Consider the following 56847-nt stretch of genomic DNA (forward strand, 5'->3'; position numbering starts at 1 on the left):
TTACCGCTGGCGGTCTCTAGTTGCCCGATGGCATCCCACGGCGATTGGGTAGGATCGGCGACGGGCACCCGATCATCATGGTTAAAAAAAAGCGTTTTGACGTCGCTGGCATCCGTGGCGTCTGTTTCAGCCCCCCTGGCTTTCGCCATAACCGGTAAAAAACACACTATGCCCAGTAATACAGCAATGGTTTTATGCATATCACACTCTGGTGGGTAATTATGATTATTAACAACAAACCCTCAGTACTACTATAGACGTGACGGTAAGAAAGTGGGAGTAAAATCAGATAACTACACTCAGGAAAGATAGAAATGCGTGGCAATAACGGCGCATAAAATAAGCACGATAAGAATGAGCTCAAAGCGGTAGCGAGACACTTTTTTGCCCTCCCGGAAGGCGGCGCTAAACCAGAACAATTTAGCGCCGTAAAAACGGGCGCGGGGGCGCGCCGCAGCATGTTACGACTTACGCAGCCGGTTGAGTAGTTGGTTTTGACGTGGTTTTGGCTGGCGCTTTACCACCTTTTTTCTGGTGCTTTTTAGCCGCCTGCGCTTTTTGCTCAACGGTTTTCTTATGCTGTTTTTTGTGGTGCTGGGTGGTCTGGGTTGTTTTGGCAGGCGCTGCGGTTTTCGCAGGCGTTGCAGTCTCAGCCGCGAATGCTGCGGAAGAGAGACCCATTGCAGCGGCAACAACCAGAGCTAATACTTTTTTCATTTTGATACCCTCGATTTGGTTTTCATTCAACCCCACTGCGGGGCCGGTGAAATGACTATATCGCTGTTATCAAAAGGCTTCCGTGAGTGATTGGTTTCGGCATGTAACGCTATGTACAATCCCCCGGTAACGCGATGTCAGCCCCCACCATAATAGGTAGCTTTACGTTACCGGCCGTTATTTTTGGCCGCAGAGTCGGTAATATCCGCCCTCCAGAATAACAGGCACACCGTATATGAATCCGATAATCTGGGTGGTATTTACGCTTCTGGCGCTGGATGCAATCAGAGAAGTTATGGGCGTATCAAGCCTGACAGGTCTATGGTGAACAGTGAGTCGTGGCGTGAAACCAGCCCGGCGATAGCGCACGTTGCTATCGCCGGAATATTTCTTTTCAGGCATGAAGACGGTGATGTAACCGCGTCCCGACCAGGATGGCCAGCACCAGCATTAGCGCGATAAAACCACCTACGCCGTTCCAGCCGTAACTATGCCAGAATACGCCGCCTAGCGTCCCGGCGATACTGGACCCCAGATAATAGCTGAAAAGATAAAGTGACGAGGCCTGTCCCTTCGCCCGGCGCGCACGCGGGCCAATCCAACTACTGGCCACGGAGTGCGCGGCGAAAAAGCCGGCGGAAAAAAGCAGCATCCCGGCAAAAATCAGCCAAAGCGAGGTAAAAAGCGTCAGTAAAAGCCCACCCAGCATTACTGCGGTAGAGAACAGCATCACCGGCCCCCGGCCATAGCGTGAGGTCATTGCGCCAGCTTTCGGCGAGCTCCATGTGCCGGTGAGATAGGCTACAGATAACAGTCCGACCACGGCCTGGCTTAATTCCCAGGGGGAGAGCATCAGGCGATAGCCAATGTAGTTAAACAGGGTGACGAACGCGCCCATCAGTAAAAAGCCTTCCGCAAACAGCAGAGGTAACCCTCGATCGCGCCAGTGGAGACGAAAATTAATAAATAGCGTTTTAGGCCGTAGCGACGTGGGACGGAAATGTTGCGAGGCGGGTAAAATCTTCCAGAACATCAGCGCGGACGCCAGCGCAAAGCATCCGATGGCCGCCAGCGCGATGCGCCAGTTAAAAAAGTCGGTCATGACGCCGCTTAATAAACGCCCGCTCATCCCGCCGATGGAATTACCGCTAATATAAAGCCCCATAGAGAAAGCGACAAAGCTGGGATGGATTTCTTCGCTCAGGTAGGTCATTCCCACCGCGGCGACGCCGCTTAACGACAGACCGATCAGCGCGCGCATAATCAGAATACCATGCCAGCTGGTCATCATGGTTGATAACAATGTGCAGCAGGAGGCTAATAACAAGGCGGTGACCATCACCGGTTTACGGCCTATCGCATCAGAAAGCGGGCCGGTAAAAAGTAAGCCGATAGCCAGCATGGCGGTAGAAATAGAAAGTGAAACGCTGCTGCTGGCGGGGGAGACGCCAAACTCCTGGGAAAGTACCGGTAGTATAGGCTGAACGCAATAAAGGAGCGCGAAAGTCGCCAGGCCCGCGGAAAAAAGGGCCAGCGTGACGCGCATGAAAGGCGCTGTACCGCGTTTAATAAATTGAACCGGCTGAGAATGGCGTTGTTCATCGATATCGCTCGCCGTGGCGTCATCGAGAATAGTTGTACGACTCACGTTAAATCCTTGCTTTACATCTCCGTCAACAGGAGACGGGTATAACCGACATGTAAAGCATAGAAAAAGCAAAATATTCTGTCTAATATATTAATTGTCTCAAATAAGACGTTAAAAATATGAATATCGAATTACGTCATTTACGTTACTTTGTGGCGGTAGCAGAAGAGCTGCATTTTGGTCGCGCCGCCGCGCGCCTCAATATCTCGCAGCCGCCGCTGAGTCAGCAGATACAAATTCTGGAGCAGCAGGTCGGCGCGCGATTACTGGCGCGGACCAACCGCAGCGTAGCGTTAACCGCCGCCGGGCGACAGTTTCTGGTGGATAGCCGACACATCCTGAGTCTGGTAAACGACGCCGCCGCTCGCGCCGAGCGGTTGCATCAGGGCGAAGCGGGTGAAATCCGTATTGGCTTTACGTCTTCAGCGCCTTTTATTCGGGCGGTATCGCATACCTTTTCGCTGTTCCGCCAGTCCTATCCGGGAGTGCATATGCAAACGCGTGAAATGAATACGCGTGAGCAAATCGCGCCGCTCAACGAAGGCGTACTGGATATTGGCTTGCTGCGGAATACGCCGCTGCCCGACACACTTAATCGCGAGGTGATTTTGCATGAGCCGCTTATGGCCATGATCCCGCGCGAACATCGGCTGGCGCAAAAGCCGGTCGTCAGTCTGACAGAACTGGCGGAAGAACCTTTCGTCTTTTTCGATCCGCATGTCGGGACGGGCCTCTACGACGATATTCTCGGCCTGATGCGGCGCTATAACCTGTCGCCGACCATCACGCAGGAGGTTGGCGAGGCAATGACTATTATCGGTCTGGTGGCGGCGGGACTGGGCGTCTCGATTCTGCCGGCATCCTTTAAGCGTGTACAGATGAGCGAGATGCGCTGGGTTCCCCTGGCAGAAGAGGACGCCGTATCTGAAATGTGGCTGGTATGGCCAAAGCATCATGAACAGAGTCATGCCGTACAGCGGTTTTGCCAACTGCTATTACTGGCTGCCCGACGGGATTAATTACGCTTAAAAAGGGTGAAAATGTGCAGTTAATCACACGGCTAAGCAAAAAGTTGACGGCGAGTATTGAAGTGTTTCACCATAGCACACAGATTATTTCGGAGCGCGAAAATAAAGGGAGTGAGCGGTGGTTGCTGATAGTCAGCCTGGGCATATCGATCAAATTAAGCAGACCAATGCTGGCGCAGTGTATCGCCTGATTGATCAGCTCGGACCGGTATCGCGAATTGACCTGTCTCGTCTGGCGCAGTTGGCGCCTGCCAGTATTACGAAAATTGTTCGCGAAATGCTGGAAGCGCATTTGGTTCAGGAACTTGAAATTAAAGAGGCGGGCAGTCGTGGACGTCCCGCCGTCGGGCTGATGGTGGAAACGGAGGCCTGGCACTATTTATCTATTCGTATTAGCCGTGGCGAAATTTTCCTTGCGCTGCGCGATCTTAGCAGCAAACTGGTGGTAGAAGAGTGTCTGGCGCTGCCGTTAAACGAAGCTACGCCGTTGCTTGAGCGAATTATTACGCACGTTGATCGGTTTTTTACCCGCCATCAGCAGAAACTGGAGCGTCTGACCTCCATTGCCATTACGTTACCGGGCATTATCGATACCGAAAACGGCGTTGTGCACCGGATGCCGTATTACGAAGATGTCAAAGAGATGCCTTTGGGAGATGCGCTGGAGCGGCACACCGGCGTACCGGTTTACATTCAGCATGATATTAGCGCCTGGACGATGGCAGAGGCGCTTTTTGGCGCCTCACGCGGCGCGCGCGACGTTATCCAGGTGGTGATTGATCATAATGTGGGGGCGGGCGTTATCACCGACGGTCATTTGCTTCATGCGGGTAGTAGCAGTCTGGTAGAGATTGGGCATACCCAGGTCGATCCTTATGGTAAGCGCTGTTATTGCGGTAATCATGGCTGTCTGGAGACCATCGCCAGCGTCGATAGCGTGCTGGAACTTACGCAGCTTCGGCTTAATCAGTCGATGAGTTCAATGTTGCACGGCCAGCCGTTAACGGTAGATTCACTGTGTCAGGCGGCGATGCAGGGAGATCTATTAGCAAAAGATATTATTAGCGGCGTTGGCGCGCATGTCGGACGCATTCTGGCTATCATGGTGAATTTATTTAATCCGCAAAAAATTCTTATTGGTTCGCCGCTAAGTAAAGCGGCTGATATCCTTTTTCCAGCCATTGCTGACAGTATCCGTCAACAGGCGCTGCCCGCCTACAGCAGGAATACGGTTGTGGAAAGCACGCAGTTTACCAACCAGGGTACGATGGCCGGGGCGGCGTTGGTAAAAGACGCGATGTATAACGGCTCTTTGTTGATTCGTCTATTACAGGGTTAACATTTTTTAACTGTTGTACAAAAATTTGCGCTAACTCAAGCTGATTGCCCTTGCCATATCTTAGACTTTCTCCACTGTATTATTTTCCTGGCTTATATTTTCGAAGCATAACGGTGGAGTTAGTGATGCTGAAGCGTTTCTTTATTACAGGTACAGACACTTCTGTTGGGAAGACGGTGGTTTCCCGCGCATTACTACAAGCGTTAGCGTCGAGTGGTAAGAGCGTTGCAGGGTATAAACCTGTCGCTAAAGGGAGCAAAGAGACTGCAGAAGGGATGCGCAACAAAGATGCGCTGGTATTGCAAAGCGTCTCTTCGCTGGAGTTGCCGTATGAGGCGATTAATCCGATCGCGTTAAGCGAAGAAGAAAGCAGCGTCGCGCATAGCTGTCCTATAAATTACACCTTGCTGTCCAACGGTCTGGCGAGCCTGAGCGATAAAGTGGACCACGTTGTTGTGGAGGGCACTGGTGGCTGGCGTAGTTTGATGAATGATTTACGTCCATTGTCTGAATGGGTGGTACAGGAACAGTTACCGGTATTGATGGTGGTAGGGATTCAGGAGGGGTGCATTAATCATGCGCTACTGACTGCGCAAGCTGTCGCTAATGATGGACTGCCCTTAATTGGCTGGGTGGCGAATCGTATCAATCCTGGCCTGGCGCATTATGCTGAAATTATTGATGTGCTTGGGAAAAAACTGCCAGCGCCGCTGATTGGCGAGCTACCGTACCTGCCGCGCGCCGAGCAGCGTGAGCTGGGGCAGTATATTCGTTTGTCAATGCTCGGCAGCGTGCTGGCGGTAGATAGAATCATGGCGTAACGTTCGCGAGAGCACTGACGCGACTACACAGGCAATCAGCAGACCGGGGAGTAACTGATACTCGCCGGTCATTTCACAAATCATCAGGGTGGACATTATCGGCGCATGGGTTGTCGCCGCCAGTAGCGTCGCCATACCCGCCAGCCCCAATAAAATCGCTATTTCATCCGAGCCTGGCAGCCAGAATCCCCATATCCGACCCAGAAACATTCCAATTGATAATCCGACAAATAATGTTGGCGTAAAGACGCCGCCCGGCGCGCCAGACCCGCTGCTGGCGAGCACAGCCAGGATTTTGCACGCAAAAATTCCGCCAATCAGCAAGAATAGCGGCGGGGAGAGCAGAAATGATTGTACGACGCTATAGCCGTTTCCCCATACCGTGGGCGTGAGTAACGACAGTAATCCGACAATAAGCCCGCCCAGCGCCAGTTGCCAGGGCGGGGACAGTTTTAAGCGTAAGAAACTATTATGGCTGGCCGTCATCAGCCACATCAGCAATGGGCCGCACAGACCGGCGACCAGGCCGGTACTGACTATCATGACGTACTCCCGCGCGTGGAGATCAACGGTCAGATGTACGGTATAGAGTAGTGAATCGCTACCGTTTAATAGATGGGTGGTTAGCAGGGCGACGACGGCGGAAACGACAACCGGGCCGAGGGAAGCCAGCATTAAGGTACCGAACAGGATTTCCGCGATAAACAGGCTGCCCGCCAGCGGCGCATGGTAAGCGCCCGCCATGCCCGCAGCGGCGCCGCTGGCGATCCATAATTTCCATTCCTCACGCGGCGTGAAGCGTCGGGCAAAGCTGGATGCCGCCAGCGCGGCGAGGAGGATCATTGCGCCTTCGCGACCAATTGCGCTGCCGCTGACCACGACCAGCAGCGAGGCCAGCGATTTCACCAGACTGGCGCCAACGTCAAATTGCCCGTCGGTTTGCAATGCTTCCATATAGTCAGTGGGCGCATGGGGGCGCTGTTGGTTCATTTTTTGCCACCCCCACAGCAACAGACCAGCGGCCAGGCCGCCAAGCGCCGGCGTAATCAGCCGTCGCCAGGGCGAAAGCCCCTCAGCCGCATTCACCAGACTGCCGGTGTCATTACTCAGGAAAATCCACTCCAGCAATTGCATCGCATGACGGAAGGCGGCGACAGCCAGCGCCGCGAGAATACCGATGAGCGTAGCGATCAGCAGGCGACGAAACATCGCGCGCAGATCCGGGTAAGCGTGTAAACGATGCATGAGCGGGTAAACAGGGAGTTTCAGGATAGCCTATTCTGCGGGGAAATGGCGTCAGACGCAAAAGCACTATGTGCGATATAATATTGCGTACAATAATGATATTGCCGGATAGCGAGAGGCCATCCGGCGGCAGCGTTAGCTGTTTTCGTGAATATTTAGCGCCCGACGCGTGCGGCCTGAGCTGAGATAATCGGCGATGTAATCCTGAGAGATTTCACCGTTATAGCGTCCGTCTTCATCAACGATCGGCATCCAGCTGGTATTACTTTCGTACAATCTGGACAGCACAATACGCAGATTATCTTCCGCTTTGCCCGTAATACGGAAAGGATGGGTGATATCGGCGCAGATTCCGCTGGCGTTCCGAGCCTCCCGGCGCTTCACAAATCCCAGTGGCTTACCGTCGTTGTCAATGACGGTAATGGCGCGAATATCGTGATCATCCATAATGCCGAACGCCTCGCTTAACGGCATGGAAGGCCGCGCGGTAATGGTTGGCTGTTGGTCGGTCACATCGCCCGCGGAGACCAGTAGCAAACGCTTTAACGTTCTGTCCTGACCGACAAACGACCCGACAAACTCGTTAGCCGGTTTGGCCAGCAGTTCATCAGGACTGGCGCACTGTACAATTCGCCCCTGACGGAACACGGCGATACGGTCGCCGAGTTTTAGCGCTTCGTCGATATCATGGCTGACCAGCATCACGGTCTTTTTTAGCTTACGCTGCATATCCAGAAACTGGTTCTGGATCACTTCGCGGTTAATGGGGTCCACCGCGCCGAAGGGCTCATCCATCAGCAGTACCGGCGGATCGGCGGCCAGAGCGCGGATCACGCCAATGCGCTGCTGCTGTCCCCCGGACATCTCCTTTGGATAGCGATGCAGAAATTTTCTGGCATCCAGCGCCACCATGTCCATCAACTCTTCGGCGCGTTGCTTGCAGCGCGCTTTGTCCCAACCCAACATGCGCGGCACAACGGTAATATTTTCTTCAATCGTCATATTAGGAAACAGGCCGATTTGTTGGATAACATACCCAATATTGCGGCGTAGCGTTACCGTATCCATATCGTTGGTATTCTCGCCGTTGATAAGAATATTACCGCTGCTGGGCGCGATCAGCCGGTTGATCATCTTTAACGTGGTGGTTTTGCCGCAGCCGGAGGGACCGAGTAAGACGCACATTTCGCCTTCCGGCACGTTCAGGTTGACGTTGTCGACGGCTTTTAGCGGCTGACCCTTTTTCTGTACAAATTGTTTGGTGAGATTTTCCAGTTTTATCATTATCGTATCCCCTTAGGTGTCAGTACGACTTGCAGACGATGCAACAGCCAGTCAAGTACAATTGCCAGTAGACAGATCATCAGCGCGCCGGCAATTAACATGCGAATATCGCTGCCGCTAATGCCGTTTAACAGTAGCAGCCCCAGACCACCAGCGCCGATAACCGCGGCAATCGCCATCACGCCGATATTCATCACTACCGCGGTGCGGATACCCCCGAAAATAACCGGTAGGGCCATTGGGATTTCGACCCAGCGCAGCCGTTGCCAGAAAGTCATACCGATGCCGCGTCCCGCTTCACGCAGACCGGGCGGCAAACTATCAAGCGCAGTATGGGTATTCCGGACAATCGGCAGTAAAGAGTAGAGAAAAACGGCCGTCACAGCGGGCAGAACGCCAATACCATGCCCGATCAGCGAAAAGAGCGGGATCATTAATCCAAACAGCGCGATAGACGGAATGGTAAGAAGTAGCGTGGCGGCGCCCAATACCGGCGTTGCCAGCCATTTGTGGCGTACAATCAAAACGCCTAACGGTACGCCGATGATAATCGCCAGACCGACGGCCAGCGCGACCAGCCAGAGATGCTGAAAGGTAAGGCTGGCGAGATAGCCTGCGTTATCCAGCATATAATGTATCGTATCCATAGGCGCTCCTTACAGCAGACCTTTGTCCTGCAAAAATTGATGGGCTACCTGTTGCGGCGTGCGATGCTCGATATCGACCTGGGCGTTTAGGGTCGATATCACATCGTTATTGAGCAGGCCGGAAAGGGTGTTTAAGGCGTCATCAAGGCCAGGATTGGCCTCCAGCACCTCTTTACGCACCACGGGCGTGACAGCGTAACTTGGAAAGAAGCCTTTATCATCTTCCAGCACTTTCAGATCAAACCCTTTCACCCGTCCGTCGGTGGTATAGACCAGCCCGGCGTCAACCAGTCCATCCCGAACGGCGTTATAGACCAGCCCTGGGTCCATCTGTCGTATTTGCGGGCGATCAAGCTGCATTTGGTAGGCTTGCTGAAGGGGCTTCATCCCATCGCTGCGCCCGGCAAATTCCAGATCGAGACCGAGCATCCAGTTGTGGTCAGGATCGTTCTGCCGGACCTGTTCGATTTTTGCCACCATTTGCGAGATGGTGGTGATATTTTCCGACTCGGCGCGTTTGCGCTGCATCGCGAACGCGTAAGTATTGTTCATGTCAGCCGGTTTGAGCCATACCAGGCCCAGCTTCGCATCCAGGCGTTTTACCGTGTCGTAGGTTTCCTGTGGACTCATGCGCTTATCGATACGGTTGAAAATAATCAGCGATGTACCGGTGTATTCCCAGGTAATATCAATTTGTTTATTCACCATCGCATTACGTGAAATCACCGCGGCGATATTGGTTTGCGGCTGAACCTGAAAGCCTTTCTTCTGCAAATACTGAACGGTCATAGCGGAAAGAATATGCTGCTCGGTAAAGCTTTTGGTGGCGAGAACCAGCGGCGCGGCCTGCGTCTGGCTACTGAACAACAGCGTTGCGGCAAGCCATCCCAACAGGTGTTTTTTGAATCTCATTTAACGCTCCTTATTGTTATTTATGCGTTCAGACGGTATGAGGGCTAAGGCGTCGCCCAAACCAGGCAAGCAGAGTGTCAAGAATCAGCGCGAATAACGCCGTGGCCGTTGCGCCGAGGATCAACGTCGGAAAATCGTTGAGATAAATTCCCGGGAAAATCAGCTCGCCGTAGCTGCTGGCGCCAATCAGAAAGGCCAGCGGCGCGGTGCCGACATTGATGGCGGTCGCGATGCGAATACCGGACAGCATCACTGGCCACGCATTAGGTAGCTCTACCTGGCGAAGCCGCTGCCATTTTGTCATCCCAATCCCGTTCGCCGCTTCAATCAGTGAGGCGGGAACGGAACAGAGGCCCGCATAGGTATTGCGGACGATAGGCAGAAGAGAAGCCAGAAATAGCGCGACAATGGCGGGCGTATCGCCGATCCCGATAATCACCATCGCTAAGGCCAGAACGGCCAGCGGCGGCAAGGTATTACCAACATTAAAGATTTGCATGACATATTCAGCAAATCCTTTTGCCGCAGGTCGGCTGAGTAAAATCCCGCTCGGGATACCGACCAGTAAAGCAAAAAACATGGACGTAAAGACCAGCATCAAATGCCGTTGCCCGAGATACAGCAGATCGACCTGACGCGCTTTCAGCGTCTCCAGACCGATTCCCCAGATAAACAGCGCCAGTAACAGCAAAATGACGATAGTGAACCCAAGTACACGTTTTAGGGTGAGGGTGTGCATTGCGGTGTGTCTCCCTGTTTGCATGTGTTATGGCGACGTTAAGAGTCGCGTGTTGTTATGCCATGTTCCGGCAGGGTACTTTGAGCTATAGCAACAGGTTGGGAAGGATTCCAGCGAAGCGTGATGTTTAACACTATTAAACATCTATTAACAATTATGCTTTGCCCTTATGCGGCTTAGCGTAAACACTCACGATAAAGAATTATCTTAAAAACAGAAACGTAGTGTGACGTTGTCACTTTTTGTAGATAAAAATAGGCCGCAATGGGAGAAAAGGCAGGTAAAATCCTGCCTTTTGTGGGGATTAACGGAATAACGGTTTTACAGCGACGGGAATAATAAGTTGAGCTTGCCATTGCGCCAGAGTCAGACGCGCCAGTTGCCCCAACGCCTGATAAAACGGATGCCCGGCATGATCGATAAATACGTCCAGAAAGCGGGACGACCACGGAAACAGATGCCAGGCCAGGAGTTGTTCGCATTCATGATGACGATCATTCTCGGCAAGCCAGGCCGCCAGCAGCAACAGCGACCCAAAATGATCTTCTGGCTCGTTTTGTTGCATTTCAAACTGAATTCCGTTTTCGCGCATCCACTGACGTAGCGCCAGCGTAGAATCGCCAAATAATACGCTCTCACGATCCAGCCAGACGGAACCCCACGGCGGAGACGGCAGAGCGTAAGGGCCGATAAACAGACGCTGCCAGGCCTGTGGCAACGACTCTTCGCTGTGGGTCTTAAACATAGCCGCCACAGGCGCAAGCGCCTCGGCATCAAGCGGCCACTGCGCCTGCCAGTCGTCGTTTAATAGCGCCTGGACCAGAGGAGCGGTTTCGTGGCTTTCCGGCGAATAATAAAACAACGCGCCAAGAACACGCGCCGTTACTGCAAAATCATCACGTTGTAAAAAAGTGGTCATTCAAACAATCCCGAAAGGTGCGGGTCGCCCCGCACGCATAAATTAACCTGCGACGGCCATACCTACGGTCATATGCAGGCCATAAAAAAGTCCGCGGCCAATAATTTCGCCTGCCAGCACCAGCACGACACCGAGCAGCAAACCAACGGTATGCGGTTCGCGGCGACGGATTAGCGGACATAGCCAGCAGCCTAATCCGGCAGCAAGCAAGACAATGCGCCAGACCTGTAGCATACCGTAATCCGGCGCGAGATGGCTGGCCTGTTGCACGGAACTGTGAATGGTTGAGAGAGACAGTCCTTGTAGTACGATGACCGTCACGCACACCACCAATGCCAGGCCGCTAATACTGGCAAACGTCACGCTGCAAAATGGGACGCGCGCGATGCGTAGCAGTAACGCCGCAAACACCGGGCCGCACAGGAATGCCGTGAGGAAAAAGGCCAGCGTGGTGTAGCCATTATACCAGGTTGGCACGGTATCTATCTGATAAACGAGCGTCATTGCCCAGATGAATGCAACGCCGAGCGCCATACTGACCAGCAGCCACACTTTACCCAGCGCCGGGGGCATTTTACCGAGTACCGCCACCAGCCACCAGATGCCGCCTACGGCAAAGAACACCGATCCTGCGGCGATTTCATTACTCAGTGCGGAAGCGCCTACGCGGTTAAGCGAGTTAAACGCGCGCATCGGCGAGCCGAGATGCATAATCGACGCGAGGAATCCCAGTCCCATCACCAGCCACAGAAAAAACATGCTGCGCACGATGCGCTGACGGGCGATGGTATCGTCTTTTGCCGTCAGCCAGCCCAGTCCGCTAACGATTAACGCGCCGACCACGCACTGACCAAAGACCGTGAAGATCATCAACGGCCATTCATGCCATCCACTTCCCATCTTATACCTCCTTCGGATTGGCCAGATAACCGGTAGTGTCCCCGGTCGGGCGGCTGTTGGCGTTGGGTTTAATCACAATATTCGGCTTCGTGAAATGCGCGCGCGGCAGCGGCGCGACGGCAGCCAGCTCACCGTGTTTTTTACGCAGTTCGTCTATCGGGCCAAAATCCAGCGCCCGCAGCGGGCAGGACTCCACGCAGATAGGCTTTTTGCCGTCAGCGACCCGGTCATAACAGCCGTCGCACTTGGTCATATGACCTTTGGCCGCGTTGTACTGCGGCGCGCCGTACGGGCAGGCCATGTGGCAGTAGCGACAGCCGATACAGACGTCTTCATCCACCACCACAAAACCGTCATTGCGCTTGTGCATCGCGCCGCTCGGGCAGACTTTGGTACAGGCCGGGTCTTCGCAGTGGTTACAGGAGATGGAGAGATAGTAGGCAAAGACGTTCTGGTGCCAGACGCCGTTATCTTCCTGCCAGTCGCCACCTGCGTATTCATATATCCGCCGGAAACTGACGTCGGGAGTGAGATCTTTGTAGTCCTTGCAGGCCAGTTCGCAGGTTTTGCAACCGGTGCAACGACTGGAATCAATAAAAAATCCATACTGGGTTGTCATCGGTTACTCCTTACGCCTTTTCAACCTGAACAAGATTACTGTGTGACGGATTACCTTTCGCCAGTGGGGAAGGCCGGTGCGACGTCAGAATGTTAATGGAGCCGCCGCGATCGATTTTGTCGCCAAACATGTCGGCATTTAACCAGGCGCCCTGGCCGATAGCGGTGACGCCAGGCAATATGCGCGGCGTGACTTTTGCCGGAATGAGCATCTCTCCGTTCTGGTTAAAGACCCGCACGGTGTCGCCGTGCTGAATGCCGCGCGCTTGCGCATCAATCGGGTTGATCCAGATCTCCTGCGGACACGCCTGTTGCAGGACGTCGATATTGCCGTAGCTGGAGTGGGTACGCGCTTTATAGTGGAAGCCGGTTAGCTGTAGCGGGTAGCGCTGACGAAGCGGATCGTCCCAACCGTCAAAGCCTGGCGTATAGGCGGGTAAAGGATGGATAATCTCATCTTTCTTCAGCTCCCACGTGTTGGCGAGGGTTGCCAGACGCTCGGAATAGATTTCGATTTTACCGGACGGCGTTTTCAGTGGGTTGGCGGCAGGGTCTTCGCGGAAGGCGCGGAAAGCGACGTAGTGCTCCTCCGGACATTTTTTCTTGAAAATCCCTGTTTGTTTCATCTCTTCGTAATCCGGCATTTCCGGGTTACGCGCTTTGGTTTTTGCGTGCAGGTATTTGACCCACTCATGCTGCGTGCGGCCTTCTGTGAAGGTCTGGTATACGTCCGGACCAAGCCGTTTAGCCACTTCACTGAGCGTCCAGTAAATGGGCTTTCTTTCAAATTTCGGCGAGGTGGCGGGCTGACCAAGAATGACATAGCCCATATTGCCTGCGGATTCGTGGGAAATCAGATCTTCCTGCTCGGTCGGCATTAAATCAGGCAGCAGAATGTCGCAATATTTTGCCGACGCGGTCATAAAGTGCTCGATGCCGACGATCATTTCACATTTACTGTCGTCCTGAAGCACCTCGTGGGTGTGGGCGATATCGCCATGCTGATTGATCAGCGTATTACTGGCGTAGCACCACAAAAATTTGATCGGCACGTCGAGCTTGTCTTTTCCCCGCACGCCGTCGCGTGTGGCGGTCATTTCCGCGCCATGATCGATAGCGTCGGTCCAGGTAAAGACCGAAATCTGGGTTTTTACCGGGTTCTCCAGCATAGAAAACCATTCGACGCCCAGATCCCAGGTGCCTTCGCGCACGCCGGAATTACCGCCATTTATGCCGACGTTACCGGTGAGTACAGACAGCATGGCGATTGCGCGTGCGGTCTGCTCCCCGTTAGAGTGGCGTTGCGGTCCCCAGCCCTGGCAAATGTAAGCCGGTTTCGCCGAGCCGATTTCCCGCGCCAGTTGAATGATTTTTTCCGCCGGAATACTGGTAATCTGCGCGGCCCATTGCGGCGTTTTAGCAATACCGTCGTCGCCCTGACCCAAAATATAGGCTTTATAGTGCGCGTTACGCGGGGCCGAGGCGGGCAGAGTGGTTTCGTCGTAGCCGATGCAGTATTTATCCAGAAACGGTTTATCAATAAGATCTTCGGTAATCAGCACCCAGCCGATTGCCGCCGCCAGCGCGCCATCGGTACCTGGGCGAATCGGCAGCCACTCGTCTTCGCGGCCGGCGGCAGTGTCGTTATAACGCGGGTCAATCACGATCATCCTGGCGTTGGAGCGCTCGCGCGCCTGTTCGACATAGTATGTCACGCCGCCGCCGCTCATACGTGTTTCCGCGGGGTTATTGCCAAACATCACCACCAGTTTTGTATTGGCGATATCATCCGGACTGTTGCCGTCATTGCCGCCGAACATATAGCTCATGGCCGCGCTGATTTGGGCGGTGCTGTAGCTACCGTAACGGCTGAGATAGCCGCCGCAGGCGTTCATCAGGCGATACGGTACGTTAGAATTGGTAATATTGCCGCCGTCCACGCCGGTACCGTAAAGCACATGTACCGCTTCGTTGCCGTAGTCCTTGAGGATACGTTTCAGGTTATCGCCGATGGTATCCAACGCTTCATCCCAACTGATACGTTCGAATTTGCCTTCTCCTCGTTTACCAACGCGTTTCATCGGATATTTCAGGCGATCGGGATGATTCATCCGGCGACGAATAGAACGACCGCGCAGGCAGGCGCGTACCTGATGGTTGCCATATTCATCGTTGCCCGTGGTATCTGATTCAACCCAATATACGGTGTCATCTTTTACGTGCAGGCGCAGCAGGCAGCGGCTGCCGCAGTTAACGGTACATGAACTCCAGACCGCTTTTTCTGCCACATTGCCGGATGCGAGGTCTGCTGCGGCGTGGGCGATGCGGGAGAACGGAAGGGTGAAAGCGCTACTGGCAAGCGCAAGGCTACCGATAGCGGAGGTTTTCACCAGGCTTCGTCGGCTGATACTGGCCGCCATTAATGCCTCAGGGTTGGTGATTTTCATAACAGCTCACTATGCTCATCCAAAAAAGAGTTTTAAATGTCGTTGTGTTCGCAAAACGGGGAGCTCCGGGCGCGTAAAAACGTCCCGGAGCAGGCGGCTTAGATTTTTTCGATTTCCACCAGATTTGTATGTTGAGGATTCCCTTTTGCCAGGGGGGAAGGACGCAGCGTCGTGAGCGTATTGATGCAGGCGCCGTGGTCAATTTTATCGCCAGCCATATCCGCATTATGCCATGCGCCCTGACCCATCGCGCTGACGCCCGGCAGAATACGCGGCGTGACTTTGGCGGGTAGACGCACCTCTCCACGATCGTTAAAGACGCGAACCTTATCGCCATTCGCGATACCGCGTTTTTGCGCATCGAGCGGATTTATCCACACCTCCTGGCGACAGGCGGCCTGCAGAACATCAATATTGCCGTAGCTTGAATGGGTACGGGATTTATAGTGAAAGCCAAACAGCTGTAGCGGGAAGGTGCTCCGCTTCGGATCGTCCCATCCTTCAAAAGTAGGGGTATAAATCGGCAGTGGGCTTATCACGTCGCCTTCCGCCAGCTCCCAGGTACTGGCGATGTGAGCGAGTTGGCTCGAGTAGATTTCGATTTTACCGGACGGCGTTTTTAACGGATTGGCCTGCGGATCTTCACGAAATTTTTTATAGGCGACAAAGTGGCCGTTGGGATCTTTGCGTTTATAGATGCCCATTTTTTTCAGATCGTCATACGCGGGCAATGCCGGATCTCTTGCCTGCATTTTGGCGTACAGATATTGCAGCCATTGCGCCTGGGTACGGCCTTCGGTAAACCGCTGATACACATCGTCGCCGAGGCGTCTGGCGATTTCGCTGAGTACCCAGTAGATGGGCTTGCGTTCAAACTTAGGCGTCGTCGCCGGTTGGATAAAAATCAGATATCCCATATTGCCGGCGTAATCATTGGGGATGATATCTTCCTGTTCGACGGTCATGAGATCCGGCAGTAAAATATCGGCGTACTTCGCGGAAGAGGTCATAAAATTGTCGATGACCACAATCATTTCGCATTTCGTTTCATCCTGAAGAATTTCATGGGTTTTATTAATATCCGAATGCTGATTAATCAGGGTGTTGCCAGCGTAGTTCCATAGAAATTTGATCGGGACATCCAGCTTATCTTTGCCGCGTACGCCGTCGCGCAGGGCGGTCATTTCCGGGCCGCGCGCAATGGCGTCCGTCCAGCTAAAGCAGGAGATGGCGGTTTTAACGGGATTCTCCAGGACCGGCAGACGTTCAATGGTAATGGTGTAAGTGGATTCGCGTGCGCCGCTATTACCGCCATGAATGCCGACGTTGCCGGTCAGAATCGGTAACATGGCGATAGCGCGAGCGGTTTGTTCGCCGTTCGCCTGACGCTGCGGGCCCCAACCCTGGCAGATGTAGGCCGGCTTGACGCTGCCTATCTCGCGCGCCAGTTTGATAATCCGATCGGCGGGGATGCCGGTAATATGCGATGCCCACTGCGGCGTTTTGGCGATACCGTCTTCGCCCTGGCCCAAAATATAAGCCTTATAATGGCCATTGGGGGGCGCGTCAGCCGGAAGGGTCTTTTCATCGTAGCCGATGCAATAGTTGTCGAGAAAAGGCTGGTCAACGAGATTTTCGTTAATCAATACCCAGGCAATTCCCGCCACCAGCGCGGCGTCGGTGCCGGGGCGAATCGGTATCCACTCGTCTTCACGTCCGGCAGCGGTATCGGTATAGCGCGGATCTATTACGATCATGCGCGCATTTGAGCGTTCACGCGCTTGCTCCAGAAACCAGGTAATGCCGCCGCCGCTCATGCGTATTTCAGCCGGATTATTGCCGAACATGACCACCAGTTTACTGTTTTCGATATCAGATGTGCTGTTGCCGTCGTTGGAGCCATAGGTGTAGGGCATGGCGCAAGAAATTTGCGCGGTACTGTATGAGCCGTATTGATTCAACGAACCGCCGTAGCAGTTCATCAAACGCTTCACCGGCGAGGCGGAAGGCGACGAGCGGGTTATGTTGCCGCCTACGATGCCGGATGAATAGTGGATATAAACGGCTTCATTGCCGTAGGTCTCCACGGTCTTTTTCAGGCTGGCGCTAATGGTGTCCAGTGCTTCCTGCCAGCTAATGCGTTCAAATTTGCCTTCGCCGCGGCGGCCAACGCGTTTCATGGGATAGTTAAGGCGATCCGGATGGTTAATACGCCGACGGATTGAACGGCCCCGCAGGCAGGCGCGAACCTGATGATTGCCGTAGACATCGTCGCCAGTGTTATCAGTTTCAACCCACCAGACTTCATTATCTTTTACATGCAGACGCAGGGCGCAGCGACTGCCGCAGTTGACCGAACAGGCGCCCTAGACGATTTTATCTTCTTCGTTGCGCATAGCCTGCTGCACCGCCGCGGCCGCGGTACGCATCCCAAACGGTAAAGATACGCCTCCGGCAGCCAGCGCCAGTGAGCCAAGCGCCGCTGATTTCACTAACGTCCTGCGGCTAACGCCTGTTTGTTGCTTTTCTCCGGGCATCACTCACTCCATTGTCGTTATTATTTCGCTATATATTGATAACTATAACGAAATTATTAACATGCTAATGATGTAATGAGTTTACCCCTTTAGGAGTAAGGATTATTAATCCATGTCAAAGAGCGTTACCCTCCGGACCCGGAGGGCAGGAGGAGGTTATTGCGGTTCGGCGGATGAACCGTCCTGAGCGGGAGAGGTATTGGCTGGCGCATTGCCGCTGCTGGTGCGGGTATAAAGAATTTTATGCGTGTCGTTCGCGCAATGGCCCACCACCTGTGAGTCCGGCTGATCGGCCTGGTCGTTAGGAACGATAGTGAGCGTAAAATTATCCGCCGGCACGCCGTTATTGATGATACGTTGTTCAATATCGCTTTTTACTCTCTCGCACGATCCCGGTGCCGCCATCACCAGCGAGGGGGCGCTAACTAACGCCAGAGCGGCTATTGCAGTTGCGATTTTCATCATGAACTCCTGTGATTAATGACGATGTTCTAAGCTTAGCATTTTTCGTGTAAATAACTGTATTTGCTAATATGATGATAAATATCTTTTCATCCTGGTGATACGTGTGAAGAAACCCCTTTTACTGACGTTATTGTGCATGATACTGGCAGGTTGTGATAACCCGAAATCCCTTGAGTCTTTTACGCCGGAAATGGCCAGTTTTTCGAACGAATTTGATTTTGATCCATTACGTGGTCCGGTAAAGGATTTCAGCCAGACATTGATGAGTGAGAATGGCGAAGTGGCGAAGCAGGTCACCGGTACGCTTTCACAGGAAGGCTGTTTTGATACGCTTGAGTTACACGATCTGGAGAATAATACGGGGCTGGCGCTCGTGCTGGATGCCAATTATTACCGGGATGCTCAGACGCTGGAAAAAAAGGTGCAGTTACAGGGGAAGTGCCAGCTGGCGGCGTTGCCTTCGGCGGGCGTGACCTGGGAAACGGACGACAACGGTTTTGTGGTATCGGCGACGGGCAAAGAGATGAAGGTCGAGTACCGCTATGATAGCGAAGGCTATCCGTTAGGTAAGACAACCATAAACTCGCAGAATACGCTCTCTGTGACGGCAAAACCCTCCGCGGACCCGCGTAAAAAGCTGGATTATACGGCAGTCAGCCGGGTGGATGATCGACAGGTCGGCAACGTCACACAGAGCTGCGAATATGATGCGTACGCGAACCCTGTTGACTGCCGGCTTGTTATCGTCGATGAGAGCGTTAAGCCGGCAGTGTCCCACCATTACACCATTAAAAATCGTATCGATTACTACTAAACCGGGCGCGGTGCGACTCTCCGTGACTACCGCGCCGCGTTTACTGCGCGGTGGGTTTCAGGAGTGTAGAACCGGACGTTTTATGTTCATCCAGATACTGCTGCTGGAAGATACACATGCGGATGGTGTTACGGTATTCGCCGTTAATGAAGAACTCATGAATCAGCTCGCCTTCTACTCTAAACCCGAGTTTACGGTAGATGTGAATCGCTTTTTCATTCTCTTTATCGACGATCAAATACAATTTATAGAGATTGAGTACGGTAAATCCGTAATCCATCGCCAGTTTGGCCGCGCGTGACGCCAGGCCTTTTCCCTGGTACTCCGGCGAGATAATAATCTGAAATTCCGCCCGCCGATGCACATGGTTAATTTCCACCAGTTCTACCAGCCCGGCGTTTTCACCGTCGCATTCGACGACAAAGCGCCGTTCGCTTTGGTCGTGGATGTGTTTGTCGTAGAGATCCGACAGTTCGACAAAAGCCTCATACGGCTCTTCAAACCAGTAACGCATAACGCTGGCATTATTATCAAGCTGGTGGACAAATCGTAAATCTTCACGCTCAAGCGGGCGCAGTCTGACCTTGTAGTCACTTGTCATACTGTATCCTTACACTTCCTTTTAGTTATCCTGCATCAGGGCGTAATAACGCGACCTGTACGACGATCCAGACACCGCAGCGTATTGGGCTCCCAATAGGCGTTGATGTTGGCGCTTTGCTCGCATTTATCGCGGTTATCAAAGGCGGCATCGGCTTTGTCCCACTCTTTTTCTGCGCGGGTATTCACTTTCTGGCGCAGACTGCGAGTGTCGTTCCATTGTTCCTTTTCCATCGCCGCTTCCTGACGACTTTGTGCGCTATCTCCCGATTCAATCACCAGTTTACTGGTTTCAGCGAATGCGGAAGTAGTATATACAACGGCCGCCAACGTAAGCATTGCCGTCAGGCACAGGCGTTTGCTCAGCGTATTGTTCATCACAACATCCTTTCATTAGAGGGGAAAAAGCGGTAAACCACCTGTAAATTCTACACCAATCCTTATGCCTGGCATATACACAAGAATGGCCGGATAACCGTAACGATATTCTGTTGTATTATCACTTATCATTTCGTAACCAAATGAATCTCATGCTAAAGACGACTCTGCTTTTCTTTGTCACCGCCCTCTGTGAAATCATTGGATGTTTTCTTCCCTGGCTATGGATTAAGCGCAGCGCCAGCGTGTGGTGGCTTCTGCCCGCTGCCGCGTCACTCGCGTTATTCGTCTGGCTTTTGACCTTGCATCCGGCGGCGAGTGGGCGGGTTTATGCGGCTTACGGTGGGGTATATGTCTGTACTGCGCTCCTGTGGTTACGTGTTGTCGATGGCGTCCGGCTCACGGTTTATGACTGGTGCGGCGCGCTGATCGCGCTGTGTGGAATGCTGATTATCGTCGTCGGATGGGGACGTACGTAACATTGCCGCGCGACCAGAACATTTTGTGATCTGGCAGCGCTTTTTACATCAATATACTTGTATGGTAGTAGCTCAGTTGGGTAAATTTCCTGCATCCCATAATGCGATGTAAGGAATAAACATGAAGATTGTAGGGGCTGAAGTTTTTGTTACGTGTCCAGGGCGTAACTTCGTCACCTTAAAGATAACCACGGAAGACGGGATCACCGGTCTGGGGGATGCCACCCTGAACGGACGCGAGCTCCCGGTGGCCTCGTACCTTACCGATCACCTGTGCCCACAGCTCATCGGGCGGGATGCTCGCCGCATCGAAGATATCTGGCAGTTCTTCTACAAAGGCGCGTACTGGCGCCGTGGCCCTGTCACCATGTCCGCCATTTCCGCGGTTGATATGGCGCTATGGGATATTAAAGCCAAAGCCGCCAATATGCCGTTGTATCAGTTACTCGGCGGCGCTTCGCGTGAAGGCGTCATGGTGTATTGCCATACCACAGGCCACACCATCGACGATGTGCTGGAAGACTACGCGCGTCATAAAGAGCAAGGGTTCAAAGCAATCCGCGTGCAGTGCGGCGTTCCGGGGATGAAAACCACCTACGGCATGGCGAAAGGCAAGGGGCTGGCCTATGAGCCCGCGACAAAAGGCCAGTGGCCGGAAGAACAATTGTGGTCAACGGAAAAGTATCTCGATTTTACGCCAAAGCTGTTTGACGCCGTGCGTAATACGTTCGGGTTTAATGAACATCTTCTGCACGATATGCATCACCGACTGACGCCTATTGAGGCTGCCCGCTTTGGCAAAAGTATTGAAGACTATCGTTTGTTCTGGATGGAAGACCCGACGCCGGCTGAAAATCAGGCGTGCTTCCGCCTCATCCGCCAGCATACGGTCACGCCGATTGCCGTAGGCGAAGTCTTTAACAGTATCTGGGATTGCAAACAGCTCATTGAAGAGCAATTGATTGACTATATCCGCACCACGCTTACCCATGCCGGTGGTATTACCGGGATGCGCCGCATTGCTGATTTTGCCTCGCTCTACCAGGTGCGTACCGGTTCGCATGGGCCGTCCGATCTGTCGCCGGTTTGTATGGCCGCTGCATTACATTTCGACCTGTGGGTGCCTAACTTTGGTGTGCAGGAGTTTATGGGCTACTCCGAACAGATGCTGGAGGTTTTCCCGCATAACTGGACGTTCGAGGGCGGCTATATGCATCCGGGCGACAAGCCAGGACTGGGCATTGAGTTCGATGAAAAACTGGCGGCGAAATATCCGTACGATCCAGCCTATTTGCCGGTGGCCCGCCTGGAAGACGGCACACTGTGGAACTGGTAAGGAGCGAAAAATGAAAAGCATCGTAATCGAAAAACCGAATACATTAACTATCGAAACGCGCGCGCTTCCGCAGCCTGCGCCGGGCGAAGTTCGCATTAAAGTGAAACTGGCGGGTATCTGCGGTTCCGATAGCCATATTTATCGGGGACATAATCCCTTTGCAAAATATCCCCGTGTCATAGGCCATGAATTTTTCGGTGTCATCGACGCGGTAGGCGACAACGTCAATCGCGACCGGATAGGAGAACGGGTATCCGTCGATCCGGTGATCAGTTGCGGGCATTGTTACCCTTGTTCAGTCGGTAAACCCAATGTGTGTACCTCGCTGGTGGTGCTGGGCGTGCATCGTGACGGCGGTTTCAGCGAGTATGCGGTGGCGCCGGCCCGTAATGCTCATCGCATACCGGACAGCATCGCAGATCATCATGCCGTCATGGTTGAGCCGTTTACCATTGCGGCAAATGTGACGGGGCAGGTGAATCCGACCGAGCAGGACGTGGCGCTTATCTATGGCGCAGGCCCGATGGGACTGACGACCGTACAGGCGCTGAAGGGGGTTTATCAGGTTAAAACGGTCATAGTCGTTGATCGCATTGAAGAGCGTTTAGCGATGGCGAAGCAGAGCGGCGCTGACTGGACCCTCAATAATGGTCAACATTCACTGGCGGAATTTCTACAGCAGAAGGCGCTAAAACCGACCTTGATTGTCGATGCCGCCTGTCATCCCGCTATCCTGCAAGAGGCGATTACACTTGCATCGTCTGCGGCACGCATTGTCCTGATGGGATTTTCCAGCGACCCGTGTGAGATTGTACAGCAGGGTATTACCGGAAAAGAGCTGGCTATTTATTCATCGCGTCTTAATGCCAATAAATTCCCGGTCGTGATTGACTGGCTGAATAAAGGGCTTATTGATCCGGATAAGCTGATAACGCATACATTTGATTATCAACATGTCACCGACGCGATTGAGCTTTTCGAGAAAGACCAGCGTCAATGCTGCAAAGTCTTACTCACGTTTGCGAAATAATATAAATAATTGCGAGTAAGTGGTACGCATCTTACCTCTTAGAGATTGCCTATATGACACAAATAAAGCATGAACGATCGACTCAGGATTTAGTGCGCGCTGCCGTATCTGGCTGGTTAGGCACCGCGCTTGAATTTATGGATTTTCAGTTATATTCACTAGGCGCGGCTCTGGTCTTCCATGAGATATTTTTCCCGGAACAGTCTGCCGCGATGGCGCTTATTCTGGCAATGGGCACCTATGGTGCAGGTTATATAGCCAGAATTATCGGCGCCTTTGTTTTTGGTAAAATGGGCGACCGCATCGGACGAAAAAAAGTATTGTTTATTACTATCACCATGATGGGGATCTGCACCACGCTGATTGGCGTACTGCCGACGTATGCGCAAATCGGCATTTTTGCGCCAGTATTACTGGTAACATTGCGAATTATACAGGGGCTGGGCGCCGGGGCGGAAATTTCCGGCGCGGGTACCATGCTGGCCGAGTATGCGCCGAAAGGAAAGCGTGGCATCATTTCCTCGCTGGTCGCGATGGGCACCAATTGCGGTACGTTGAGCGCGACGGCGATCTGGGCGGTGATGTTCTTTTGAACGCGAACAACTGATCGCCTGGGGATGGCGTATTCCTTTCCTGGCGAGCGTCGTTGTTATGATATTCGCGATCTGGCTGCGAATGAATCTGAAAGAAAGTCCGGTATTCGAAAAAGTAAGCGAAGGTGAAAAATCGCCAGCGTTAACGCCTGCGTCAGAAAATACATTGGGCGCGATGTTTACCAGCAAATCTTTCTGGCTGGCCACAGGTTTACGTTTTGGACAAGCGGGGAATTCCGGACTTATTCAAACCTTCCTTGCCGGATATTTAGTTCAGACGTTATTATTTAACAAATCTATCCCAACCGATGCGTTAATGATAAGTTCCGTAATTGGTTTTATCACTATCCCACTATTAGGGTGGTTGTCCGATAAATACGGCCGTCGGCTGCCGTATATAATATTGAATATCTCCGCGATTATTCTCGCCTGGCCGATGCTGTCTATTGTGGTAGATAAAACGTATAGCCCTGGCGTTATTATGGCAGCGCTCATTGTTATTCATAACTTTGCCGTGCTGGGATTATTTGCGCTGGAAAACATCACCATGGCGGAAATTTTCGGATCGCGTAATCGCTTCACCCGGATGGCGATTTCAAAAGAGGCTGGGGGGCTGGTGGCGGTTGGCTTTGGCCCCGTCCTCGCAGGGATCTTTTGTAACATGACCGATTCCTGGCTGCCCATCTTAATTATGCTGGTGCTCTACTCGTGTATTGGTCTGATTTCTGCGCTGTTGATGCCGGAGGTCAGAGATCGCGACCTGAGTCTGCCTGAGGATGCGGCGGAAGCGACAGCGGCAGAGAAGTTACGCCACTCCGCAACCCAGACGAGTTAAATCGTGTCGACGGTATGGCCGGAACGCTAATGCGGTTTCGGCCATGCTGTCCGGTCACTTTTGTTTAATCAGTGTAAATCCAAATGCACCAGGGCAGGCGTTACTCTGCGACTGTTCCGCTTTCAGAATATAGAGGTTATAAAATGCAAAACAGGCTTTTATCGGCAAAGGCGACGCTTCCTGATTACGATCGCGCGGCGCTGGCGGCGCGGATGGTCCATCTCGGTTTTGGCGCGTTTCATCGCGCGCATCAGGGGGTTTATACAGATATTCTGGCTGCGGAGCAGCATAGCGACTGGGGCTATTATGAGGTTAATCTTATTGGCGGCGAACAACAGATTGCCGATCTAAAGCAGCAGGATAACCTCTATACCGTGGCGGAGATGTCGGCGGAAGCCTGGACGGCGCGTGTGGTGGGCGTCGTCAAAGCGGCGTTGCATGTCCAGGTTGATGGTCTGGAACGTGTGCTGGCGGCGATGTGCGAACCGCAAATAGCGATTGTGTCTCTGACCATTACCGAGAAAGGGTATTGTCATTCGCCAGCCACGGGCCAACTTCTGCTGGAACATCCCATGATTGCCGCCGACCTGCAAAATCCGCATCAACCGCTAACGGCACCGGGTATTATTGTCGAAGCGTTAGCGCGTCGTAAAGCCGCAGACTTACCGGCATTTACCGTGATGTCCTGCGATAACATGCCGGAAAATGGGCATGTGACGCGTCAGGTTGTGACGGCTTACGCCCGGGAGGTGGATGCGGAACTGGCGATATGGATCGAGCAAAACGTGACATTTCCGTCAACCATGGTTGATCGGATTGTCCCTGCGGTCACGCCGGAGACGCTGGATAAAATCGAACAACTGACCGGCGTGCGCGATCCGGCGGGCGTTGCCTGTGAACCGTTTCGCCAGTGGGTGATAGAAGATATGTTTGTGGCGGGGCGTCCGCAGTGGGAAAACGCGGGCGCGACGTTGGTCGCCGACGTGGTTCCGTTTGAAGAGATGAAACTGCGAATGCTTAACGGCAGTCATTCATTCCTGGCTTATCTGGGGTATCTTGCCGGCTATCAGCATATTAATGACTGTATGGATGACGACAACTATCGTCTGACCGCGCAGGCGTTAATGTTACGCGAGCAGGCGCCAACGCTGAAAGTCCAGGGGGTAGATTTACAGCGTTATGCCGATCAGTTGATTGCGCGTTACCGTAATCCGGCGCTGCGTCATCGTACCTGGCAGATTGCGATGGATGGCAGCCAGAAACTTCCGCAGCGTATGCTGGACTCCGTTCGCTGGCATCTTGCTAATCATAGCGATTTTGATTTGCTGGCGCTGGGCGTGGCGGGGTGGATGCGTTACGTTGGCGGCGTGGATGAGCAGGGTAAGGCGATCGACGTCAGCGATCCGCTATTGCCGGTTATTCAGCGCGCCGTGGCAAACAGTGAAGAAGGCGCCAGTCGTGTTAAGGCGCTGCTGGGAATGGCTGAAATTTTCGGCAACGATTTGCCGCAGGCGGCGCGGTTTACGCAAAAAGTGCAAGAAGCCTATGACAGTTTACTGACATATGGCGCGAAAGCGAGCGTGGCGAAATATGCCGAGCGCTTGAAATAGCGTAACAGAGACCCGGTAGCATTATGCTACCGGGAAGGCCGGAACGGTTCCTGGCGGCCTGTGGTATCAGTTCATGCCAAGACGAATCAGTTCGACCGGCGCGAATTTACCTTCACAACCTTCGACAATCACCGTTTTGCCGCGGCGAATTTGACCTGCATCCAGACCTTCGCTCTCAATGGCTTTGATAATCCCGGTATGACCCGTGCCGCTTATCATGACCCGGCTACCGGTAGTGATTGCGTTACGGTTACGATCGTATGTCATCATGGTGTTTTCTCCTTTCAAACTTACAGCCAAAGCCCGCAGGTTTCCCCGCATGAAGGGCGACATATAAATACGCTTATCGTTGCGAATTTTTTTTGTTTTTGATCAAGCTCACGGCTTTTTAGGCGGGAATGTGCAGGGTGAGAAAGCGGAGAAGGCGTCTCACCCCGACGTTAAAGGGGGTTACTCTTCGCTAAACCAGCCGCTGTTTTCCTGACGGATAAGCTGGACGGATTCGCTAATTTCCTGCAAATGCTGGGTCATTGCGCTCTCAACCGCATTGCCGTCACGATTTTCCAGCGCGGAGAAAATATCATGGTGCTGGCGCAACAACATCTCCGGCGGAGAAACATGATCCAGACTCATATAGCGAACCCGGTCGATTGTCGCTTTGATATTTTCAATGGTATCCCACGCTAACTGGCAATCGGCGATCTGCGCCAGCTTTTGGTGGAAATCGTCATCAAGCTGGAAAAAATCATCAATCTGTTTGCGCTCGATAGCAATATGTTGCAGGTGCAGGTTTTGTGCCAGTTGATAGCACTGGTTGTCGGTGATCATCGCCGCAGCACGGCGGACCACCGCGCATTCGATCGCCTGCCGTACAAAACAGCCATTCTGTACCTGAGAAAGCGAAATCTTATTCACATAACTACCGCGCTGAGGGCGGATCTGAATCAACCCATTTTCCGCCAGCTTTATAAAAGCCTCGCGCACCGGTTGACGCGAAACGTTAAAACGGGTTGAGACCTCTTTTTCTGATAGCGGCGTGCCAGGCGGGATAAGACAATGCACGATATCACGCCGAAGAATACGGTAAATTTGCTGGTTGACAGGCTGTGTAGGGTTAAGCTGCGTTTCGACGGTCATTCATTCTTACTTTTTAGGCGGTTGACCCGGATACTCTACCACTTTTCCGTGGCGGTCTATACCGATCATGTTTCTGGTTGCAGATACGTTTGCCAGGGATTACCCGGCCCGCAGACCGGGTATAACCCCTTAGCTACGGTGGACGCTGAGCCCTGCGAAGGATTGGGTAACAGGCATCATTTCAACGGTATTAATATTCACATGCGCGGGGAGTGTGGCCACCCACCATACCGCTTCGGTAATGTCTTCTGGCGTGAGCGCGGTGGTATTTTCGTAGGTTTTACCCGCTTTCTCATCGTCGCCTTTGAAACGGACGCTGGAAAACTCGGTACCGCCAACCAGACCCGGTTCAATGTCGGTCACGCGAACCGCCGTGCCGTGTAAATCCGTGCGCAAATTCAGGCTAAACTGGCGCACAAAGGCTTTCGTCGCGCCATAGACGTTGCCACCAGCATAAGGCCAACTGCCGGCGGTTGAACCGATGTTAATGATATGACCGCGATTACGTTCGACCATTCCTGGCAGCACGGCGCGGGTCATATAAATTAAGCCTTTATTATTAGTATCGATCATAGTTTCCCAGTCTTCTACGCTGGCTTTATGCGCCGGTTCAAGGCCCAGCGCCAGACCGGCGTTATTGACCAGCACATCAATATCGCGCCACTGCGCAGGCAGAGAGGCCATCATCTCTTCGATGGCCGCGCGGTTGCGCACGTCCAGTTGGGCGGTCAATACGTTCTCGCCAAGCTCATCTTTTAACGCTTGCAGGCGTTCATGACGACGTCCCGTGGCAATGACTTTATGTCCATTCTCAACAAAACGGCGTGCAATGCACTCGCCAAACCCTGCGGTTGCTCCAGTTACTAAAACGATCATCACACAGTTCCTCAACGCTTTTTGTGTTGTATTACCATAGCACGCGGCGTTTATGAAAGGGTAATCCTGGTTAACACGGTTGCGGTCAGCATAGGGGGAAGCTTACTCTTATGATCAACCTATTTTCAGGAGTGAAAAATGTCGACGAATCCTTTGTTAGACCAGAGTATGTTGCCTTATCAGGCACCGCGTTTTGATCGGATCAAAGATTGCCATTATCGTCCTGCTTTTGATGAGGGCGTGCGGCAAAAACGCGTGGAAATCGAGGCCATCGTCAATCATCCGGCGGCCCCTGACTTTACGAATACGCTTCTGGCGCTGGAGCAAAGCGGGGCGCTTCTGTCACGCGTCACCAGCGTTTTTTTCGCGATGACGGCCGCACACACTAACGATGAACTCCAGCGGTTGGATGAGGCCTTTTCTGCCGAGCTGGCGGCGCTCTCCAACGATATTTATCTGAATAGCGCGTTATTCGCTCGCGTGGATGCCGTCTGGCAACAGCGTCACTCACTGGGGCTGGATGATGAGTCGCTACGGTTGGTCGATGTTATCCATCAGCGTTTTGTGTTGGCAGGCGCGCAGCTTGCCGAAGAGGATAAAGCGCGACTGAAAGTATTGAATACCGAATCAGCGACCTTAATGAGTCAGTTTAATCAGCGTCTGCTGGCGGCAAGTAAAGCGGGCGGGCTGGCGGTAGATGACGCGCATTGCCTGGCAGGATTAAGCCCGGAAGAAATGACCGTCGCTGCTGAAGCGGCGCGTGAAAAAGGCCTGGAGGTGCGTTGGTTCATTCCGCTCCTTAATACGACGCAACAGCCTGCGCTTGCTACGCTGCGCGATCGCCAGACCCGCGAAAATTTATTCGCAGCGTCATGGACTCGGGCGGAAAAAGGAGATGCCCACGATACCCGCGCTATCGTTCAGCGTCTGGTAGAGATTCGTCGCTGTCAGGCAAAACTGCTGGGTTTCCCCAATTATGCCGCATGGAAAATGGCCGATCAGATGGCGAAAGCGCCGCAAGCCGCACTGAGCTTTATGCGTGGCATTGTGCCGCCAGCGCGTCAGCGTGTACTCAATGAACAGGCGGAAATTCAGAACGTCATTGATGGTGAGCAGGGCGGCTACACCGTTCAGGCCTGGGACTGGATGTTCTATGCCGAACAGGTACGGCGGGAAAAATATGCGTTAGATGAAGCGCAACTGAAGCCCTATTTTGCCTTAAATACGGTGTTGCAAGAGGGGGTTTTCTGGACCGCCAACCAGCTATTCGGCATCACCTTCGTCGAGCGTTTTGACATTCCGGTGTATCACCCTGATGTTCGGGTGTGGGAGATTTTCGACTCCGATGGTGTCGGCATGGCGTTATTTTATGGCGACTTCTTCGCGCGGGACTCGAAAAGCGGCGGCGCGTGGATGGGGAATTTTGTCGAGCAATCCACACTCAATGAAACCCGGCCCGTTATATACAATGTTTGTAACTATCAGAAACCTGTTGATGGGCAGCCTGCATTACTGCTTTGGGACGACGTTATTACGCTCTTCCATGAGTTTGGTCATACGTTACATGGTTTGTTTGCCGTCCAGCGCTATGCCACGCTTTCAGGTACCAATACGCCCCGCGACTTTGTCGAGTTTCCCTCCCAGATTAATGAGCATTGGGCGAGCCATCCACGCGTGTTCGAACGCTACGCGCGTCATGTCGACAGCGGTGAAAAAATGCCTGCTGATTTACAGGAAAAAATGCGCAAGGCGAGTTTATTTAATAAAGGTTACGATATGACTGAATTGCTCGGCGCCGCATTGCTGGATATGCGCTGGCATATGCTGGAGGAGAGCGTAGCAGAGCAGTCTGTCGCTGAGTTCGAGCAGCAGGCGCTGGCCGCCGAGCATCTTGATTTACCGGCGGTGCCGCCCCGCTATCGCAGCAGTTATTTTGCCCATATCTTCGGCGGCGGCTACGCAGCGGGATACTACGCCTATCTTTGGACGCAAATGTTAGCGGATGACGGTTATCAATGGTTTGTAGAGCAGGGCGGCCTGACGCGTGAAAACGGGCAGCGTTTTCGTGATGCTATCCTTTCCCGGGGGAATAGTACTGATTTAGAAACGCTTTATTCAGACTGGCGTGGACATGAACCGCATATTGACCCCATGTTGCAATATCGTGGGCTCGATCGCTAAGCTGATACGGTTGTTCGGCACTGTCGAACAACCGCCTGAAAATGAATCCTGCACTTCTGATGACAGCCAGTTAAATTTATGGGGTTAAATTGTCTGAATATAACAAGGGTGTGCATTCGGATTTTTCTACTTATTTTCTCGTGGTGGCTTGATTGCCAAAGATTTATTACCGCTTCGCTGTTGATGTTTTCAAAAAATATATTTTCCGCCATGTGGTGGTATTATGTAAATAATGCAGAAATGAATTTGACACTGCGCACAGGGCGACTAGATTTAGAACTGTATCACATGATATGAGAAGACATATCATATTTAAAACGCAACATCATCATGAGGATTATATTATGGCAGAACATCGCGGCGGTTCCGGTAATTTTGCAGAAGATAAAGAGAAAGCCTCAGAAGCAGGTCGTAAAGGCGGCCAGCATAGTGGTGGGAACTTTAAAAACGACCCACAACGTGCATCTGAAGCGGGTAAAAAAGGTGGCCAGAATAGCCACAGTGGCGGACGGAAATCCGGCAATTAATTTTACTCCTGATATTTCGTAAATATATTCTGAAATATTGTACATACGATGCGAGCCATAGGCTCGCATTTTTTTTATTCTGACCGGGAGTTATTCTGGCCGGCCAGATAAAATTATTGTTTATGCTTTCTTCGTTAACAGAAAAAGCAATTCAGCGAGGGCGAAGCGTACGCATTTTTCTAATACTTCCTGACAATCTCCGTTGAAATGTTGTCGGCTTGTAAAAGTTGTATTGTTAATATTCCAGGCAAACCAAACGGTGCCCGCCGGCGTGCCATCTTCGCCGCCTTCCGGACCGCCATAGCCGCTGATCGCTATGCTAATATTGACCTCAGCCTGATCCTTAGCGCCCTGTGCCATTTCAGTAACGACCGCTTCGCTGACGGCGGTATGTTCGGCAAGGCTGTGGCGTTGTACGCGTAAGATTTTTGCTTTGGCTTCATCAGTAAAGGTGACATACCCCACACCGTAAAATGAGGGCGTATCTTCTGCTGCGCACAATGCTGAAGCCAGTTTCCCGCCAGTGCAGGATTCTGCAGTGGTCAGACGGAGTTTCTGGTTAACCAGTAAATCACCAAGTTTTTTTGTCAGGCTATCGACGGATTCGGCTTCATCAAGGGTGACAATATCGTGCTGTTCTAATCTCATCGTTTATTTTTCCGTTACAGAGACAAATGAAATCTGTTCGTTCTTCTCAAGTATGGCATATTTATTTTATGACATTGTCAGTGAATGATTATTTTATCCAGTTACCAACAAACCCGCTGTTGCATAACTTGCTTACTTTCCTGCGGCGATGACAGTCATTGATTATGCGTAAGGCCATTATCCTCAAAAAATAAAGCCGATTAATCTGAATTGCTATCAAAACGTTGATGCATATGACTTCAGCTATGTGGCAAGTTCTCTATTACGCCGTTACGCTTTCGCGCTCACCGGCGCTGATGTCGGTTGCATATTAATCCGGATGGGTTGATTTTATTGCTTAATATTCTGCGGGTAAATTCATGTTTGTAAAAACTAAAAATAGCGGCCAGGCTTAATACGTCAAATAGACGTTATTAAGGAGAGAGCATGAAACTACAGGTGGCTGCATTTTTAAGTTTTCTGATAATGCCTTACGCGCTAGCGGATGATCAAGGGGGATTAAAAAAAGACGTGGCACCGCCGCCGCCTCATGCTATTGAGGATGGTTATCGCGGTACGGATGATGCAGAAAAAATGACCATCGAACAGGCAAAAACCCTGCATGATGGCGCGACCGTTTCGCTGCGCGGCAACCTTATTGATCATAAAGGCGACGATCGCTATGTATTTCGTGATAAATCCGGCGAGATTAACGTGATAATTCCTTCCGCCGTATTTGATGGGCGGGAAGTTCAGCCGGATCAAATGATCAACATTAACGGTAGTCTGGACAAGAAAGCGAAGGAACCGCTTGTTCGCGTGAACCGACTGCAAAAATAACGCGCGCTAACCGGCAATCTCCAGGTCAGCCATACGGGGCATGCGGCTGGCCTGATACCATGGGTCTTGTAAAAGCGCCTGGGGGACAAAAGGTCCCATAATGTCTTATTCAGGTCTGGTTGCGTATCGTTTAAGCTTCATTGATATTGACGGTGCTACAGTCGTTAGCGATCCGTTATCCTCGCAAGAATTTGCCCGGTAGCGTATAAGCAAAACACAAATCTATCCATGCAAGCATTTACCGCTGGTGAACCGGCGGTTTTTTTTGCCTGCCATCCAGACAAAAGCGGCCCCTTGCGCAACGATGCAGCAAGGGGCCGGCTCTGCGAGGGATTATCTCCGTTCATTAATCATCCCATTTGTGACTGAACCAGGCGGCCAGAAATCCGGAAAATAAAATAATTCCTAATACAACGATAAAAAGGTTAATACTGCCTAACATCTCGTTTCTCCTTATTTTAGCGTGCATCCTCTTTTTTAAAAAACCTCGTACAGACTATAGTACTAATTTATACTTAAGCAAAGTCTGAATTGCGTATTTATTTTACTGGAAGGGTAAAGCATTAGAATATTTTCGTCAGCGCCCAGGAATATTCCTGAATTATCGCAGTGACAGCAGATAATTAGCCTGCAATATATAGGGTTAACCCGGTGCGCCAGAAACAGCGCACATCACTGGCTGCAGATAATTAACAGGTGATAGCCTGTTGCGTAGGGGTAATCCGCATTCCTTTTAACATCAGTGCCCAGGCGAACACAATGGCGATTATCAGGACAACGAAAAGCGACCAGGCGGGAAGCGTCGTCAGGATGACGCCGCTGGCCAGCGGGTTTACCGCCGCACCCAGCCAGCCCAGCGATTGCGCTGAAAAATAGCTGGCTTTCATCCCGGCAGGCGCAATGTTGTCAATTAACATATATTCGCCGGGGGCATAAATAATTTCGCCAATCGTGAATACTGCCGCTGAAAGCCCCCAAAAAAACAGATTGTCGCCTGAAAAAATAAATCCGATGAGCCCGGCGATAAAAAAGACGGTGCCGGTCGTCATCATTGGTCGAATATTGACGGCGGTAAGTCGGCGGCCCACGGCGTATTGCAAACTGACCACAATAACCGCATTAACCGGCAGAACGACGGCTACCACTTTTTCCGCGAAGCCGCTATCGGCAACGACCATAACGTACTGTGAAATACAGGACGCAAAGGCGCCCCCCACAAAGGAGGCCAGAAATGCCGAAAGCGTAAACCACAATAATGCTTTGTCGCGCAGCAGAACGGAGGGAGACCAGATAGCGGCATTTTTCCCCTCGCTGGCGGCAACCGAACGTGTCACCCATACCTGAATAAAGACCAGCGGAAATGCGGAACAGATGGCGGCAAGCCAGAAGGGTAAATTGATGCTTTGCATCACCAGCAGCGTGCCGAGCGGCGGGCCAACCGTCCAGCCGATATTGAGTACGGTATAGTTGAGCGAAAAAATCCGTGTTTTTGTTGTCGCGGTGAGATTATCGGCGAACCAGGCCTTCAGGACGGTAGAAAAAACCGAATAGGCGCAGTTAATAAGCGCAAAAAGCAGGACAACCAGTACGACATTGTGCACCATTGGGATGGCGATAAATCCGCAGGCGAAGGCGATAATCGCGAGTAACATGTAGCGCTTTTTATCAAACTTGTCCGCCAGAATCCCAAAGCCAAGACTAAAGACGACGCCGATCGTTAACGCGCTGGTCAGCGCGTAGCCAATCAGATCCACGCCTAAACCGTACTGACGGTTAAGATAGATGGTCATAAAGGGGAGCGTGGCGCCGCGTCCAATTGTCAATAACAGCGATGAGGCGAGTAGAGCCAACGTCGAACGTCTCAATCCTGGATTCATTTTTCCTGCCTGAAATGGAGGTTACGTATCGGGACGTTTTAATCTACCGTGCCCGCAAAAGCATGATGTCTATACGCTATAGCGTAGTCTTAACATACCATAACGCAGGATTTTGCCCATCGTGTGTTGTTCAATGCCATGCTCACGGTAAAAAGAAAAGTCCTGTTATGGCGCACTGATTTCCGATAACTTACCTTTTTACAAAATTTTAATAATGACAGGGGCCGATGATGTCGCGTAAAGACGGTTTTTTGGCGTTACTGGTGGTTGTCGTATGGGGGCTCAATTTTGTTGTCATCAAAGTAGGCCTGCACCATATGCCGCCATTATTGCTGGCAGGATTACGATTTTTACTGGTGGCGTTTCCGGCAATTTTCTTTGTCGCCCGGCCTAAAGTCCCGCTTACGCTGTTGCTGGGCTATGGCCTGACGATAAGCTTTGGGCAGTTCGCCTTTCTCTTTTGCGCGATAAAGTTTGGTATGCCCGCAGGACTGGCGTCGCTGGTATTACAGGCGCAGGCCTTTTTTACCATGGCTTTGGGGGCGTTTGTTTTTAGCGAGCGGTTACAACGTAAGCAGTTGGCGGGGATCGCCCTGGCGATTATAGGTGTACTGGTATTGATTGAAGCCAGTCTCAACGGACAGCATATAGCGATGTCGGGATTTATGCTGACTCTGGCGGCGGCATTTAGCTGGGCCTGCGGCAATATCTTTAATAAAAAAATTATGCAACATAGCCCGCGCCCGGCGGTGATGTCGCTGGTGGTCTGGAGCGCGCTGATCCCGATCCTGCCGTTCCTGCTGTCATCGCTGCTACTGGAGGGGGCGGATCACATTACGCAAAGCCTTATTACCATTGATATGACGACGATATTGTCGCTGCTGTATCTGGCTTTTGTCGCCACTATACTTGGCTACGGCATCTGGGGCGCGTTACTGGGACGTTATGAGACCTGGCGCGTAGCGCCGTTATCATTGCTGGTGCCGGTAGTCGGGCTGGCGAGCGCCGCGGTGTTACTCGGGGAAACGTTGACCGGGATGCAACTTGCGGGCGCAGTACTGATTATGGCTGGACTCTATATCAATGTGTTTGGATTTCGTGTGCGCCGTACTGCGCGTGTCAGGGGATGAGGCATTATGTTACTAAGAAGACAAACGCTAATTTCAGACCATGCCGCGGGGTAATAGCGGCGGACTTGTCATAGCCAGACGGTACTAAAAAAATGCCCCGCAAAACGGGGCAAAGAGGTTAAAGGTGTTGGTCGTTATAATAGGGCACGCCTAATTCATCTGACTTATCGCTGTTCACGCTCACGGGGTGAAGGTCATTTGGCGGATCGCCTACACAGGGCAGCAGCATCACATCGCGGCTATTTTGCGCCACAGGTAACAAAGTTTGTTCTGCAATGCCATATCCGGAGGCGATAAGTAACAGACCCGGCAGGGCGGGAAACAGCATTTTCATAGTGCTCTTCGCGTGGCGCATAAACAAACTAGTAGTTGCCATGGTTCAGCGGCAGCATATACCGTGATTCGCCATGCATATTGGTGATCCGGTATTTGTGTGGCGGCACATCAAAATAGTTTTTGAACGTCCGGGTCAATGTTTGCTGTGACTCAAAGCCATAGCGTTCCGCCAGATAGAGAATGGGCTCGTTGCTCTCTTTTAATTTTTGCGCGATTTCCGTCATCTTACGGCTGCGGATGTATTGGCCTAATGAATGACCGGTCTCTTTTTTAAACATCCGTTGCAGGTGCCATTTGGAATATCCTGAACGCTCAGACACTTTTTCCAGTGAGAGCGGCGACTCCAGGTTATCCTCGATCCAGTCCAAAATGCTATGAATAGTAATAGCGTCAGTGTTGCGTCTGGACATCGTCATACCTCTTTTTTGTCTACGGCAGAATTTTCTTGAGCAAATACTCAAGCGTTGCCACTTCGTCCGCCGTTAAGTTTTTTGTTAATTCCTGATGCAGGTCTTGCCCTGGTCGTTGATGACATTGCTCACAAATTGCCGCGCCGTCCGGCGTTAGCTTCACCAGTACGCCGCGTTTGTCATTAGGATTCGGCAGTCTTTCGATCCAGCCTTTGCACAGCAGGCGGTCGAGCATTCGCGTCAATGCGCCGAGATCGACAGACAGCACTTTTTTAAGTTCAACCGGGGTAATACATCCCGCGCAGCGTATCGAGCAAAGCACTTTAAACTGTGTTGCGGTGATATCCAGCGGGGATAAATAGTTATTTAACAGGCGATCTTTTTTTTGATTTACCATGTAGATCAAGCGACCCAGCGGAATGATTTCATTGAACAGATCACTGGTGCTTTTCAAAATGGTTGCCCCGGCAAGTAATTAATTTCGTCAGATACTATTGCCCAGGCAAGTATAAGTCAACTAAATGAATTGGCCGATGCCACGATTTGCTAAAAGGCGTCCGGGGTATTGTGCTGTGATAACTTGTAACTAATTGATAATTACAGGTTATAGGTTGTAGAGGATATTAACTTGCACACTGGCGAAATGGCGCGCCTGGGCAATTTCACTTTATACTTCCGGTTCATGAAACGCTGATGGGTAAGAGATAGTATTATGATGGATTTGTTTAAAGCGATTGGATTGGGGCTGGTCGTACTGCTCCCGTTAGCCAATCCGCTAACCACCGTGGCGCTGTTTCTTGGCCTTGCGGGCAATATGAATAGTGCGGAACGCAACCGGCAGTCCTATATGGCTTCGGTTTATGTCTTCGCTATTATGATGGTGGCGTACTACGCCGGGCAGTTAGTTATGAACACCTTCGGTATTTCGATTCCAGGGCTACGGATCGCCGGGGGGTTAATCGTGGCGTTTATCGGCTTCAGAATGCTTTTCCCGCAGCAGAAGGCGCATGAGTCGCCGGAAGCGAAAAGCAAATCGGAGGAGCTGGCAGACGAACCGACGGCCAATATTGCGTTTGTTCCACTGGCTATGCCAAGCACCGCAGGACCGGGGACCATCGCAATGATCATCAGTTCCGCTTCCACGGTGCGTCATGGCGGCGAGTTTCCCGACTGGGTCATTATGGTCGCGCCGCCGATTATTTTTCTTGCCGTGGCGGTGATCCTGTGGGGATGCTTACGCAGTTCTGGCGCTATTATGCGGCTGGTGGGTAAAGGGGGGATTGAAGCGATCTCCCGCTTAATGGGATTCCTGCTGGTGTGTATGGGCGTGCAATTTATTATCAACGGCGTGTTGGAAATTATTAAAACGTACCACTAAGGCGCATTTTCGTCTGCCGGAAACCTGTTCCCGGCAGACGAATGTCTTAATGCGGTTGTTCTTCCAGCGTCACTGGCCATTTGCGGAATATGAGCACAGCCCATACCAGCGCGGCACAGGCGGGTATGGCGCCAATATAGCCGATGGCCGACATTGACCAGTGCAAACTCACCTGATTGCCTACCAGCGCGCCAGCGCCAATACCAATATTAAAGATGCCTGAAAATAGCGCCATTGCGACATCGGTCGCGTCCGGGGCCAGCGCCAGTACTTTCACCTGCATACCGAGCCCTATCACCATAATCGCGATGCCCCAGAAAATGCTCAGTATGGCCAGATGCGCTTCGCTATCCGCCGCAGGCAGCAGCAGAAGCAGACAGACAACCAGCAGGGCAATAGCGATACTGACGAGCGACGAGGCATGGCGATTACCCAGTTTACCAAACACGAGGCTGCCGATGATCCCGGCGCCGCCGAGGATCAGTAACAGGACGGTAGCAAAATTCGCACTGAGCCCGGCGACATTCTGAACGAACGGTTCAATATAGCTATAAGCTGTGTAATGCGCAGTCACCACAACGACGGTCAGCACATAGAGGCTCATCAGCGCCGGGCGCCGGAATAGCAAAGGTAAACTTTTTAGTGAGCCGGAATGCTCGCTCGGCAATTTCGGTAGAAGCTTAATCAGACATAGCAGCGTAATTAATGCGCCCATGCCGATGGCAAAAAAGGTGGTGCGCCAGCCAAAATACTGACCAACAACGCGACCTATCGGCAGCCCAAGCACCATGGCCAACGCGGTGCCGGTCGCTATCAGACTTAATGCCTGCGCGCGTTTCCCGGCAGGGGCCAGGCGGATCGCCAGCGAGGCGGTTATCGACCAGAAAATAGCGTGGGCGAAAGCGATACCAATACGGCTAATGACCAGCACGGTAAAGTTCCATGCCAGAAAGGAGAGCACATGGCTGGCAATAAACAAAACAAACAGACAAATGAGTAGCTTACGGCGCTCCATTTGACTGGTAAGAAGCATAAAAGGCAGCGACATGACGGCAACTACCCAGGCGTAAATGGTTAGCATGATGCCGACCTGCGCGGTTTGCATATGAAAGCTTTCAGCAATGTCTGATAGCAAACCAACCGGCACAAATTCTGTGGTATTGAAAATAAAAGCGGCAATAGCAAGCGTAACTACCCGTAGCCACGCGACCTTGCGGGAAACTGGATTGATTGTCATAAAAATATTTCGGGTTAGTTGCGAGAAGGTGAGGCCGCGATCTTAAAACGTTTACTGGCGAAAAGACAATCATTTTGTGACCTGCTTCTCATTTACTTCGCAGGCCGTTTCTTCTTCAGTCGACGCTCGCCAGTTGGGCGTTAAGTAACTCGATAAAGGCCTCAAGCTGGCGCGTCATCGCCCCGCGCCGCCACATTAGCCATGTGTTAAGCCAGCGCCACTTCTCCGCCAACGGCCAGGCCTCCACCTGATGATGTCCTGGCATACTGTTGAGCATACTTGCTGGCATCAGCGCAATACCTGCGCCGGCAATTACGCATGCCAACATTCCATGATATGACTCCATTTCGTGAATCGTACCGGGGGTCGCGCCATCGGCATGAAACCAGCTTTCGAAATGCCGTCGGTAAGAACAGTTGGCGCGAAAAGCATAGATGTTATAACCATTCACCTCGCTGGCCCGCGAAACGACGGAATGGCCGTGTGGCGCGACGATCATCATCTCTTCCTGGTAAGCCGGTATACCTTCCAGCCCCGGATGCATTAGCGGGCCATCAATAAAGGCGGCGTTCAGCTTTCCTTCGAGCACGCCATCCAGCATGGCGCCGGAAGGACCGGTCGTTAACGCGAACTGAATTTTAGGGTAACGCTGGTTATAACCCGCCAGCAGCGCGGGGATACGTACGGCGGCAGTACTTTCTAACGCGCCGAGTGAAAACAGTCCTTGCGGTTCCTCTCCGGCAACCACCATGCGGGCTTCATCGACCAGCGCCAGGATCTGCTGGCTGTAACGTAAAAAGTTATGCCCGGCTGGTGACAGCCTGAGTCGCTGGTTTTCGCGAATAAACAGAGAGACGCCCAGGTCGGCTTCAAGCTGGCGGATACGCGTGGTCAGGTTGGACGGAACGCGGTGCACTTTTGCCGCCGCCTGCGTAATGCTGCCCGTGAGAGCGACAGCGTTAAACATTTCCAGTTGCGTCAGGTCCATGGTTTTCTCAATTCGTGAATAGTCTGGTTAATATTATTCATTTTTCAGAAAGGGTAAAGGGCGTCATGATGGTATAACTCCCCTGATAACGAGAGAAAGAACATGACCATAATGACTGCAACACAGGCGTTATCCGTGAATCCTGCGACCGGCCAGACGCTGGCGGCAATGCCCTGGGCTAACGCGCAAGAGATTGAACATGCGCTGAGTCTGGCTGCGAGCGGTTTCAAAAAGTGGAAAATGACATCGGTAGCGCAACGGGCGCAAACATTACGCGATATTGGTCAGGCGCTTCGCGCTCATGCAGAAGAGATGGCGCAATGTATTACGCGTGAAATGGGTAAACCCATAAAGCAGGCGCGTGCGGAAGTGACGAAATCCGCCGCGTTATGCGACTGGTATGCGGAACATGGCCCGGCAATGCTGAATCCTGAGCCTACGCTGGTAGAAAATCAGCAGGCGGTGATTGAATACCGTCCGCTGGGCGTCATCCTGGCGATAATGCCGTGGAATTTTCCTTTATGGCAGGTGTTACGCGGGGCAGTGCCGATACTGCTGGCGGGGAATAGCTACTTGTTAAAACATGCGCCCAATGTCACGGGTTGCGCGCAGATGATAGCCCGAATCTTGGCGGAAGCCGGTACTCCCGCTGGCGTCTATGGATGGGTGAACGCTAATAATGAGGGCGTGAGTCAGATGATTAACGATCCGCGAATCGCGGCGGTGACGGTGACCGGTAGCGTGCGCGCCGGCGCGGCGATTGGCGCTCAGGCTGGGGCGGCGCTGAAAAAGTGCGTACTGGAACTGGGTGGCTCGGATCCGTTTATTGTACTCAATGATGCCGATCTCGAGCTGGCGGTAAAAGCCGCGGTTGCAGGACGCTATCAAAACACCGGACAAGTCTGCGCCGCCGCCAAACGTTTTATTGTCGAAGGGGGCATTGCGCAGGCGTTTACCGATCGCTTTGTAGCGGCTGCCGCAGCATTAAAGATGGGTGATCCTCTGGTTGAAGAGAATGACCTGGGGCCGATGGCGCGCTTTGATCTGCGTGATGAACTCCATCAACAGGTGCAGGCTTCCGTCGCCGAAGGCGCACGGCTACTGTTGGGCGGAGAGAAAATCGCCGGGGAGGGCAACTATTATGCCGCGACCGTTCTGGCGGATGTCACACCTGACATGACGGCATTTCGTCAGGAGCTTTTTGGGCCTGTTGCCGCCATTACCGTTGCAAAAGATGCGGCGCACGCCCTCGTGCTGGCGAATGACAGTGAGTTTGGCCTGTCGGCGACGATCTTTACCGCCGACGATACGCTGGCCGCGGAGATGGCGGCGCGTCTTGAGTGCGGTGGGGTATTCATTAATGGTTACAGCGCCAGCGATGCGCGTGTGGCATTCGGCGGGGTGAAGAAAAGCGGCTTCGGTCGCGAGCTTTCGCACTTTGGTTTACACGAATTTTGTAATGTGCAGACCGTCTGGAAGAATCGCGTCTAATCGCCCTGACGTCGCGTGGCGCCCTCTGCTATACTCGCAGGCCTTTTCAGACCTGCGAGCAAGGAGCATGTTGTGGCCAGGGCCATGGATAATGTAATTTTAGAGACGATTTTACAGCGCGTTCGCCCCCTCATTGGCCAGGGCAAAGTCGCTGACTATATTCCGGCATTAGCGTCCGTCGAGGGTTCAAAGCTGGGGATAGCGATTTGTACCGTGGATGGGCAGCATTATCAGGCGGGCGATGCGCACGAACGCTTCTCTATTCAGTCTATTTCGAAAGTGCTCAGTCTGGTGGTGGCGATGCGTCATTATCCGGAAGAGGAGATCTGGCAGCGCGTCGGAAAAGATCCTTCCGGCTCGCCGTTCAATTCGTTGGTTCAGTTAGAGATGGAACAAGGCATCCCGCGTAATCCATTTATTAATGCGGGCGCGCTGGTGGTATGCGACATGTTGCAAGGGCGGCTTAGCGCGCCGCGTCAGCGGATGCTGGAAGTTGTGCGCGCGCTTTGCGGCGTATCGGATATTACGTATGACGCTACGGTCGCGCGCTCTGAATTTGAGCATTCCGCCCGTAACGCCGCGATTGCCTGGCTGATGAAATCATTCGGTAATTTTCATCATGATGTGCCTACCGTGTTGCAAAATTACTTCCACTACTGTGCGTTGAAAATGAGCTGCATGGAACTGGCGAGGACGTTTGTCTTTCTGGCGAATCAGGGCGAGGCGTTTCATCTCGACGAGCCGGTAGTTACCCCCATGCAGGCCCGGCAGATTAATGCGCTAATGGCGACCAGCGGTATGTATCAGAATGCCGGAGAGTTTGCCTGGCGGGTGGGATTGCCCGCTAAATCCGGCGTGGGCGGCGGTATTGTCGCCATAGTGCCGCATGAAATGGCGATTGCCGTCTGGAGTCCGGAGCTGGATCCTGCGGGAAACTCTCTGGCAGGTATCGCCGCGCTTGAGCAATTAACACAAACGTTAGGACGTTCGGTATACTGATGAATGCGCTTGAACCGCTCTTTGCCCGCCTGGCGCGATCGACATTTCGTTCGCGTTTTCGTCTCGGGATAAAAGAAAAACAATATTGCTGGGATAAAGGCGCGGAGGTGATTGATAAACACGCCGCCGATTTTATCGCCCAGCGACTGGCGCCAGCTCACCCGGCGAATGATGGTAAGCAAACGCCGATGCGGGGCCATCCGGTATTTATCGCGCAACATGCGACGGCAACCTGCTGTCGCGGGTGCCTGGCGAAGTGGCACCAGATACCTCAGGGAGAACCGCTGAGCGAAGCGCAGCAACAGTATATTGTCAGCGTTATCCATTACTGGCTGGTCATACAAATGAATCAGCGGTAGAGCAGCGCGTCGTTGCTGACGCTTTCCCCGATAAATCACCCTATACCACTGATAGCAGCCGTTGACCGTCATATATCTCATGTGCTGAAGTGTCTTTTTAGTTACAACATACATTTGGTTGTTTTTTTTCAACGCCTGTCAGCACTGTGCAAAAAAATGTTCTACAGGGCAGGGGAGCCGTGTATCACCAGAAGCTTGCAACCTTGATCTGGATCACGTTTAATGACAGTGCTTTTTTACCTGCTGAAGATAATCATGATCGTTAGACCACAACAGCACTGGATTCGCCTGATATTTGTCTGGCATGGTTCCGTGTTATCTAAAATCTTTTCACGACTGCTCCTTAACTTTCTTCTTTCTATCGCCGTTATTATCATGCTGCCCTGGTACACAATGCTGGGTATTAAGTTTACCCTTGCGCCGTTTAGCATACTGGGCGTCGCTATCGCCATTTTTCTTGGGTTTCGCAATAATGCCTGTTATGCGCGTTACGTCGAAGCGCGACATTTGTGGGGGCAGTTGATGATCGCTTCACGCTCAATACTGCGAGAGGTGAAAACAACCTTGCCTGATGAACGCGGTATCGAGGATTTTGTTCGGTTACAAATCGCTTTTGCCCACTGTTTGCGTATGACATTGCGTCGACAGCCTCAAACGCAAGTTCTGGGCAACTATCTTGACCAGGAGGCGTTACAGAAAGTTGTCGCTTCCCATTCCCCCGCTAACCGTATCTTATTGCTGATGGGAGAGTGGCTGGCGATTCGCCGCCGCAGCGGAAAGCTTTCCGATATTTTATTTCATAGCCTCAACAACCGTTTAAATGATATGTCGTCAGTGTTGGCCGGCTGTGAACGCATCGCCAACACGCCGGTGCCTTTTGCCTATACGTTAATTTTGCATCGTACGGTTTATCTTTTCTGCATTATGTTGCCATTTGCACTGGTGGTTGATCTGCACTATATGACGCCGTTTATTTCGGTACTTATTTCTTATACGTTTATCGCGCTGGATGCGTTAGCGGAAGAGTTGGAAGATCCGTTCGGTACTGAAAATAATGATTTACCGCTGGATGCGATATGCAATGCGATAGAAATCGATTTACTGCAAATGAATGATGAAAGGGATATTCCGGCAAAACGGATACCGGATAAGCACTATCAACTGACCTGAGATCGTCTTAACTGGCGCAGAATGTTCATCTGCGCCATAACCTGAAGAGCAAAGCTTAATAGCCTTCTCCAACGCCGGTTTTGGCTGGACCGGAGTAGTGGACATGAACGATTCGCCATCCTGTGTTTGGTATCTTCGCCCACACCTGGCTTTCGCGGCCTGTCGTGTGTTGAGTCTGCCCATTATCACGGCGTACCGCGGTAAAATGCCAGTCGAACTCTGCAACGGCGGCATTGCCATACACATGAATAGCAGGGGGAGCGTCCAGTTTTAACGTGCGTTTACTGAAAGTTTTACCCATAGTGGTGCCATAAAAATTTTCAGCGATCTGCGACCATCCGCGTTCGTGACCGCGTGGATGAATAAAACTGGTTTCCGGTGAAACATAAAAGAGCTGCTTGCCTAACTTTGGGTCTGCCTTATCTATTGAATAAAGGTAACGGTTAATGCCTTCTGTAATTTCTTGTTTAACGGTCGACGTAGCTTCATTTTGTGCGGCGGTTGGCGTTGCCGCTGATGCCGATGACACCATCAGAGTTAACGTTATCGCGGCGGCCGAAAACAATAGTGACGTTTTTTGCATAATAGTTATACCCATATGGTCTGTTTTTGAGACGCTTTATCTTTCCTGTTACGTTCACTTTTATACTAAAGGAGCATGGCTCACGAACAATAAAAAACATCCTTCTATAAAACTACCCCGAAAAGGGAGTAGTGCAATTAAGAATATCGTATTTGTTTGTAACGACATGACTCAAAATATCAACATTTAGAGTTTCAGTATTGTTGTTGTCCATTGACTTACTTTTATGTTTATTACCGCTGGTAAATAGTTAATCTTATGAATAGTGATATGCAAATGACCGTTTGCGCTATGTGATAATTAACCATAGTAAAAATACACGAAGCGAAGAAGTGCTATTTCAGTAGTACTGATATTTTCATAACGCTAATTTAGAAATAAATGTAAACGTAACAAATTATACACAAAAATAAGAAGGACTGTGGCCTCAACTGACTTGATTATGATTCCGTCTTAACGAATGTCAGCCGAGTGTTCAGTGCCATTCTCGCCCTGGCATCCCCGACCGTAAGCCAGTTCTCTACTGGTAACCCCCTTGTTATTACAGCAGAAAACAGGGCATATCATTGATGTAGTCATGCTTAACTTGCATTTTAACATCACTAATACATAGCAAGCTAATATTACACTTTGAAACTTAACGCACGGTAATTGTTAGTGATATTGTCCTGGACAGTTCCGCGAGCAGGTTTTGCGGAAAGTCCAAAAATAAGACAAATAAGGCATATAAAATGAAAAAAGTAGTGGTGTTATCTGCGGTAGCCGCAGCCGTAATGATGGCTGGAGCCGCCAACGCAGCAGAAATCTATAACAAGGATGGCAATAAGCTGGATTTGTATGGCAAGGTCGACGGCCTGCATTATTTTTCCAGTAATCATAGTACGGATGGCGATCAATCTTATATCCGTATGGGTATTAAAGGCGAGACTCAAATTACCGATCAACTAACCGGTTTTGGACAGTGGGAGTATCAGGTCAACGCCAATCGTCCGGAAGATGGTGACTCCAGCGGTTCCCCGCAAAGCTGGACGCGTCTCGGTTTTGCTGGTTTGGCATTTGCCGATATGGGGTCTGTTGATTATGGTCGTAACTATGGCGTGTTATACGACATTGGTTCATGGACTGACGTACTGCCTGAATTTGGTAATGATTCGTATGAAGCTTCCGATAATTTTATGACCGGACGCGCGAATGGCGTTCTGACTTATCGCAATAATGATTTCTTTGGTCTGGTTGATGGTCTGAATATTGCGTTGCAGTATCAGGGTAAAAATGACGGCCTGTCGAAAGAAGGCGATCCTTTAAGTAATAATGCCAGAAAAAGTATCGCGTACCAGAATGGCGATGGTTTCGGGGCATCAGCGACATATGATTTGGGCATGGGGGTGAGCCTGGGGGCAGCCTATACCAGTTCCAAACGCACGCTTGATCAGATGACGCAAGATAAATACGACAATGGCGACCGCGCTGAAGCCTGGACTGGCGGCGTGAAGTATGATGCCAATAATATTTACCTGGCGGCAAACTACACCCGTACTTATGATATGACCTATATGGGCGATACATTGGGCGGCTTTGCACATAAAACCGATAACTGGGAAATGGTAGGGCAATATCAATTTGATAATGGCTTACGCCCGTCACTGGCGTTCCTGCAATCCAGAGCCAATGATGTTGATGGACTGGGTTCGTTCGACCTTGTGAAATATATTGATGTGGGTTCCTATTACTACTTCAATAAAAATATGTCCGCGTATGTTGACTACAAAATCAATCTGCTAAAAGATGGCAACCCATCGAATCCTAATACAGACAACACCGTGGCGCTCGGCTTAGTCTACGAGTTTTGATAAAACTTGCTGATTAAGACAGTTTAGGGATACCCTCCTTTTCCCAAAACTGTGTCACTGCTTAACCTTTATTATTGTTAATTTATTCTTTTATTATTTCAGGACGCTTCTGGCGTCCTTTTTTATTGACTATTCGTTGACTATTCGACTTCGATCTCGCGAATGCGCATTCTGCTACTGTCATCTATCTGCACTTTGCCTGAATGACAAAAGGGACAACAGAGTGTGGATGTTTGAGAGGTGAAGGGTTGATTACAGGACAGACACCAACCTTGCGCCGGTGCGATAGTAATGTGGAAACTCGCATTGTCAGCAAGGGTATGACGAGAGGCGACGTCCAGGCCAAAATGCAGCGCCGGCACCTCAACACAGGCCATAACGCCAATCTCCAGCCAGACTTGCTTTACCTTGCTGAACTGGTGATTTACTGCCTGTTCCTCCAGCAATTCGATAATATTTTGCGCCAGGGCTAATTCATGCATGGGCCAGCTCCTTCATTCAACAATATTTACGGCGACACAAGGATCAATTACCTGTAACTGTTGCGACCACAATGAGAGTGGAATAGTGGCCAGTTCGCGAGCAATGACGCCGTCAGATTGGGCGTGACGTGTGGTAGGCGAGATAATACGGTAATCAAGAATATTGCCTGACGTCGTCAGTCTGGCCTGATGAACTAACCATCCTCGCGCGGTTTCCACTACCGCTATTTTCCATTCGCCATCATCAAAACGATTCCAGCGCAGGGTAGGAAGGGCGCTCAAACTTCGGGCGAGCGTAATGCAGCGGGCCAGCAGACGTAGCGCAGTCGTTTTTCCGCTAAGACAACAGGCTGACAGTAGCGGATATTCGATAGCCAGAGGCGAGACATCCAGGGGACCATGGGTTATTAACGTATGGTCCGGGGACGATGCCATCGGTAGTGTAGGTGTAATGATATTCTGTACTGCCGCCAGCCAGCGGGCGGTTTCAGAACGCTCTTGCAAAAACCAGGCTTCCCAGCCCTTTACGCCAGCGGCAAGCCAGGTCTGAGGATCATCGTCAAAAAAGATTGTGCTTGCCAGCGGGGATAACTCTCCGCAACGTAACAACGCCCATTCTTCAGCGGTTGCCTGTCGGTGGCTAAACAGGGGGAGCCAGTCGGTCAACGCGCGACGGAGTGTTTCTCGCGCCAGCTCTTGTTGTGCGGCCTGCATATCTGGCTTCTCTTCAGGAAACAACAGTAAAGCCGCCGCCGCGCTGTGCGCCTGAGCGCACAACGTAAACAAACGTGAAATAAGCGTTTTTGCGTATACCGGCGTTGCGCCCTGTAACAAACGACCGATCGGCGCCTCCTGCCAGATAATCCGTAGCGGGTGAGAATAGACGGTCAATCTTTGCACGAACTATTACCTTCATCGATCACCATAAACCCGGACTTACTGGTTTCGCAAACCGGACAGCACCAGTAATCAGGTAACTGGCTGAAGGGCACGCCGGGTGGAATTTGCCATACATCATCGCCCAGCGCAGGGTCGTAAACCCACCAACATACTTTGCACTCCATGCGCACCACTGGCTCATTTTCTGTAACCGGGTATTCTTTCAACCATTCCAACGTATTTTTTAGCCCCGCGTAGGCATCTTCGATATCATCGATGCCTGCAACGGCGATATCAGGAATGTCCGCTATCTCAATCATATCTTGCAGTAATGTGTTCATATCATTGAAATAATTGACCCGCCATACGCCGGGAAAATGCGTGCTTACAATCCGGCATTTACCATATCCGCGTGAAAAAATAGCGCTACAGCCTTCGCCTAAAAAATGATCCAGATACTCGCGATCGGCATCGTTTACTGGCAACAGCGTTAAGTTAATGATATGCGGCTCTTTTACCGGCTGTTTTACGCGCTCGGCTATTTCATGCGCGATAAAGGCGCCATTCATCAATCCCGCCGGTTGTGGCGGCAATTCTGGCGTAATCGGCGGCTGCGGATGCGTCTGCCTGATGCTCTCCGGGATCGGGCCAATGATAATTTCATCGGCAACCCGTTGCTGGTCAGCGTTATATTCACGCACACGCCAGACGCCCGTAAAAACCGTCTCCTGAATACGCTGTTCTTTTCCATCGGATAATAGTACCCGGGCGGAGATTTCACCTTCGCCGAGCAGTTGATCCAATAAACCGCTATTCTGTTGCTCAGTGGCATTCAGCTTATAGCTCAGGGGAAAGGGGAGCGTTGCCACTGGGTTATCCATATCGCGAATAAGCGTAGTCAGGATGTGTCTGGCAACACGGAGCTCAGCGGGCAGCGCCTGTTCCGGTAAAACCGGCGTCAGCGGGAGATTAATGCCGGCGGGGATAGGAAGAAAGTTAAAGTCTTCCTCTTCTGGCTGCGAGCCTGGTCCGGCAATATTAACGACTGGAATAGTTCTGGAATGATTCACGTGTGTTACCTTTCATTCTATTGCGTGATAACGGGAATATCCTGACGATAGCCCGGTGTGGTCAGCAATGCGGCCACCCGCTGAGAGTATTCTTGCCAGCTATATAATCCCGCCAGACTGCCGACAAAACGGTGCTGGCGAAAGAAAAGCAGCGCCGGATATTTCAGAATGCGATACTCCCGGGCGATCAGTTCACTCTGTTCGCTATCCGCAAATGCCGCGGTATAAGACGTCGCCGGAAATTGCTTGAGGATCTCCGGGATGATGACCCAACTGTCGGCGACCTCCGGATGTTTGTTGGGGTCGCTTTGCAGCAAAACTAGCACAGTCGGATGCGCATTAATCAACGACGGGAGCGTTTGCGCATCGGTAACCAGAAAGCCTTTATCCGCCAGTGGACAAACAGGATTTTGGGGTGAGATAGTCATTTTTTTAAATGCTCCGGTAATTCAGGCGTGCGAGACAATAAATCGGCAAAACCGGTCAGCGGATCGCTTTGCGTGAGCATGGCCTGTTCCAGTGAGTCCAGCGCCGCCAGTACCTCAGCGGCTTCCGCTTCGTCCATTTCTCGTCGTGCTGCGCCGCCAAATGTCAGCAGCCATGCGCCTGCTAAGGGGGGAGCCACAAGCCGAATATCAACGTCGATAAGCTCGCCGTGTCGGTCGCGGCATTTGGCGAACCACTGACCGGGTGAAATAACCTGCACAGGAACGCCAATACACATTATGATTTCTCTCTCTGTAGCACCCGAATATCGCCGACCCGGCAAGCGCTTTGCGCATCTGGGCGTTCATCTTCGTAGCGTTCCATACACAGGCTGTAATGATTGAGTCTTTCAGTGGGCAAGGCCGCTGAAGAGGCGGTGATACCCCATTGCGCCAGCACTTCCTGCGCGAGATAGACCGCAGGCATCAGTTGCGCCTTTACCTGCGGCGTAAGACTCCCGCCATAGTCATCCAGACATTCCGGCTGCACGCCAATCAGCACAATCTCCGATAACTGGCCGCCGGTTAATTGCAGCAATGCCAGCACTTCAGAAAAACTGGTCTGATGTAAACTGAGTTTTTTCGCCGTCAGATAGGCGGGAACCTGTTCATCACGAAACATCGCCAGCGAACCTGGCGCCATACCAAAATCGATAGCATCCATGATTAACAGTTTTTCGGTCTGTTGCAGCCAGGGCAGCAGCGCCAGCCCCTGCGTACCGCCATCAACAACGTCAACTTTCTCGTTATCGGCATACTGTTCAAACAGCTTTTCCGCCGCTCTGACGCCGAACCCTTCATCTGCCCAAAGCAGGTTGCCAAGCCCTAAGATTGTTACTTCTGCCATTGTTATCACCTGAACCAGCGCCAGCCGCTTATCATGACGGAAATCACGCTTTGTCGGCTCATAATGTCTTCGCGGATAGCGGTATAAACATGCGCAATGACGAAGGCGATAATGAACCACATGCCCAGCCGGTGCCAGAAATGCAGCGCGAGGCTATCGTTGCCAGTCAGGCGAATCATCCAGCCAAACCATTGATACGCCCAACTGTCTGTTCCAAGTCCTTCGCCATAGAGCGCAAAGCCGCTACACACCATCAGTACGGACATCCAGAAATAGAACATTACCGCCAGTCCCGCTACCGGATTATGTCCATAGTAACGATGGGCCTCTTTTTCGAGGAAAAAATACCAGCGGATTTCGCTGATAACGCCTTTGCGCCAGGCGCGGCGCCAGAACGGAACCAGAAACATCTCCCTGGCGTACTCATTGCCGACACATGCCCAGTAAATACGAAACAGCAGCGCGACAGTAAAAATATACGCCGTGGTAAAATGGATCAGTCGTATCCAGCCCATCCAAAACATAAAGGTCGCTTCACCTTGAATCGATGGCAGGGGGCGGCCAATGAAATATCCTGTAACAGCCAGGACGACAATGGATAACGCCGTGATCCAGTGCCATAAACGGACCGGCGCTTCATAGATATAGTACCCCTGGCTGGTTATTTCTTTGAGATGCATTGAGACCTCCGAATCGTCGTCATCGTACCTGAACCCTGACCAGCTCCCCTCCATGATTATCAATAACATGGGTGGAGCAGGCCAGGCAGGGATCGAAGCTGTGCAGAGTACGTAAAATCTCCAATGGTTGATCGGGAACGGCGAGTTTAGTCCCCATTAACGCCGCTTCGTACGCGCCAATTTGACCTTTATCGTCACGTGGCCCGGCATTCCAGGTTGTCGGTACCACACACTGATAGCTGTCGATTTTCTGATTTTCAATTTTTATCCAGTGCCCCAGCGCGCCACGCGGCGCCTCGCTGAAACCAACGCCTTTTGCCGATGTAGGCCAGGTATCGGGTTCCCAGAGCGTGACGTTTGCCGTCGCCGTATCGCCGGACTTGAGGTTACGCATCAGACGATCGAAGAAATATTGCAGCGTATTGCCTGCCCATACGGATTCCAGCGCACGCGCGGCAGTACGTCCTAATGTAGAAAAGAGCGCTTCTTTAGGCAGCTTTAATACACTCAGCAGTTGATCCACGGGCTCTTTAAATTCCGGTTTATTTTGATGATATCCAATCAGATAACGCGCCAGCGGACCTACCTCCATCGCATGTCCCTTCCAGCGCGGCGATTTAATCCATGAATATTTAGCGGACTCATCCACCTGTTCGATAAAGGTTTTTGTGCCTTTATAGTGTTCGCCCATGACCAGTTGCGGTTCGGTCAGACCATCCCACGGATGCAGGCCCTTATCGTTATTGCCGTTACCATAGGTATACCAGGAGTGAGTGACAAACTCCTGAATCTCATCGGGGGCGGTTAAATCGACAGGATGAATTTCGTCGAAACGACCGTTAATGATAGCCCCACGCGGAAGCAGAAGATTACTGGCGGAATAATCGTTAGGGTTATCCGGAAACTCGCCATAAGCCAGCAGGTTCATGCTCGATAACCCGCCGCCGATTTTTGCCCAGTCTTTGTAATAACTGGCAATCAGCAAGACGTCCGGAAGATAAACCTGTTCGCAGAACTGGCGAGCTTTTTGGATGATGGAACTGACAAGGTTCAGGCGTTCCATATTCACTGCGCCGACCGCGCCCGTTTCGTCAAGGTTGATGGCGCAAGGAACGCCGCCCACCAGCCAGTTAGGGTGCGGGTTTTTACCACCGAAAACGGTGTGAATTTTTACGATCTCTTTTTGAAAATCGAGCGCTTCAAGATAGTGGGCGACCGCCAGCAAATTGGCTTCCGGCGGAAGTTTCATCGCCGGATGTCCCCAGTAGCCATTACGGAAAGGGCCAAGTTGACCGGACTCGATAAACCGCTTCAGTCGATTTTGCAAATCGCGGAAATATCCCGGCGAGGATAGCGGCCATGCGGAAAGGCTTTGCGCGATGGCGGAGGTCTGATGCGGGTCGGCTTTCAGGGCGGCAACTACATCGACCCAGTCCAGCGCGTGCAGATGATAAAAATGCACCAGGTGATCGTGAACGTGTAGCGTAGCCTGCATCATATTACGGATACAGTTTGCGTTGTCCGGAATCGCGATTCCCAGCGCATTTTCTACGGCACGGATTGAGGTCAGAGCGTGTGTACCGGTGCAGACGCCGCAAATGCGTTCAACGAATGCCCAGGCGTCTCGCGGATCGCGACCTTTCAGGATAACCTCCAGGCCGCGCCACATGGTGCCGGTCGACACAGCGTTAGTAATGACATTATTACTGTCGATATTCACTTCGCAGCGCATATGTCCTTCGATGCGAGTAACCGGATCGACCACAATTCGCCGTCCGCTATTGTCCAGCGTAAAACCCTGAGTCTGATAAGGATATGCCATAATTATTTTTTCTCTTCCGGAGCGTTTTCTGATGACGTGTTGTTTTTATTACGGGCATGTTTTATGGCGCTCACCGTGGCGTGAGCGATGGCGGCAGCGCCCGCGACGCCGGCAACGCCCAGTCCGATTTTATCGGCGGTAGCCTCAATGCCGGTTTGCGGAATGCCCGTTGCCCGGCTGTAAAAAGAACCGTAATCCCAGAATCCATCTTCCGAACATCCGAGGCATCCATGACCCGACTGGATAGGAAAAGACACGCCATCATTCCAGCGAACGGTTGAACAGGCGTTATAGGTGGTCGGGCCTTTACAGCCCATCTTGTACAGGCAATACCCTTTTCTGGCGCCTTCGTCATCCCACGCTTCCACAAACTGACCGGCATCGAAATGCGCGCGTCGGTAACATTTGTCATGAATTCGCTGGCCATAAAACATTTTTGGTCGTCCAAGACGATCAAGGGGAGGGATGCGATCAAATGCCAGCATATAGGTGATAACGGCGGACATCACTTCAGGTATAGGCGGGCAGCCTGGCACTTTAATAATGGGTTTATCGGTAATTAATTTGTGAACCGGCGTGGCTTTAGTTGGGTTGGGACGGGCTGCCTGCACGCAGCCCCATGATGCGCAGGACCCCCAGGCGATAATCGCTTTAGCATCCGCGCTGACGCGTTTTAACTTCTCCAGGAACGGCTCGCCAGCCAGTATGCAAAACATCCCATCTTCATTCAGCGGCGCGTTACCTTCCACGGCAACGATATAATTTCCTTTGTACTCACGCATCACATCCGCCAACGCCTGCTCAGCTTGTTGCCCTGCGGCGGCCATAATGGTGTCGTCATAATCCAGGGAAATGAGCGACAAAATGGCATCTTTTGCCAACGGGTGCGCAGAGCGAATGAAAGATTCGGTACAGCAGGTACATTCAAGACCATGCAGCCATATCACTGGCGTACGCGGTTTATTCTCCAGGGCATAAGCTATCTGAGGAATCATCGAACTGCTCAGGCCTAAAGACGTTGCGGTAAGGCTGCAAAACTTGAGGAAGCTACGCCTTGTCACGCCGTGTCTACGCATAACTTGATAAAATGTATCTTGTGTTTGCATAACGTTTATCCCAAACCACTATAGTTAGTGTGGGCATCATATGTTGCATTTCTTGTCTTTCTCAACGTGTTTTAGTAGCAATTATGTTTCTAATTCGTAACAACTGATTACATGTGTGCTACTCACATTACTCAAAAACATAAATTAATTTAATGTTATTGGTGATGTGGAGTAAATATAGCGTTGTGATGGTATCTGTTAATGTTGATAAGATTTATTTATAACATGATGGGATTTTTTAAAATGGTCACACGGATAACGCGTTTTCATGTTAGTTCGCTCTGTTTAACTCTCCTTTAAACCCGTCAGTTAAATTTATTAGCTTGTAAAATAAGATCACAATTAATTACGTGCCGCATAACCATTGATAGGTTTAATTTAATATATTCGTCCAATCCATTTTACAAACAAGGAGAGCATGATGAACAAAAGTAAAACAATGTTATTTATCGCTCCGGCGCTGTTTTCATACGCCCTGGCTGCACAGGCCTGCACAACCCTTGCTATTCAGGATAAACAAGGCGATATTTTTCATGGGCGTACGCTGGAGTATATGCAGGATTTACCCTCGTGGTTAACGTATTATCCGGCGGGAACACAGTTTGATAAAAAAACGCCGGATGGCAGTCAGGGAGTAAGCTATCAGGCGAAATATCCGATACTGGCCATTACTTCCACCATTACTGATGGCGATAGCAGGGACATACTTGAAGGCATGAATAGCGCGGGATTGTCATTTAGTGAAAACATGATCATGAATGCGCAGTTGCCGCCATTGCCCGCGAGTGAATATAAACAGGCAATTCCTGTCACCTCGTTGGGAGAATGGGCGCTGGCCCGTTTTGCTACTGTCGGCGAGGTAAAACAGGCAATAAAAGAGGGCAAATTCTGGTCACCGGAACTGCATCGGTTTGGCGATCTGAAATCGCCATTTCATTATGCGTTTTACGACAAGAAAGGAGGAAGCATTGTCGTTGAAGTGGAAAATGGCAAATTCCATGTCTATGACAATCCCACTCGCGTGATGACAAATGGTCCCGCATTCCCCTGGCATCTGACAAATCTGAATAATTATACGCAATTAACCAATGTGGACCGCTCTTCAGGCACACTGGGCGGGATAAAAGTGATGCAGCCTGATAGCGGGATTGCTATTGCAGACTTGCCATCGTCCGATACGTCGGTTTCCCGTTTTATACGCGGCGTTTATTACACCACATATGCACCGCAAGCGACATCCGCCCACGATGCAATGAATACGCTTGCGCATATTATGAGCCGTTTCGATCGTCCGAAAAATATTACGGTTGATTATATGGGGAGTGAAGGGGAAGGCAACGCCACCCGCAAACCGGTCTCAGAATATACGGTCTGGACAACGCTATCTGACTTAACGCACGGTGAAATGATGGTGCGCGGCTACAATGATATCAACTATAAAACCTGGTCTCTTTCTCAGTTTAAGAACGCGACTGCGCCCGTGTTCGAGAAAATCAACGTCAAAGGATAAACCGCTCGTCTCTGTTTAGTTTCCCCGGTAGTCTCGGCGAAGGTAATGGAGACTACCGGCGGTTGCTTCTCTTTATCATGCACGGTAATTAATTATCACGATCACCAGCGCCAGGATGGTATGCTAAATCCATTCAAAATCCCCTGGATATGGATTGGAGGGCGCATGGTTATACCTGAGGTCAGGCAGGAGAGGCTCTATCAGAAGATAGCCAACCTCATCATTAAGCTGATCAATGATAATATTTTTCCACCGGGAACTTTTTTACCGCCAGAACGCGAACTGGCAAAACAGCTTGGCGTGAGCCGCGCCTCCTTGCGAGAAGCCCTTATTGTACTGGAGATCTCCGGATGGATCGTGATTCAGTCCGGTAATGGGGTTATCGTTTCAGATAAAAAACACCTTGCCAGCGACTATACCATCGAAGAAATTCTCTCTACTCGCGAGCTGGTTGATAGCCATTGTGCGCGCTTAGCCGCACAAAACGATAACGTTGACGTCATCAACCAAATAGAGGCGATTTATCATCGTATGGATCAAGCCATTAACGATAATAACGTCCACGGCTTTTACTCGCTGGATAAAGAGTTTCACCTTGCGATCTCTGAGGCTAGCCGTAACCGGGTGTTGTTCGATATGTCCCGTATGTTATGGGAACAACGGATTAATATCCCTTATGCCGGGCTTGATGAGCAGTCTGGAGACAGAAATGTTTTACTTAATCTCAACAAACAACATAAAGCGATAGTGGATGCGATGCGACAGTCTGATGCTGACAGCGCCTATGAGGGATCTCTGGAACATTTACGCTATGTGAGAAAGATTGTCGGCGGCTAAGTTTGTCGGTAAATAACACCGCATGGCGGATATGCCATGCGGTAGAACTCGCCGTAAATCAATGGAAAACAGCATTAATCTTTAAGTAGCGCTCCGGATAGCGATCAAGCTCTTTAACTGCATCAGGGATCTCATCAAGATTGACGACCTTACTGACAACATCTTGCGGATTAATCTCCAGCGTTGACAGCATGCGTAATGCCTCATCAAATTCACCGGCACTGGTGCGGGAGCCGCGTAAATCCAGTTCTTTGTAGGTGATCAGGTTCGTCGGCAGCGACGTTTCCTGTTTTGGCCATCCGGTAAACGAAATACGACCAGCAAACGATGCTAAATCAAGCGTATTTCGAATAGCGCTATTTGCGCCGGAGGCTTCTATCACGACCTGCGCCATGGTGCCGTGGGTGATATTTTTAATAGCGTCGATAACCTGATCGTCAGCGGCGTTCAGTACATAAGGAACGCCAAGCTTTTGCGCATAGCGTAGCCTTTCTTCCACAATATCGATCAGAATAGGCGTTGCCTTGTAATGACGCGCGCTTAATGCCGCCATAAGACCAATGGCCCCCGCGCCGATGATGGCAACATATTCCCCGGCCTTAACGTTTGCCCGATGCAGCGCGTGCAGAGCGATAGTCAGCGGTTCTGCCAGCGGCGCCATTTCAGAAGGCACATTATCTGGTATTTTATGAATTAAATGTGCAGGATGAGTAACCACCTCCTGCATTGCGCCATCGACATGCACGCCAATGACGTTTAAATTTTCACAACAATTAGTTCTGCCGACAGAGCAAGGGTAGCAGTGACCACAATAAATATAGGGGTCAACAATTACGCGGTCACCTTCTTTAATATTGTCCGGCATTCCGGCGCCTTCCTGAAGAACAATTCCGGTCACTTCATGCCCAATAATTCTTGGGTAAGTAACCAGTGGGTTCGTTCCACGAAAAGCCCCGATATCCGATCCGCAAATGCCTGCAGCATCAACCTTAATTAATACTTCATTTTCTTTCTTATGGGGATAATCCACCCAGCGGGTTTCAACTTCACCAGGCTTATTAATGAACACAGCTTTGACTTTCATTGGCTTTGAATCCTTTACTTTTTACAAACACGAAGACCAACAGGCTTGAAACGATAGCGATAGCACCAGCCAGATAGAACGCATAGTCATATTTACCGCTAAATTGAA

At 51.4% G+C, this 56847-nt stretch carries 59 protein-coding genes and 2 pseudogenes (2 of these 61 running past the window's edge); 22 read left to right on the top strand and 39 right to left on the bottom strand.

The annotated features are described in order from the left end of the window. Positions 1-200 carry the beginning of a trypsin-like serine peptidase gene (locus tag ACLJRS_RS03430; RefSeq protein WP_000549649.1) on the bottom strand. 622 nt of this gene lie to the left of the window's left edge, so only the first 200 of its 822 coding nucleotides appear in the window; its start codon is at positions 198-200; its stop codon lies beyond the left edge, outside the window. A gap of 268 nt (positions 201-468) precedes the next feature. After that, entirely contained in the window at positions 469-717 is a 249-nt protein-coding gene (gene asr, locus ACLJRS_RS03435; RefSeq protein ID WP_000756314.1) for an acid resistance repetitive basic protein Asr, read from the bottom strand. 235 nt (positions 718-952) lie between these two features. Between asr and ACLJRS_RS03440 the strand changes: the two genes are divergently transcribed. Then, positions 953-1045: a KPN_01571 family protein gene (locus tag ACLJRS_RS03440; protein ID WP_001068154.1), complete on the top strand. Its 93-nt coding sequence runs from the start codon at positions 953-955 to the stop codon at positions 1043-1045. A 66-nt stretch (positions 1046-1111) separates the two neighbouring features. Here ACLJRS_RS03440 and ACLJRS_RS03445 read toward each other — a convergent pair whose 3' ends face one another. Next, positions 1112-2365, bottom strand: a complete 1254-nt coding sequence (locus ACLJRS_RS03445) for an MFS transporter (protein WP_000091796.1) — start codon at positions 2363-2365, stop codon at positions 1112-1114. Positions 2366-2484: 119 nt separating this feature from the next. On the opposite strand from ACLJRS_RS03445, the gene ACLJRS_RS03450 reads away from it, so the two are divergent. The 3 genes from ACLJRS_RS03450 to bioD all read left to right on the top strand — a co-directional run bounded on the left by ACLJRS_RS03450 (position 2485) and on the right by bioD (position 5553). After that, positions 2485-3384, top strand: a complete 900-nt coding sequence (locus ACLJRS_RS03450) for a LysR family transcriptional regulator (RefSeq protein WP_001019577.1) — start codon at positions 2485-2487, stop codon at positions 3382-3384. Between the two features lie 127 nt (positions 3385-3511). Then, a complete protein-coding gene (mlc, locus tag ACLJRS_RS03455; protein ID WP_000225087.1) occupies positions 3512-4732 on the top strand; it encodes a sugar metabolism global transcriptional regulator Mlc in 1221 nt (406 codons plus the stop codon). Between the two features lie 125 nt (positions 4733-4857). Then, positions 4858-5553 carry a dethiobiotin synthase gene (bioD, locus tag ACLJRS_RS03460; protein WP_000919233.1) on the top strand — a complete coding sequence of 232 codons (696 nt, stop codon included), beginning with the start codon at positions 4858-4860 and terminating at the stop codon, positions 5551-5553. Here bioD and clcB read toward each other — a convergent pair. From clcB to ACLJRS_RS03515, 11 genes and pseudogenes are all read right to left on the bottom strand, one after another. Then, a complete protein-coding gene (clcB, locus tag ACLJRS_RS03465) occupies positions 5509-6798 on the bottom strand; it encodes a voltage-gated ClC-type chloride channel ClcB (protein ID WP_000554904.1) in 1290 nt (429 codons plus the stop codon). The two genes, bioD and clcB, sit on opposite strands and share 45 nt — an antisense overlap. A 135-nt stretch (positions 6799-6933) precedes the next feature. Beyond that, positions 6934-8082: an osmoprotectant ABC transporter ATP-binding protein OsmV gene (gene osmV, locus ACLJRS_RS03470; RefSeq protein ID WP_000593088.1), complete on the bottom strand. Its 1149-nt coding sequence runs from the start codon at positions 8080-8082 to the stop codon at positions 6934-6936. Then, the gene (gene osmW, locus ACLJRS_RS03475; protein ID WP_000379677.1) at positions 8082-8729 is read right to left on the bottom strand and encodes an osmoprotectant ABC transporter permease OsmW; all 648 of its coding nucleotides are present in this window, start codon (positions 8727-8729) and stop codon (positions 8082-8084) included. The genes osmV and osmW overlap by 1 nt, the downstream gene beginning before the upstream one ends. Positions 8730-8738: 9 nt before the next feature. Then, entirely contained in the window at positions 8739-9641 is a 903-nt protein-coding gene (gene osmX, locus ACLJRS_RS03480) for an osmoprotectant ABC transporter substrate-binding protein OsmX (RefSeq protein ID WP_001211193.1), read from the bottom strand. Positions 9642-9669: 28 nt separating this feature from the next. Beyond that, entirely contained in the window at positions 9670-10380 is a 711-nt protein-coding gene (osmY, locus tag ACLJRS_RS03485) for an osmoprotectant ABC transporter permease OsmY (protein ID WP_000557304.1), read from the bottom strand. A 304-nt stretch (positions 10381-10684) separates the two neighbouring features. Beyond that, a complete protein-coding gene (dmsD, locus tag ACLJRS_RS03490) occupies positions 10685-11299 on the bottom strand; it encodes a Tat proofreading chaperone DmsD (RefSeq protein WP_000206561.1) in 615 nt (204 codons plus the stop codon). Positions 11300-11341: 42 nt separating this feature from the next. After that, positions 11342-12199 carry a dimethyl sulfoxide reductase anchor subunit family protein gene (locus ACLJRS_RS03495; RefSeq protein WP_000534700.1) on the bottom strand — a complete coding sequence of 286 codons (858 nt, stop codon included), beginning with the start codon at positions 12197-12199 and terminating at the stop codon, positions 11342-11344. Between the two features lies 1 nt (position 12200). Then, a complete protein-coding gene (dmsB, locus tag ACLJRS_RS03500; protein WP_000213083.1) occupies positions 12201-12818 on the bottom strand; it encodes a dimethylsulfoxide reductase iron-sulfur subunit DmsB in 618 nt (205 codons plus the stop codon). A gap of 10 nt (positions 12819-12828) precedes the next feature. Further along, entirely contained in the window at positions 12829-15264 is a 2436-nt protein-coding gene (gene ynfF / locus ACLJRS_RS03505) for a selenate/tellurate reductase subunit YnfF (RefSeq protein ID WP_000705285.1), read from the bottom strand. Between the two features lie 98 nt (positions 15265-15362). Then, positions 15363-17801: pseudogene (gene ynfE, locus ACLJRS_RS03510) on the bottom strand (selenate/tellurate reductase subunit YnfE). Between the two features lie 156 nt (positions 17802-17957). Further along, positions 17958-18266: a DUF1161 domain-containing protein gene (locus tag ACLJRS_RS03515; protein ID WP_000975516.1), complete on the bottom strand. Its 309-nt coding sequence runs from the start codon at positions 18264-18266 to the stop codon at positions 17958-17960. Between the two features lie 103 nt (positions 18267-18369). Here ACLJRS_RS03515 and ACLJRS_RS03520 point away from each other — a divergent pair, with 103 nt between their 5' ends. Further along, positions 18370-19080: a YnfC family lipoprotein gene (locus ACLJRS_RS03520; RefSeq protein ID WP_000743122.1), complete on the top strand. Its 711-nt coding sequence runs from the start codon at positions 18370-18372 to the stop codon at positions 19078-19080. A gap of 40 nt (positions 19081-19120) precedes the next feature. Here ACLJRS_RS03520 and speG read toward each other — a convergent pair whose 3' ends face one another. After that, the gene (speG, locus tag ACLJRS_RS03525) at positions 19121-19681 is read right to left on the bottom strand and encodes a spermidine N1-acetyltransferase (protein WP_000199997.1); all 561 of its coding nucleotides are present in this window, start codon (positions 19679-19681) and stop codon (positions 19121-19123) included. 35 nt (positions 19682-19716) lie between these two features. Beyond that, entirely contained in the window at positions 19717-20058 is a 342-nt protein-coding gene (locus tag ACLJRS_RS03530; protein ID WP_001066440.1) for a DUF1283 family protein, read from the bottom strand. A gap of 152 nt (positions 20059-20210) precedes the next feature. Here ACLJRS_RS03530 and ACLJRS_RS03535 point away from each other — a divergent pair, with 152 nt between their 5' ends. The 5 genes and pseudogenes from ACLJRS_RS03535 to ACLJRS_RS03555 all read left to right on the top strand — a co-directional run bounded on the left by ACLJRS_RS03535 (position 20211) and on the right by ACLJRS_RS03555 (position 25941). After that, the gene (locus ACLJRS_RS03535; RefSeq protein ID WP_000921386.1) at positions 20211-20537 is read left to right on the top strand and encodes a YnfA family protein; all 327 of its coding nucleotides are present in this window, start codon (positions 20211-20213) and stop codon (positions 20535-20537) included. A gap of 121 nt (positions 20538-20658) precedes the next feature. Continuing rightward, positions 20659-21873 carry a starvation-sensing protein RspA gene (gene rspA, locus ACLJRS_RS03540; RefSeq protein ID WP_000706269.1) on the top strand — a complete coding sequence of 405 codons (1215 nt, stop codon included), beginning with the start codon at positions 20659-20661 and terminating at the stop codon, positions 21871-21873. Between the two features lie 10 nt (positions 21874-21883). Continuing rightward, positions 21884-22903: a Zn-dependent oxidoreductase gene (locus tag ACLJRS_RS03545; RefSeq protein ID WP_000836499.1), complete on the top strand. Its 1020-nt coding sequence runs from the start codon at positions 21884-21886 to the stop codon at positions 22901-22903. A gap of 53 nt (positions 22904-22956) precedes the next feature. Next, a pseudogene (locus ACLJRS_RS03550) lies at positions 22957-24331 on the top strand (MFS transporter). A gap of 143 nt (positions 24332-24474) precedes the next feature. Next, a complete protein-coding gene (locus tag ACLJRS_RS03555; protein ID WP_001181252.1) occupies positions 24475-25941 on the top strand; it encodes a mannitol dehydrogenase family protein in 1467 nt (488 codons plus the stop codon). A 66-nt stretch (positions 25942-26007) separates the two neighbouring features. On the opposite strand, the gene ydfZ is transcribed toward ACLJRS_RS03555, so the two are convergent. The 3 genes from ydfZ to ydfG form a co-directional block, all read right to left on the bottom strand. Continuing rightward, complete coding sequence (gene ydfZ / locus ACLJRS_RS03560; RefSeq protein WP_000989267.1) at positions 26008-26211, bottom strand: putative selenium delivery protein YdfZ; 204 nt, start codon at positions 26209-26211, stop codon at positions 26008-26010. A gap of 180 nt (positions 26212-26391) precedes the next feature. Continuing rightward, complete coding sequence (locus tag ACLJRS_RS03565) at positions 26392-27078, bottom strand: GntR family transcriptional regulator (protein ID WP_000215563.1); 687 nt, start codon at positions 27076-27078, stop codon at positions 26392-26394. 129 nt (positions 27079-27207) lie between these two features. Then, complete coding sequence (gene ydfG, locus ACLJRS_RS03570; protein WP_000636564.1) at positions 27208-27954, bottom strand: bifunctional NADP-dependent 3-hydroxy acid dehydrogenase/3-hydroxypropionate dehydrogenase YdfG; 747 nt, start codon at positions 27952-27954, stop codon at positions 27208-27210. A 138-nt stretch (positions 27955-28092) separates the two neighbouring features. On the opposite strand from ydfG, the gene dcp reads away from it, so the two are divergent. After that, the gene (dcp, locus tag ACLJRS_RS03575) at positions 28093-30135 is read left to right on the top strand and encodes a peptidyl-dipeptidase Dcp (RefSeq protein WP_000106274.1); all 2043 of its coding nucleotides are present in this window, start codon (positions 28093-28095) and stop codon (positions 30133-30135) included. A gap of 344 nt (positions 30136-30479) precedes the next feature. Then, positions 30480-30662, top strand: coding sequence for a general stress protein (locus tag ACLJRS_RS03580; RefSeq protein ID WP_000807642.1), 183 nt, complete (start codon positions 30480-30482; stop codon positions 30660-30662). A 120-nt stretch (positions 30663-30782) separates the two neighbouring features. Here ACLJRS_RS03580 and ACLJRS_RS03585 read toward each other — a convergent pair whose 3' ends face one another. Further along, positions 30783-31310 carry a 2-oxo-tetronate isomerase gene (locus ACLJRS_RS03585; RefSeq protein WP_001235357.1) on the bottom strand — a complete coding sequence of 176 codons (528 nt, stop codon included), beginning with the start codon at positions 31308-31310 and terminating at the stop codon, positions 30783-30785. Positions 31311-31736: 426 nt separating this feature from the next. Between ACLJRS_RS03585 and ACLJRS_RS03590 the strand changes: the two genes are divergently transcribed. Next, positions 31737-32129 (top strand): YdeI family stress tolerance OB fold protein, encoded by a 393-nt coding sequence (locus ACLJRS_RS03590; protein WP_000776348.1) that lies wholly within the window; start codon positions 31737-31739, stop codon positions 32127-32129. A gap of 346 nt (positions 32130-32475) precedes the next feature. On the opposite strand, the gene mgtS is transcribed toward ACLJRS_RS03590, so the two are convergent. Together mgtS and ydeE are read right to left on the bottom strand one after the other, a co-directional pair. Further along, positions 32476-32571: a protein MgtS gene (gene mgtS / locus ACLJRS_RS03595; RefSeq protein WP_000901531.1), complete on the bottom strand. Its 96-nt coding sequence runs from the start codon at positions 32569-32571 to the stop codon at positions 32476-32478. A 247-nt stretch (positions 32572-32818) separates the two neighbouring features. After that, on the bottom strand, positions 32819-34006 hold the full coding sequence (gene ydeE / locus ACLJRS_RS03600; RefSeq protein ID WP_001068056.1) for an efflux MFS transporter YdeE: 1188 nt from the start codon (positions 34004-34006) through the stop codon (positions 32819-32821). Between the two features lie 227 nt (positions 34007-34233). Between ydeE and eamA the strand changes: the two genes are divergently transcribed. Then, entirely contained in the window at positions 34234-35136 is a 903-nt protein-coding gene (gene eamA, locus ACLJRS_RS03605) for an O-acetylserine/cysteine exporter (protein ID WP_000987750.1), read from the top strand. A 118-nt stretch (positions 35137-35254) separates the two neighbouring features. Here the strand turns inward: eamA and marB are convergent, their stop codons facing one another. The 3 genes from marB to marR are packed head-to-tail and all read right to left on the bottom strand — an operon-like array spanning position 35255 to position 36336. Next, positions 35255-35470 (bottom strand): multiple antibiotic resistance protein MarB, encoded by a 216-nt coding sequence (gene marB, locus ACLJRS_RS03610; protein ID WP_000783049.1) that lies wholly within the window; start codon positions 35468-35470, stop codon positions 35255-35257. Positions 35471-35498: 28 nt separating this feature from the next. Continuing rightward, the gene (gene marA / locus ACLJRS_RS03615; protein ID WP_000091194.1) at positions 35499-35882 is read right to left on the bottom strand and encodes an MDR efflux pump AcrAB transcriptional activator MarA; all 384 of its coding nucleotides are present in this window, start codon (positions 35880-35882) and stop codon (positions 35499-35501) included. Positions 35883-35901: 19 nt separating this feature from the next. Next, on the bottom strand, positions 35902-36336 hold the full coding sequence (marR, locus tag ACLJRS_RS03620) for a multiple antibiotic resistance transcriptional regulator MarR (protein WP_000843434.1): 435 nt from the start codon (positions 36334-36336) through the stop codon (positions 35902-35904). 258 nt (positions 36337-36594) lie between these two features. Here marR and ACLJRS_RS03625 point away from each other — a divergent pair, with 258 nt between their 5' ends. Beyond that, on the top strand, positions 36595-37260 hold the full coding sequence (locus ACLJRS_RS03625; RefSeq protein WP_000968968.1) for a MarC family NAAT transporter: 666 nt from the start codon (positions 36595-36597) through the stop codon (positions 37258-37260). A gap of 46 nt (positions 37261-37306) precedes the next feature. On the opposite strand, the gene ACLJRS_RS03630 is transcribed toward ACLJRS_RS03625, so the two are convergent. Both ACLJRS_RS03630 and ptrR read right to left on the bottom strand, forming a co-directional pair. Then, positions 37307-38497 (bottom strand): sugar transporter, encoded by a 1191-nt coding sequence (locus ACLJRS_RS03630; protein ID WP_000154617.1) that lies wholly within the window; start codon positions 38495-38497, stop codon positions 37307-37309. A 115-nt stretch (positions 38498-38612) separates the two neighbouring features. Further along, complete coding sequence (ptrR, locus tag ACLJRS_RS03635) at positions 38613-39485, bottom strand: putrescine utilization regulator PtrR (protein ID WP_000366539.1); 873 nt, start codon at positions 39483-39485, stop codon at positions 38613-38615. A 102-nt stretch (positions 39486-39587) separates the two neighbouring features. Here ptrR and sad point away from each other — a divergent pair, with 102 nt between their 5' ends. The 4 genes from sad to ACLJRS_RS03655 all read left to right on the top strand — a co-directional run bounded on the left by sad (position 39588) and on the right by ACLJRS_RS03655 (position 43504). Next, positions 39588-40976: a succinate-semialdehyde dehydrogenase gene (gene sad, locus ACLJRS_RS03640; protein WP_000154320.1), complete on the top strand. Its 1389-nt coding sequence runs from the start codon at positions 39588-39590 to the stop codon at positions 40974-40976. Positions 40977-41048: 72 nt separating this feature from the next. Then, complete coding sequence (gene glsB, locus ACLJRS_RS03645; protein ID WP_000090084.1) at positions 41049-41975, top strand: glutaminase B; 927 nt, start codon at positions 41049-41051, stop codon at positions 41973-41975. Next, complete coding sequence (locus tag ACLJRS_RS03650; RefSeq protein ID WP_000992444.1) at positions 41975-42334, top strand: DUF4186 domain-containing protein; 360 nt, start codon at positions 41975-41977, stop codon at positions 42332-42334. Before glsB ends, ACLJRS_RS03650 begins: the two co-directional genes overlap by 1 nt. 255 nt (positions 42335-42589) lie before the next feature. Next, on the top strand, positions 42590-43504 hold the full coding sequence (locus ACLJRS_RS03655; RefSeq protein WP_001562768.1) for a bestrophin family protein: 915 nt from the start codon (positions 42590-42592) through the stop codon (positions 43502-43504). Positions 43505-43559: 55 nt separating this feature from the next. Here ACLJRS_RS03655 and ACLJRS_RS03660 read toward each other — a convergent pair whose 3' ends face one another. Then, entirely contained in the window at positions 43560-44102 is a 543-nt protein-coding gene (locus ACLJRS_RS03660; RefSeq protein ID WP_410957749.1) for a YybH family protein, read from the bottom strand. A gap of 716 nt (positions 44103-44818) precedes the next feature. Between ACLJRS_RS03660 and ompC the strand changes: the two genes are divergently transcribed. Next, positions 44819-45937: a porin OmpC gene (gene ompC / locus ACLJRS_RS03665; protein ID WP_000758335.1), complete on the top strand. Its 1119-nt coding sequence runs from the start codon at positions 44819-44821 to the stop codon at positions 45935-45937. Positions 45938-46077: 140 nt separating this feature from the next. Here the strand turns inward: ompC and hypA are convergent, their stop codons facing one another. The 9 genes from hypA to ACLJRS_RS03710 are packed head-to-tail and all read right to left on the bottom strand — an operon-like array spanning position 46078 to position 53308. Further along, positions 46078-46419: a hydrogenase maturation nickel metallochaperone HypA gene (hypA, locus tag ACLJRS_RS03670; RefSeq protein ID WP_000544778.1), complete on the bottom strand. Its 342-nt coding sequence runs from the start codon at positions 46417-46419 to the stop codon at positions 46078-46080. Between the two features lie 12 nt (positions 46420-46431). Then, the gene (locus ACLJRS_RS03675) at positions 46432-47319 is read right to left on the bottom strand and encodes a hypothetical protein (protein ID WP_001189390.1); all 888 of its coding nucleotides are present in this window, start codon (positions 47317-47319) and stop codon (positions 46432-46434) included. Further along, the gene (locus ACLJRS_RS03680; RefSeq protein ID WP_001016741.1) at positions 47307-48368 is read right to left on the bottom strand and encodes a hydrogenase expression/formation C-terminal domain-containing protein; all 1062 of its coding nucleotides are present in this window, start codon (positions 48366-48368) and stop codon (positions 47307-47309) included. The genes ACLJRS_RS03675 and ACLJRS_RS03680 overlap by 13 nt, the downstream gene beginning before the upstream one ends. Positions 48369-48385: 17 nt before the next feature. Beyond that, positions 48386-48796 carry a hydrogenase gene (locus tag ACLJRS_RS03685; protein ID WP_000155985.1) on the bottom strand — a complete coding sequence of 137 codons (411 nt, stop codon included), beginning with the start codon at positions 48794-48796 and terminating at the stop codon, positions 48386-48388. Continuing rightward, complete coding sequence (hypC, locus tag ACLJRS_RS03690) at positions 48793-49092, bottom strand: HypC/HybG/HupF family hydrogenase formation chaperone (protein ID WP_000334904.1); 300 nt, start codon at positions 49090-49092, stop codon at positions 48793-48795. Before hypC ends, ACLJRS_RS03685 begins: the two co-directional genes overlap by 4 nt. Further along, positions 49092-49700, bottom strand: a complete 609-nt coding sequence (gene hybD, locus ACLJRS_RS03695; protein ID WP_000852664.1) for a HyaD/HybD family hydrogenase maturation endopeptidase — start codon at positions 49698-49700, stop codon at positions 49092-49094. The genes hypC and hybD overlap by 1 nt, the downstream gene beginning before the upstream one ends. Positions 49701-49705: 5 nt before the next feature. Beyond that, positions 49706-50449 (bottom strand): Ni/Fe-hydrogenase, b-type cytochrome subunit, encoded by a 744-nt coding sequence (gene cybH / locus ACLJRS_RS03700; RefSeq protein WP_000924456.1) that lies wholly within the window; start codon positions 50447-50449, stop codon positions 49706-49708. Beyond that, positions 50400-52202: a nickel-dependent hydrogenase large subunit gene (locus ACLJRS_RS03705; protein ID WP_000331200.1), complete on the bottom strand. Its 1803-nt coding sequence runs from the start codon at positions 52200-52202 to the stop codon at positions 50400-50402. Before ACLJRS_RS03705 ends, cybH begins: the two co-directional genes overlap by 50 nt. 2 nt (positions 52203-52204) lie before the next feature. Then, a complete protein-coding gene (locus ACLJRS_RS03710; protein WP_001194448.1) occupies positions 52205-53308 on the bottom strand; it encodes a hydrogenase small subunit in 1104 nt (367 codons plus the stop codon). Positions 53309-53726: 418 nt separating this feature from the next. On the opposite strand from ACLJRS_RS03710, the gene ACLJRS_RS03715 reads away from it, so the two are divergent. Further along, a complete protein-coding gene (locus ACLJRS_RS03715) occupies positions 53727-54818 on the top strand; it encodes a choloylglycine hydrolase family protein (RefSeq protein WP_000981375.1) in 1092 nt (363 codons plus the stop codon). Positions 54819-54863: 45 nt separating this feature from the next. Further along, on the top strand, positions 54864-55655 hold the full coding sequence (locus tag ACLJRS_RS03720; protein ID WP_001518759.1) for a FadR/GntR family transcriptional regulator: 792 nt from the start codon (positions 54864-54866) through the stop codon (positions 55653-55655). Between the two features lie 58 nt (positions 55656-55713). On the opposite strand, the gene ACLJRS_RS03725 is transcribed toward ACLJRS_RS03720, so the two are convergent. Both ACLJRS_RS03725 and ACLJRS_RS03730 read right to left on the bottom strand, forming a co-directional pair. After that, positions 55714-56739 carry a zinc-binding alcohol dehydrogenase family protein gene (locus ACLJRS_RS03725; protein WP_000864924.1) on the bottom strand — a complete coding sequence of 342 codons (1026 nt, stop codon included), beginning with the start codon at positions 56737-56739 and terminating at the stop codon, positions 55714-55716. Then, positions 56714-56847, bottom strand: partial view of an MFS transporter gene (locus ACLJRS_RS03730; RefSeq protein WP_000824240.1) — the end only. It continues 1153 nt past the right edge of the window; 134 of the gene's 1287 nt are visible here — the last part of the coding sequence; its start codon lies off the right edge, out of view; it ends in the stop codon at positions 56714-56716. Before ACLJRS_RS03730 ends, ACLJRS_RS03725 begins: the two co-directional genes overlap by 26 nt.

It is taken from the genome of Salmonella sp. SAL00670, assembly GCF_046552235.1.
Taxonomy (GTDB): Bacteria; Pseudomonadota; Gammaproteobacteria; order Enterobacterales; family Enterobacteriaceae; genus Salmonella; species Salmonella enterica.

Coding starts and splice junctions, on each gene's coding strand:
- asr (WP_000756314.1), bottom strand. CDS start 717: ATGAAAAAAGTATTAGCTCTGGTTGTTGCCGCTGCAATGGGTCTCTCT.
- ACLJRS_RS03440 (WP_001068154.1), top strand. CDS start 953: ATGAATCCGATAATCTGGGTGGTATTTACGCTTCTGGCGCTGGATGCA.
- ACLJRS_RS03450 (WP_001019577.1), top strand. CDS start 2,485: ATGAATATCGAATTACGTCATTTACGTTACTTTGTGGCGGTAGCAGAA.
- bioD (WP_000919233.1), top strand. CDS start 4,858: ATGCTGAAGCGTTTCTTTATTACAGGTACAGACACTTCTGTTGGGAAG.
- clcB (WP_000554904.1), bottom strand. CDS start 6,798: ATGCATCGTTTACACGCTTACCCGGATCTGCGCGCGATGTTTCGTCGC.
- osmV (WP_000593088.1), bottom strand. CDS start 8,082: ATGATAAAACTGGAAAATCTCACCAAACAATTTGTACAGAAAAAGGGT.
- osmW (WP_000379677.1), bottom strand. CDS start 8,729: ATGGATACGATACATTATATGCTGGATAACGCAGGCTATCTCGCCAGC.
- osmX (WP_001211193.1), bottom strand. CDS start 9,641: ATGAGATTCAAAAAACACCTGTTGGGATGGCTTGCCGCAACGCTGTTG.
- osmY (WP_000557304.1), bottom strand. CDS start 10,380: ATGCACACCCTCACCCTAAAACGTGTACTTGGGTTCACTATCGTCATT.
- dmsD (WP_000206561.1), bottom strand. CDS start 11,299: ATGACCACTTTTTTACAACGTGATGATTTTGCAGTAACGGCGCGTGTT.
- ACLJRS_RS03495 (WP_000534700.1), bottom strand. CDS start 12,199: ATGGGAAGTGGATGGCATGAATGGCCGTTGATGATCTTCACGGTCTTT.
- dmsB (WP_000213083.1), bottom strand. CDS start 12,818: ATGACAACCCAGTATGGATTTTTTATTGATTCCAGTCGTTGCACCGGT.
- ynfF (WP_000705285.1), bottom strand. CDS start 15,264: ATGAAAATCACCAACCCTGAGGCATTAATGGCGGCCAGTATCAGCCGA.
- ACLJRS_RS03515 (WP_000975516.1), bottom strand. CDS start 18,266: ATGATGAAAATCGCAACTGCAATAGCCGCTCTGGCGTTAGTTAGCGCC.
- speG (WP_000199997.1), bottom strand. CDS start 19,681: ATGACAAGTGACTACAAGGTCAGACTGCGCCCGCTTGAGCGTGAAGAT.
- ACLJRS_RS03530 (WP_001066440.1), bottom strand. CDS start 20,058: ATGAACAATACGCTGAGCAAACGCCTGTGCCTGACGGCAATGCTTACG.
- ACLJRS_RS03535 (WP_000921386.1), top strand. CDS start 20,211: ATGCTAAAGACGACTCTGCTTTTCTTTGTCACCGCCCTCTGTGAAATC.
- rspA (WP_000706269.1), top strand. CDS start 20,659: ATGAAGATTGTAGGGGCTGAAGTTTTTGTTACGTGTCCAGGGCGTAAC.
- ACLJRS_RS03545 (WP_000836499.1), top strand. CDS start 21,884: ATGAAAAGCATCGTAATCGAAAAACCGAATACATTAACTATCGAAACG.
- ACLJRS_RS03555 (WP_001181252.1), top strand. CDS start 24,475: ATGCAAAACAGGCTTTTATCGGCAAAGGCGACGCTTCCTGATTACGAT.
- ydfZ (WP_000989267.1), bottom strand. CDS start 26,211: ATGATGACATACGATCGTAACCGTAACGCAATCACTACCGGTAGCCGG.
- ACLJRS_RS03565 (WP_000215563.1), bottom strand. CDS start 27,078: ATGACCGTCGAAACGCAGCTTAACCCTACACAGCCTGTCAACCAGCAA.
- ydfG (WP_000636564.1), bottom strand. CDS start 27,954: ATGATCGTTTTAGTAACTGGAGCAACCGCAGGGTTTGGCGAGTGCATT.
- dcp (WP_000106274.1), top strand. CDS start 28,093: ATGTCGACGAATCCTTTGTTAGACCAGAGTATGTTGCCTTATCAGGCA.
- ACLJRS_RS03580 (WP_000807642.1), top strand. CDS start 30,480: ATGGCAGAACATCGCGGCGGTTCCGGTAATTTTGCAGAAGATAAAGAG.
- ACLJRS_RS03585 (WP_001235357.1), bottom strand. CDS start 31,310: ATGAGATTAGAACAGCACGATATTGTCACCCTTGATGAAGCCGAATCC.
- ACLJRS_RS03590 (WP_000776348.1), top strand. CDS start 31,737: ATGAAACTACAGGTGGCTGCATTTTTAAGTTTTCTGATAATGCCTTAC.
- mgtS (WP_000901531.1), bottom strand. CDS start 32,571: ATGTTAGGCAGTATTAACCTTTTTATCGTTGTATTAGGAATTATTTTA.
- ydeE (WP_001068056.1), bottom strand. CDS start 34,006: ATGAATCCAGGATTGAGACGTTCGACGTTGGCTCTACTCGCCTCATCG.
- eamA (WP_000987750.1), top strand. CDS start 34,234: ATGATGTCGCGTAAAGACGGTTTTTTGGCGTTACTGGTGGTTGTCGTA.
- marB (WP_000783049.1), bottom strand. CDS start 35,470: ATGAAAATGCTGTTTCCCGCCCTGCCGGGTCTGTTACTTATCGCCTCC.
- marA (WP_000091194.1), bottom strand. CDS start 35,882: ATGTCCAGACGCAACACTGACGCTATTACTATTCATAGCATTTTGGAC.
- ACLJRS_RS03625 (WP_000968968.1), top strand. CDS start 36,595: ATGATGGATTTGTTTAAAGCGATTGGATTGGGGCTGGTCGTACTGCTC.
- ACLJRS_RS03630 (WP_000154617.1), bottom strand. CDS start 38,497: ATGACAATCAATCCAGTTTCCCGCAAGGTCGCGTGGCTACGGGTAGTT.
- ptrR (WP_000366539.1), bottom strand. CDS start 39,485: ATGGACCTGACGCAACTGGAAATGTTTAACGCTGTCGCTCTCACGGGC.
- sad (WP_000154320.1), top strand. CDS start 39,588: ATGACCATAATGACTGCAACACAGGCGTTATCCGTGAATCCTGCGACC.
- ACLJRS_RS03650 (WP_000992444.1), top strand. CDS start 41,975: ATGAATGCGCTTGAACCGCTCTTTGCCCGCCTGGCGCGATCGACATTT.
- ACLJRS_RS03655 (WP_001562768.1), top strand. CDS start 42,590: ATGATCGTTAGACCACAACAGCACTGGATTCGCCTGATATTTGTCTGG.
- ACLJRS_RS03660 (WP_410957749.1), bottom strand. CDS start 44,102: ATGGGTATAACTATTATGCAAAAAACGTCACTATTGTTTTCGGCCGCC.
- ompC (WP_000758335.1), top strand. CDS start 44,819: ATGAAAAAAGTAGTGGTGTTATCTGCGGTAGCCGCAGCCGTAATGATG.
- hypA (WP_000544778.1), bottom strand. CDS start 46,419: ATGCATGAATTAGCCCTGGCGCAAAATATTATCGAATTGCTGGAGGAA.
- ACLJRS_RS03685 (WP_000155985.1), bottom strand. CDS start 48,796: ATGACTATCTCACCCCAAAATCCTGTTTGTCCACTGGCGGATAAAGGC.
- hypC (WP_000334904.1), bottom strand. CDS start 49,092: ATGTGTATTGGCGTTCCTGTGCAGGTTATTTCACCCGGTCAGTGGTTC.
- hybD (WP_000852664.1), bottom strand. CDS start 49,700: ATGGCAGAAGTAACAATCTTAGGGCTTGGCAACCTGCTTTGGGCAGAT.
- cybH (WP_000924456.1), bottom strand. CDS start 50,449: ATGTTATTGATAATCATGGAGGGGAGCTGGTCAGGGTTCAGGTACGAT.
- ACLJRS_RS03705 (WP_000331200.1), bottom strand. CDS start 52,202: ATGGCATATCCTTATCAGACTCAGGGTTTTACGCTGGACAATAGCGGA.
- ACLJRS_RS03710 (WP_001194448.1), bottom strand. CDS start 53,308: ATGCAAACACAAGATACATTTTATCAAGTTATGCGTAGACACGGCGTG.
- ACLJRS_RS03715 (WP_000981375.1), top strand. CDS start 53,727: ATGATGAACAAAAGTAAAACAATGTTATTTATCGCTCCGGCGCTGTTT.
- ACLJRS_RS03720 (WP_001518759.1), top strand. CDS start 54,864: ATGGAGACTACCGGCGGTTGCTTCTCTTTATCATGCACGGTAATTAAT.
- ACLJRS_RS03725 (WP_000864924.1), bottom strand. CDS start 56,739: ATGAAAGTCAAAGCTGTGTTCATTAATAAGCCTGGTGAAGTTGAAACC.